The following is a 56,468-nucleotide window of genomic DNA, read 5'->3' on the forward strand; positions in this document are numbered from 1 at the left end:
GCGGGGGTGATCGCGGGCAAGAATCCACATGCGATCCGCGGCGCCAAGCGGCTGTGCAACATGCTCGCCGACGCGAGCGATGCCGAAATCCTGCAGGCCGAAAGCGACGAACAGATAAAGGTCATCCGCACCCCCAATCAGATGGAGGCGGTGATGGCGCATATGCAGAAGCGCAAGCCCGACTTCGCCGATTGAGCGGAGGCGTCAGAGCATCGGATTCGTCAGAGTAAGCGCAAGAACCGCGCCGCATTGCCCCAGTCGGCGGCGCGGCGGTCGCGCGCCTTTTGCGCTTCGCTGTCGGCGCCCCAGCGGCGTTCCTGATACAGTTCGTCGAGGCTGACCGCCTCCCACAGCATGTCGGCGGCGAAGGCGTCCTCGACGAGCGCGAGCCCGGCGACGAGCGACCCGCCGATGGTGACGAGAGGCGACAGCGGCGCGAGGCGAAAGGGATCGAGCGCGTGCACCGCCTCGCGCAGCGCCGCGACCGTCGCGGCGGGCTGGTCGATCGGCAGCACGCCTTGTGCCAGCGCGAATTCGATGCCGTGCCGCGCCTCCGCCCAGGCGAGCAGCGGATTCCACGCCGAAGCCTGTTCGCCTTGCAGCGCGGCATCGCGGTCGTCGCGGTAGCACAGTAGATCCGTCTGGGCATAGGCGGCGATAGTCTCGGCAAAGGCCGCGCGGTCGCCCGTCGCCAGATCGATCGCGGCGTTGGCGATACCGGTCATCGGCATCGCCGCCGGGTCGATGTCGCTGCCCTGCGCATTCCATTCGGCGGCGATCGCTTCGGCGAGCCTCTCGCTCGGCACCACCAGCGGCGCGCGCGCGGGGGTGCGCACGGGGCGCCCGTCGAGCGCGATGCCTCGGCCGCCGTCCTGGGGGACGGTCGCGGCATTCTTCCAGAAGCGTTTCATGGCGCGGGCGGTGTCCGCCAGCGGCGCGCCAGGATGCGCGGCATGATTGCGAAATCGAACACGCCGGTCAGGACAACGATCACACCGATCCAGCGATCGGTGGGCTGACCGGCGATTGCCCAGCCGCCCCGTATGAGCACGAAGCCCGCCATGATGAAAAGCGCGCCGACGAATCGCATCGCCGACAGCGCGAAAAAGCGCTTCTTGGCCAGCCGGTCCTGTTCGTTGCTCATGCCCCCGCCTTATCGCCTGCGAGCTGGCGCATCAAATGCGCCAGGGCGCCGTGGCCCGTCCGCTCGATTCCCGCTGCCACGCGCTCGCGCTCGGCGGCATCCTTGTTCTGCGACAGTTTCACCGTCGGCCGCCATGCGCTGATCCGCATCTCGAAGCCGGTGATTGCGCTGGTCAACCGCGCGAAATGGCTGGCGTCCAATTTGGCGCGCGTCCACGGCGGATTTTCGCCAACGCGTGCCTCGTGCAGCGTCGACAGCGTGTCGAGCTGCGCGACCAGTTCGGCATCGCCGAGCTTGCGCGGCACGCCTTCCATCTCGACCGCGACATAATTCCATGTCGGCACCGCGGTTGCGGCGTCGGTGTACCAGTTGGCGCTGACATAGGCATCGGGGCCCTGCACTACCGCGAGCGCCGGCGCGCCGGCAAGATGCTTCGTCAGCCCGTTACCGCGCGCGAGGTGGAATTGCAGCGTCGTCGCGTCGGCGCTGAGCACGACGGGCGCGTGGGCGACGCGCGGACCGTCGGGCGTCGCCGCGAAAATGGCGGCAAAGCCGATCTCGCGCACCAGCAGCGCGGCGAGATCGTCCTGCCGGGGCCGGAACGCCGGATTGGGGTGCATCAGCGCGGCTTCCGCGGCGCCGGACCACGGGCGCCCGTCTTGGCGGCGCCGGGCTTCGCCGGGCCGCGCTTTGCGGACGGTTTGCCGCCCGGCTTCGGTGCGCCGGATTTCGCCGTCCCCGGTCTCGACTTCGCTGCTTTCGCCGTCCCCGGTTTCGATTGGACCTTCGCCTCGGCACGGCCGCGCCGTTCGCCGCGTCGTGCCTTGCGCACCTGCTTCGCATGCGCCTTGGCCTTCGCCTTCTGCACCGTCTTGGTCGATACGCGCGGCGCCTCTTCGGTCAGCAGGTCGCCGAGCAGCGGGTCGAAGCCCAGCGCCTCCAGACTTTCGGCGAAATGCGGCGGCAGCGGCGCGCTGATGTCGATCGCGCCGCCGTCGGGATGGTCGATGCGCAGCCGGCGGCTGTGCAGGTGCAGTTTGCGGCTGATGGTTCCGGTCAGGAACGCGCCCTTGCCGCCATATTTGCCGTCGCCGACGATCGGATGGCCGATCGCCGCCATATGGACGCGCAATTGATGCGTGCGGCCGGTCAGCGGCTGCAGTTCGACCCACGCCGCACTGTTCCCCGCGCGTTCGATGACGCGATAGCGCGATTTCGACGGCAGGCCTTTCTCGTCGACGTGCATCTTCTCGCCGCCCGATCCGGGTTGCTTGGCGAGCGGCAGGTCGATCTCGCCCTGCGCGATGTCGGGGACGCCGACAACGATCGCCCAATAGGTCTTGCGAGCGCTGCGGTTCGAAAAGGCCTTGGCGAACCAGGCGGCGGCGCGCGGAGTGCGCGCGACGAGCAGCGCGCCCGACGTATCCTTGTCGAGCCGGTGGACCAGCTTGGGACGCACGGCGGCATCGCCCTGCAGGGCGCCGAGCAGGCCGTCGACATGGCTGTCGGTCTTGGTTCCGCCTTGCGTCGCGAGGCCCGGCGGCTTGTCGAGCACCAGCGCGCTCTTGTCGCGGTGCATGACCATCGCTTCGGCGAGCGCGATATCGGCGGGCGACAGCGCCTTTTCCTTGCGCGGCCGGGGGCCGGTTGGCGCCGTGGGCGGTACCGGCATCGCGATTGTCTGCCCAGCCTCGATCCGGTCCGAGACATCGGCCTTGCGCCCGTCGATGGTCAGTTCACCCGACCGGGCCCAGCGCGCGATCAGCGCGTGGGGCGTGCCCGGCCGGTGCCTTTTGAACCAGCGGTCGAGGCGGATGCCGTCATCCTCCTCGGCGACAATGGCGCTGTCGCCGCTCATGCGGGAAGCTGCCGCATCATGGCCATTCCGACGCCGCACGCCGCAATACCGATGATGACCGACGCGCCGACATAGGCCGCCGCCTGCGCCATCTGGCCCCGTTCGAACAGCGTCCAAAACTCCATGCTGAACGACGAGAAGGTGGTGAAGCCGCCCAGCACCCCGACGCCCAGGAACAGTCGGGCCTGATCGCTGCCGCCGCTACGCGCGAGCCAGCCGATCAGCAGCCCCATCATCAGGCTGCCGGCGATATTGACCGACAAGGTCCACCAGGGAAAGCCGGGGCCAAGCCGCGCGAGCAGGATCTGGCCGACCAGGTGCCGCGCACCCGCGCCGATCGCACCGCCGACCATGACAGGGAAAAGTCCGTTCATCCGCTCGCCCTAGCCGTAAAAGCGCGTGGCGCAAAGCGGGCGATCGCCCGTTGTTGATCGCATCGCTGCCTGTCGGCGACAGGGATCGTCGCCAAGGGGGCACGGCGATGAGAACAAAACAAGTTCCGATCGGACCTTCTTACCGCCTGTCGGCGCTCGGCGAATAGGCGCTGGCGCGCCAGGGAGAGCGCCTGCAGACGCGAAAGGGGCGCGGCCCCCCGGCTACGCCCCTTTCCCCCCTCAACCCCTTCCTCTGGTGGAAGGGGATAACTTTGTTCAGCGCGCGGCCATGCGCACCGGCTTGCCCGCCGATGCCCACTGGATCGCCTCGCTGCCGCCCATTTCGCGGACGAAGCAGCTCTGGCCCTGGGCCTTGAGGCTGCGGCACAGCTTCACGGCGTCGGCGCGCGAGCCGAGACCGTTGACGGTCAAGCGGAAGAAGGTGCGGCCATCGACGACCGCTGAATGGCTCGAAGCCGGATAAGCGGCCAGCACGCCGTTGCGCTTTTTCAACACGCCCCACTTTTCCTTGGCGATGCCCAGGCTGTCATAGGCGCCGAGCTGGACGGCCCAGCCCTGCGGCCTGGCGGCATCGAAGGCGGCGACGCGCGGCATGACCTTCGCGGCCAGTTCCTTCGCTTCGGGCGACGGCTTGCGAACAAAATCGCCCGCGACGCGCGGCGCGGCGCGATAGGGCTTGGCGTCGGCCATGATGACGGGCGCGGCCTTGGGCTGCGGCAGATCGGTGACCGGCACGACGCCATTGGCGTCGCGCTGCGGCATCGGCAGTTCGACCGTGCGGATCGCGCTGTCGGCACTGGCGAGCAGCGGCGGCGGCGGCGCAAACTGACCGACCGGCGCGGGATCGGCGCTCGCCAGAACCGGGGCGTCGGCGGCCGGCGCGGTATCGGCGGCGGCCATCTGCGTACCGGCGAAGTTGCTGAGCGCAAGGCGCACCGGCATACCGGCATCCTGTTGCGGCGTCGTGCCGATCAGGCTCGCGACGCGAAGCTGCGAATTGGGTTGTTCGGCCAGTTTCGACCATTCGGCCATGCGCGTTTCCACCTTCGCGAGCGACAGATCCTGCGACGCGACGATGCGCGCCTGCGCCCAGCGGCCCGACAGGGCAAGCGCCAGCGCCAAATTCTGCCGCGTGCGCGCGGTCGCACCTTCGGCGCGCGCGGCTTCGGTCAGGATATAGATTGCCGATTCGGTGTCTCCGGCCAGCGCGAGCGCGAGGCCGAGGTCGGGGGCCGGAACGGTATCGAAATTTTCCTTGAGCAGCGACACCGCCTGCGATGTCTTGCCCTGCGCGATATGCGCCAGCGTCATTGCGAGCACCGTGTTGCTGTCCTTGACGCCCAGCTCCATCGCTTCCGACAGGGCGTCGGTCGCCGAGGCGAAGCGTCCGTCGTTCAGATAGGCCTGACCGAGCAGCGCGCGGTAATGGCCGTCGCGTGGGCTCGCCGCGACCGCGGCTTCGGCAAGACCGACCGCCTTGCTGACCTTGCCATCCTCAAGGGCGGCGCGCGCCTTCTCGGCCGACGCGGCGGCAACCTCGGGCTTGCCCGCGGCGTCGTTCGGCCCCGCGGCGACCTTGCCCGGTGCGGCGCACCCGGTCGTGGTAACGCCCAGGACAAAGCCCGAAACGGCCAGCTTCATCAGCATGTTGCGGTTCATGTCAGGTCCCCCTTTTTCTGGTCCGGATCAGGCCGACTTGCGCAGCGGGCGCGCGGCGGGCAGGCGGCTCGCCATCGCGTCGATTTCGGGCAAGGCCGACAGATAATCGTCGAGCAGTTCGGTCAGGATCGTCTGCGCCGACCGGTTGGTCACCGCACTCGCAAGGCGCAGGCGCAAATGGCGTTCGGCATCGAGGCGGAGCGTGAACGCCGCTTTTTCGCGAGCGCGCTGCGTTCGCGGCGCCTTGTCCTTCTTCGCCTTGGGCTCGGGCCGCGCCTCGACCTTGCGGGCGACGGCCGCGACGCGCTCGATCAGCGATTCCTGCTGGCGAACGATTTCGGGAACTTCGACTGCTTCGGGAGCAAAGTCGGCCGCCGGCGCGCCAGTCAGATCGACCGGCGTCGGATCGAGCGGCGCCATGTCGGCGGGCGTCAGGTCGGCCGTTTCTTCGGCGATCAGCTCGTGGCCGGTGCTGGCGTCGACCGCATGTTCGGCAGCGGCATTGTGATCGAGCACCGATCCGGCGAGCAGCGGCTTCAGATCGACCATACGTGCCGGTTCCGTCGACTGCTGCGGATCGACATCATAGCCCATGTCGTTCCAGCCCAGATCGTCATAGCCCTGCTGGCCGAAGGTCGCGGCGGGGCCGCTGCCGAGTGGCTGGCGGCGCATGGCAGGCCGTGCAGCGCCCTTGCGGGCCAGCAGTCCGGCGCTCAGCGATGCGAGGGGTTTGGGTTCGCCCATTTTTTCTACTCCCCCGTTCACTGGCCGGCCATGCGGCGGCCGAAACCGCCGCCCATCGGGCGGACGGTGCCGTAGCCGGGCTGTGCCGGCATCGGGGCGGAGAAGACGGTGCGGCGGAAATTCTTTTCCAGCCGGTCGTTTATATAGGTCCAAAGCTGGCGGATCTCGTCGGCCGAACGGCTGTTCGGATCGACCTCCATCACCGTGCGGCCATCGATCATCGAAGCCGCATAATCGGTGCGATGGTGCAGCGTTACCGGCGCGACGGTGCCGTGCTGCGACAGCGCAACCGCCGCTTCGCTTGTGATCTTGGCTTTCGGGGTTGCCGCGTTGACGACGAACACCAGCGGCTTGCCCGCTCGTTCGCACAGGTCGACGGTGGCGCCGACGGCGCGCAGGTCGTGCGGGCTCGGACGCGTCGGGACGACGATCAGCTCGGCGACCGAAATCACGCTCTGGATCGCCATGGTGATCGCGGGCGGTGTGTCGATGACCGCGAGCTTGAAGCCCTGCTGGCGCAATATCTCGAGGTCGGACGCCAGCCGCGCGACGGTCGTCTGCGCAAAGGCCGGCAGATCGGTCTCGCGTTCATTCCACCAGTCGGCAAGCGAACCCTGCGGATCGATGTCGATCAGGACGACCGGACCGGCGCCTGCAAGCTGGGCCTGCACCGCCAGATGCCCCGACAGGGTCGTCTTGCCCGACCCGCCCTTTTGTGAAGCCAATGCCAGAACGCGCACTGCTGTCCCCCTGAAAAAATCAACGAATTGGCGGGGGAATGCCATGCAGGGAGCTAAAATTGGGTTAACGATGATAAAAAGAAGGTGAACGAATTGCGCAGAAATCTGGTTAACAAGGCGTCAGTAACGACATGTGCCGAAGCGGGGCAACTTCGCTGCGCCCGGCCTCTATGCTAAGGGGCTGTTAGCCATTTGGGGTTAGGACCGGCTGCCGCGACGGCCGCCCGCCCGGTGCGGCGCAAGTCATTGGAGAATAAGATGCGTTCATTTCGCACCGCGCTGCGCCTCGCGCTCCCGATCGCTTCGGCCCTCGCTTTCGCGCTGCCCGCTCACGCGGACGTCAAGGATGGCGTCGACGCGTGGCAGGCCGGCGATTTTGCGAAGGCGGTGGCCGAATGGCGGCCGCTGGCGCTCGCCGGCGATGCCGATGCGCAGTTCAATCTGGGCCAGGCGTACAAGCTCGGGCGCGGTGTGGCGGTCGATCTGGTGCAGGCCGAAAGCTGGTATCGCCGCGCCGCAAAACAGGGCCATCTCCAGGCTGAGGATAATCTTGGCCTCGTCATCTTCACCGCCGGGCGGCAGAAGGAGGCGATGCCCTATATCATCCGCTCGGCCGAACGCGGCGAGCCGCGCGCGCAATATGTACTCGGCACCGCGCTGTTCAACGGCGACCTCATCGCCAAGGACTGGCCGCGCAGCTATGCGCTGACGAAACGCGCCAGCGATGCCGGGCTGACTGTCGCCTCGGCGCGGCTGGTCCAGCTCGACCAGCTCGTGCCGCTCGACCAGCGTCAGCGCGGGCTCGCCATGCTGCCGCAGATGGAAAAGGACGAAGCGCGTGCGCGTCTCGCGGCGGTCAGTGCGGGCGCCCCGGCGCCCGACGCAGCGCCCGCGCCGACGATCCGCACGGCCAGCCTGCCGGCCTCCCAACCGGGCGCGAGCTATACGCCGCCGCCGCTGATCGAACCGCAGCCCTCCGCCGCGAAGCCCGCCAAGGCGCGCGACGCCGCCACCGCCGCGAGCGAAGCGAGAGCCGATGCCGTCGCCGCGACGGCCGCCGCCAAGCCAGGGACCAGCTATGCTGCGCCGCCGCTGGCGGGCCCGCTGCCGGCAACCCCGGCCGCGGCTTCGGCGCCCAAGCGTATCCGCGTCGAGCCGGCGGCGACGCCTGATGCCGCGGCCAAGCCCGCGCCGGTGCGCGTCGCAACCTCCGGCCCCTGGCGCGCACAGCTCGGCGCCTTTGCGGTTGATGGCAATGCGAAGAAATTGTGGGCGACGCTGGCGCGCAAATATCCCGCCGTCGCGGCCCAGACCCCCGCCTATGTCAAGGCGGGGTCGGTCACGCGGCTTCACGCCACTGGCTTTGCCACCCGCGCCGATGCCCAGGGCTTTTGCGCTACGCTCCAGAAGAGCGGACAGGCCTGCCTCGTCGTCGACAAATAGCCGTCGGCGCGGCAGGCCCGCTTCGCCTTACCTCAATCCGCTTCAGGGCAGCCGCTTGATTGCGGGCGGCGTCCAGCGGCCTTCGCGCGCCGCGCGCTCGGGCAGGTAGAGGCGCAGGTTCATCGAAAAGGACCCGGCGGGGGCGGGCAGCCAGTTGGCCTGTTTGTCGGCGCCGGGGTCGTCCTTCTGGATATAGAGGTCGAGCGATCCGTCGGCATTGAACGCCAGCTTGTCGCGATCGCCGATCGCATAGCGGCCGATCGGATTGTCGACGAAGAACTGATCTTCGCCATACATGGTCAGCGACCAGAAGGCGTCGGCGGGCGGAAGCTGGTCCTTGTCGAAATGCAGCACATAGCGTGCGGCACCGGTCAGCGGCTTGCCCTCGCTGTCGAGCGGCGCCATCGGGTAGATGGCTTCCTCGGGCGGCAGCGCACCCAGCCCGGCATAGGCAACGAAGGCGCGTTGCAGATAGTCATTGCCATAAACGCCCAGCGCATTGCCCAGCGCGACCCAATTGTTGCGCGTCAGCGCCAGCCGTTTACGGCGATCGAGCATCCGCTGATAGGCGTCGGCCGCGGCGCGCGTCAGGCCGCGCTGGACCGCCGGATCGGCCTTTGCGAGGTCGAAATCCTGTCCCGGAACCAGACCCACGCGCTCCATGCGCAGCAGGATCGCGTAATCGGTGGCGTGCGGCGGATTGCGCTTCATCACCTCAGCGAAGCGCGCGAAAAAGGCGGCGGGCGTCATCTGTGCGACCTGGATCACCGGCGGGGTCTTCATGTCGACGCTGCTGTCGACCTTCGGCATTGTGACGGCGCGCGGTTTGCCCCATTGCGACAGCGGCGCAGCATCATAGCCTGCCTGCAGGCTGTGGACATGGTCGTAATCGGCGGGGCCGTTGGTCTGGATGCGCCCGATGATCCACCCCATGTCGGTCGGGCTGCGCACCATCCGCATCCCCTGGGGCAGCCTGCCCTGCCAATGCGGACCGACCAGCGCGACGGTACCACCGTCGTTGCCCGTGGTGCGCGTGCCCAGCGTCGCGAACACCTCGGTCCACATGTCCATGATCGGCACCACATGATAGCGGCCGGCGGTCTTCGGCAGCGTCAGGACGAGCGGGTCCTTGCCGACGTCATACCATAGCGAGGAATAAAGCGTGTCGGCGTTGGGGCGCACGACATCCTTGAAGGTCGCGTCGGGATAGGTTCGCATATGCGAGAAATCGTTCATCGGCGCGCGCAGCCGTCCGGGCGCACCGGCATTGGTCGATACGAGCCGGGTCGTGTCCATCAGCACCATCGGATAGCCATAGGTATAGGCGTCGAGGCCGATCTCATAGGCCTCCTCCTCGCTCGCGGGGGCCGCCTGCACGGCCGGGCCCGACAGCGTGCCCGCGAGCATCGCCAGCAGCGCCAACAGATATTTCATAGGACCTCACTCCTCTTTCCACCTTTGCATTGGCGCCGTAGCGGGGCAGGCGGGCGCAGTCTGTCATCGGGCCGACAATCTCGTTGGGAAAATTGCCGCCGCATCCTACTATGGGCGCCGGGAGGACGGGTGATGGCGTCGCGGTCGCGGGAAAGCGTGGGGGAAGACACAGCGCCGACGCACGGCGACCGGCTGGCCGTGCTGCGCCGCTGTCCGCTCTTCGCTGCCTGGCCGGAGGCGCGGCTTGCCGACCTCGCCCGCATCGCGCGCACCGCCGACTATCCGCGCGGCGCCGAAATCTTCGCGCGCGATCCCGAACAACGCGACATTTTCGTGATCGCGGCAGGCGGGGTCGAGGTCAGCCGGGGCAGCGCCGCCGGACGCAAGTTCGTGCTCAGCCTGTCGGGACCGTTCGAAGTGCTCGCGCTCGTTCGTCTGCTCGACAATCCGCCGATCCGTTTCGCCTACCGCGCGCATAAGGATACGACGCTGGTGCATCTGCCGGTGGCCGGGCTGCGCGCGATCCTCGATACCGATCCGATCCTGTGGCGTGACATCGCGCTGCTCATGTGCGCGCGGCAGGGTGACAGCCTGCGGCTGCTCAACGACCAGCAGCTCGGATCGCTCGACCAGCGCATGGCGTGGACGCTCGCTGACCTCGCGCGCATCCACGGCATCGCGGGCGAACAGGGGACCGACTTGGGTTTGCGATTGCCGCAGGAGCAATTGGGCGCGATGCTCGGCGTCACGCGCCAGAGCGTGAACAAGCTGTTGCGCGGGTTCGAGGAGGCGGGGCTGATCGCCATCGATTACAACCGCATTACCATCCGCGACCCTGCGGCGCTCGATCGCCTCGCGGCGCAGCGCGATTAGGCGACCCGCCCCGGCACCGCCGACAAAAAAAGGGGCCGCAAGGCCCCTTTTCGATCCGGCAAGCGACGCGCGGCGTCAGCCGGCGATATGTTCGGCGAGGACGGTGAGGCCGGCTTCGTTCACTTCGGCAAAGCCGCCTTCGACCTCGATCGTTTCGGGCTGGGCGCCGTTCGTCGCATAGATGGTCAGCGGGCCGTTGCGCAGCGTCGCCATGAAGGGCGCATGGCCTTCGAGCACCGAGAAATCGCCTTCGCTGCCCGGCACGGTGACCATATAGACGTCGCTCGACCGCTCGAGGCGGGCGGGGGTAACGAGTTCGAACTTCAGAGCCATATCTCTATTCCTACAACCCCTCCCCCGAAAGGGAGGGGCCATTATCTTCAGGCCGCGTCTTCGGCGAGCTTCGCGGCCTTGGCGACCGCTTCGTCGATGCCGCCGACCATATAGAAGGCTGCTTCGGGCAGATGGTCATATTCGCCGTCGACGACGGCCTTGAACGACTTCACCGTTTCCTCGATCGGCACGAACTTGCCGGGGATGCCGGTGAAGACTTCGGCGACGTGGAACGGCTGCGACAGGAAGCGCTGGATCTTGCGCGCGCGGGCGACGACCAGCTTATCTTCTTCCGAAAGCTCGTCCATGCCCAGGATCGCGATGATGTCCTGCAGCGACTTGTACTTCTGCAGCGTTTCCTGAACGCGGCGGGCGGTTTCGTAATGCTCCTGGCCGACCGTCGCGGCGGTCAGCACGCGGCTGGTCGAATCGAGCGGGTCGACCGCGGGATAGATGCCGAGTTCCGAAATCGCGCGGCTCAGCGTCGTGGTCGCGTCCAAGTGAGCGAAGGAGGTGGCGGGAGCCGGGTCGGTCAAGTCGTCCGCGGGGACGTAAATGGCCTGCACCGACGTGATCGAGCCCTTGGTGGTCGAGGTGATGCGTTCCTGAAGCGCGCCCATGTCGGTCGACAGGGTCGGCTGGTAACCCACGGCGGAAGGAATACGGCCGAGCAGCGCCGACACTTCCGAACCCGCCTGAGTGAAGCGGAAGATGTTGTCGACGAAGAACAGAACGTCCTGGCCTTCCTGGTCGCGGAAATATTCGGCCATGGTCAGGCCCGAGAGCGCGACGCGAGCACGCGCACCCGGGGGTTCGTTCATCTGGCCGAACACCAGCGCCACCTTCGACCCCTCGGGGGTCGGGTTGCCGTCGGCGTCCTTGGCGATAACGCCGGCGTCGAGGAATTCGTGATAGAGGTCGTTGCCTTCGCGGGTGCGTTCACCGACGCCCGCGAACACCGACACGCCGCCGTGGCCCTTGGCGATGTTGTTGATCAGTTCCTGAATGAGAACGGTTTTGCCGACGCCGGCGCCGCCGAACAGGCCGATCTTGCCGCCCTTAGCGTAGGGCGCGATCAGGTCGATGACCTTGATGCCGGTGACCAGGATCGCCGCTTCGGTTGACTGGTCGACGAATTCGGGAGCCTTGGCATGGATCGGTGCGGTCATGTCGCTGTTCACCGGGCCGCGCTCGTCGATCGGGTCACCGATGACGTTGAGGATGCGGCCGAGCGTCTGCGGGCCGACGGGAACCGAAATCTGCGCACCGGTGTCGGTGACGGGCTGGCCGCGGGTCAGGCCGTCGGTCGCATCCATCGCGATCGTGCGGACGGTGTTCTCGCCAAGGTGCTGCGCAACTTCGAGGACGAGGCGGTTGCCATTGTTGTCGGTTTCGAGCGCGTTCAGAATGGCGGGCAGCGGGCCGGTGAACTGGACGTCGACGACGGCGCCGATGACCTGTGCAACGCGGCCGGTCGCGGTGCCGGTCGCAGCAGCCTTCGGCGCTGCGGCCTTCTTCGGCGCAGCAGCCTTGGGCGCGGCGGCCTTCTTGGCGGGAGCCTTCTTTTCAGCGGGAGCGGTAGCCATGGTCTTCTTCCTTGGGTTGATCGGTTAGAGCGCTTCGGCGCCCGCGATAATCTCGATAAGTTCGGTGGTGATCGCCGCCTGACGCGTGCGGTTGTAAACGATGGTCAGCTTGTTGATCAGCTCGCCCGCATTGCGCGTCGCATTGTCCATCGCAGTCATCGACGCGCCCTGTTCGGACGCGGCGTTTTCAAGGAGGCCCTTGAAGATCTGGATGGTGACGTTGCGCGGCAAGAGGTCAGCAAGGATTTCTTCCTCGCCCGGTTCATATTCGACCGCAGCGCCGCTCGACGCCGGAACGTCAGCGGGCGGCGGAACCGGGATCATCTGCTGGCCGGTTGCGATCTGAAGCAGTGCCGAGCGGAACTTCGAATAGAAGAGGTGCGCGACGTCGAAGGCGCCGGCTTCGTAAAGCTCCATCACCTTCGCTGAAATCTCGTTCGCCTGATCGAAGCCGATATCGCGGATGCCGGTCGTTTCGTAATTCTCGATGATCTGGCCGGGAAAGAGGCGGGCGATCACCGGCCGGCCCTTGCGGCCGACGAGGAAGAAGCGAACCGTCTTGCCTTCGGCCTGCAGCGCCAGAGCCTTGTCGCGTGCCGCCTTGACGATGTTCGAGTTGAACGCGCCGGCAAGGCCGCGGTCGCTGTTGAGCACGACCAGCAGGTGGGTGTCGCTCTTGCCGGTACCCGACAGCAGCTTGGGCGCCGAATCCGACGCGCCGACCTTGGAGGCGAGGCTGGCGACGACGCCTTCGAGCCGCTCGGCATAGGGCCGCGCAGCTTCGGCCGCGGCCTGCGCCTTGCGCAGCTTGGCGGCGGCAACCATCTTCTTGGCCTTGGTGATCTTCTGGGTCGATTTGACCGAGACGATCCGCCCTTTGAGTTCCTTAAGCGATGCCATTACGGCCCCTCTTGTTCGTCAGCCCGGCGCAGGAGGCCGGGCTCACGGTAACTTGGCTTACGCGAAAATCTTGGCGAAGGCGTCGAGCGCCGCGACCAGGCTCTTCTTGGTGTCGTCGCCAAGATCCTTGGTGTCGCGGATCGCCTTCAGCACATCGGCATGGTCGCTGCGCAGATAGGCGAGCATCGCCGCTTCGTAGCGCGACACGTCGGTCGTCGCGACAGCGTCGAGATAACCGTTGGTGCCGGCAAAGATCGATGCGGTCTGCTCTTCGAACGGCATCGGCTGGAACTGCGGCTGCTTCAAGAGCTGCGTCAGGCGCGCGCCGCGGTTGAGCAGCTTTTGCGTCGAGGCGTCGAGGTCCGAACCGAACTGCGCGAAGGCTTCCATTTCGCGATACTGTGCAAGCTCGAGCTTGATCGAGCCCGACACCTTCTTCATCGCCTTGGTCTGCGCGGCCGAGCCGACGCGGCTCACCGACAGGCCGACGTTGATCGCCGGACGGATACCCGCGTTGAACAGGTTGGTTTCAAGGAAGATCTGGCCGTCGGTGATCGAAATCACGTTGGTCGGGATGTACGCCGAAACGTCACCCGCCTGCGTTTCGATGATCGGCAGCGCGGTGAGCGAGCCCGAACCATTGTCGCTGTTCATCTTCGCAGCGCGCTCGAGCAGGCGGCTGTGCAGATAGAAAACGTCGCCCGGATAGGCTTCGCGGCCCGGCGGGCGGCGGAGCAGCAGCGACATCTGGCGGTAGGCGACGGCCTGCTTCGACAGATCGTCATAGACGATCACGGCGTGCATGCCGTTGTCGCGGAAGAACTCGCCCATCGTCACGCCGGCATAGGGGGCGAGATACTGGAGCGGCGCGGGTTCCGACGCAGTCGCGGCGACGACGATCGAATATTCCATCGCGCCATTTTCTTCGAGCTGGCGAACGATCTGCGCGACGGTCGAACGCTTCTGACCGACGGCGACGTAGATGCAGTAGAGCTTCTTCGATTCGTCGTCGCCCTTGTTGACGTCCTTCTGGTTGATGAAGGTGTCGATCGCGACGGCGGTCTTGCCGGTCTGACGGTCACCGATGATCAGTTCGCGCTGGCCGCGGCCGACGGGAACGAGCGCGTCGAGCGCCTTGAGGCCGGTCTGGACCGGTTCGTGAACCGAGGTGCGCGGGATGATGCCCGGCGCCTTGACTTCGACGCGCATGCGCTTGTCGGCCTTGATCGGGCCCTTGCCATCGATCGGGTTGCCGAGGCCATCGACGACGCGGCCGAGCAGACCCTTGCCGACGGGGACGTCGACGATCGTGCCGGTGCGCTTGACGGTGTCGCCTTCCTTGATCTCGCTGTCCGAGCCGAAGATCACGATGCCGACGTTGTCGGCTTCGAGGTTGAGCGCCATGCCCTTCACGCCATTGGCGAATTCGACCATTTCGCCGGCCTGGACATTGTCGAGGCCATAGACGCGGGCGATGCCGTCACCGACGGAGAGCACCGAACCGATTTCGCTGACCGTGGCGTCGGTCCCGAAATTGGCGATCTGGTCCTTGATGACCTTGCTGATTTCAGCGGCGCGGATTTCCATTATTCAGCCTTTCATCGGGCAATTTGGCGTCGGGCTTTTCAGCCCTTCATCGCCTGGGCGAAACTGTTGAGACGGGTACGGATGCTGCCGTCGATCAGCTGGCTGCCCAGCTGGACGACGAGGCCGCCGAGAATGGCGGGGTCGACGGTGGTCGCGATCTTCACGTCGCGGCCGACACGGGTCTTGAGGTTGGCGGCGAGCGCCTTCAATTGCTCGGCGCTCAGCGGGTGGGCGCTGGTGACCTTGGCGGTCACTTCACCGCGGTGCGCCGCGACGATCGCATGATAGGCGTCGATCATCGCGGGCAGATCGGCAAGGCGGCGATTTTCGGCGAGCACGCCCAGGAATTTGGCGGTCAGCGAATCGAGCTTCAACGCCTTGGCCACCGCCTCGATTGCCTTTTCGGCATCGCCGCGGGTAACGACGGGGCTCGAAATCAGGGTCGCCAGATCGGCCGAATCGGTCAGCGCGGTCTGCAGCGTTGCAAGGCTCGCCTGAACGCCGTCGATTGCCTTCGATTCGCTCGCCAGATCGAACAGCGCGCTGGCATAGCGGCCCGCGAGGCCCGCCGTGATGTTGCCCTGAATGCCGCCGGAATTCTCCACGCGCGAAAGTCCTTCTCTACGATCCCGTGGGGGATTTGGTCGCGCTGTTTTCGGGGAAATTCGACGAACCACCCCCGCGCGAAGTCGCGGCGCGCCTAGCAACGATTCTGTTGCAATGCAAGGTGGCGGTGGGAGGAATCCGCTTCACCTTCCGCCCCCCTTTGCGTCGCGCTTGTCGAAGCGGCCGACTTTCTCCAAACAGGCGCGAAAGTCGGATCGCGCCACGACTGGCGCGGCAAGCACGGAAGAGGGCAAGGCCGATGGGCGAAATGATCCGTATGACAATGGACGACGGCGCGGAAATCGCGGTCTATCACGCCCAGCCAGTCGGCGAACGCCGCGGCGGGCTCGTCCTGATCCAGGAAATCTTCGGGGTCACCGATCATATTCGCGAGCTGTGCGACGAATATGCGGCCGACGGCTATGAGGTGCTGTCGCCCGCGCTGTTCGACCGCGAGCATCCGGGATTCGAAAGCGACTATTCGGGGCGGCAGTTCGAGCGCGCGGTGCAGCTGGCGCGCGAACTCCATCCGTTCGAACAGAGTCTGAAGGACGCGCAGACCTGTATCGATGCCCTGAAGGCGAAGGGGCCGGTCTTCATCACCGGCTATTGCTACGGCGGGTCGGTCGCGTGGCGAATGGCGCAGATCAGCCCCGATCTGGCCGCCGCTTCCTCCTATTACGGTAGCCTCGTCCCGACAATGTTCAAGGATGAGGCGCCGGGGTGCGCCGCCATCGCCCATTTCGGCCGCTTCGACGGCGGCATTCCGATGGACGGCGTCGAGACGTTGATCGCGCGCGATCATCCGACCGCGCGAATCTTCGTCTATGAGGCGGGCCACGGCTTCAACAGCGACCGCCGCAAGGATTATCACGAACCGAGCGCCGACCTCGCGAGGGACCGCACACTCATGCTGTTCAAGGCGTGCGGGGGATAGCAGACGCTGCCACGACCCCGCGCAGCATCAGGGCGCTGGCTTTGCTCCCGCCCCTGCCGCCGCCTTCTGGCACTGGTAGACGAGCCGCTCGTTCGGGCTGGCGGGCAGTACGGCGCGAATTGCATCCTGCTGCGTCGCGAGCCCGGCAAGCGCGTCGGGGTCGGTGGTGCAGGCCTTGAGCGTGATCCCCGCCCGCGCCTCGCGCGCCAGCTTCATGGTGTCGGCATCGAGCAGATAGCGGTCGACGCGATAATCCTTCGCCGCCGGATCGATCGACGCGACGGTCACGGTCGCCTCCTCATTGGGCACCAGGATACGCTGCCAACGGCCATCGGCGCCCATCGCATATTGGGTGCGGTCGTTGACGCAGCCGTTCGCGGCGATCGCGACCGGCACGTCGGTGGTCGACGACACGGTAATGCGGCTGCGGTCAGGGCGGATCGTGCAGAGATAATTGCCTTCGGCAAGCTTGGCCCCTTCGGGCTTCGCCGTATCGGCCGTATCGCCTTCGACCGCGTCGAGCGCCGCATGCGCATCGGGCCGCGTCGCAAAGAGCAGCGCCGCGAACAGCATCAGCGCGGCCCCGGCGCTCCCCGCGATCTTGGCGCGGCGCATATTCTTCTGATTGTAGAAGATCAGCGCCGCCCCGGCGCCGAGCGCGCCGATCACGAACAGCACCCCGGCGAGCGCCATGCGGTTCTCACGCGCGGTCATCGCCGCTTCCTCGGCGCGCGCGGCCTTGAGGTCATGGTCGAGCTTCGCCGCTTCGTCGCGCGCGGCATTGGCCTGCGCCAGCGCGCGGGCATCGGCTTCCAGCGCGGCGCGGTCGCGGGCGTCGGCCTCGGCCATCGTCAGGCACGGCGTTCCGACGCTCGCGAAACTCTGTCCGGCGTCGCCAAGGAAGCGCGTCACCTCGCGGCCCGCGATCGCGAAGGCGAAGGGCGAATCGCCGTCGTCGGCGCGGGTGATGAAGGTGTTGATGCCGACGATGCGCCCGCAACTGTCGACGAGCGGTCCGCCCGAATTGCCGCGCGCGATCTTCGCCGTGTGGACATAGGTGGCGATGCCCTCGATCGCTTGGGTGTTCGACAGATTGCCCTCGCTTCGCACCGGGCTGCGCGGGGTGATATAATCGGTCGCGCTCTGCGCGGTCGCAAGGTCGACATTGCCCGGATAGCCGAGCGCGACGACCTCTGCCCCCGCCTCGAACGGCCCCGAATAGATGACCGCGGCGGGCACGTGCCCCTCGGTCATTTCGATGAGCGCCAGGTCGCGCTTGGTATCGATCGCGATCAGCTTGCCGGCATAGCTTTTCTTCCCTTCGGAGGGGACGACGCCGAGCGCGACATTGTTCGGATATTTGGCCGCCGATTCGACGACATGGGCGTTGGTGAGGATGCGGGTCGGCGAAATGGCGATGCCGCTGCCATGCCCGAAGCCGACGACTTCGCCATCGACCATCGCTACGGTGACGACGCGGACGACGCTGCGCGAAACCGCGCTGATATCGTCGGCAGCGCGGGCCGGAACCGCGAAGGCGACGAGGGCAAGCAGGGGGGCGAGGAAGAATGCGAGAAGACGGGTCATGGCCGCGAACCTAGTCGCTGCGCGCGCGAAGGCAAGTTAGAGGTAGGGGCGCCACATGATCAGCCATGCCCCGGCGCTGCCGACCAGAATGGCGATCGCGCTCGTCGCCAGCACTACGGTCACGGCGGATCGCACCGCGGGCCTGCCCCGCGCGCCGGTGCGCAAATAGAGTTCGGTCACGCCGAGCGGCAGCAGCGAGTTGGCGAAAGCCAGGAAGATGTCGAACGGGCCGTCCATCGCCGTGCCGATCCCCGCGCCGCCGGCCGCGATGCCCCAGGTCATATAGCCGACGCGCATGAACCAGACTGCGCTCGCCACCGCGAACAGGCGTAGCGTCCAGCGCCGGTGCGCCGCAAACCGGCGCGCCCGGGCATCCCGCCATGCAAGCGCGCCGAAGAGAAGAATGAGCAGCGCATCGAGGCTGATTCCCACCGCGCCCGCCCAGTGCAGCCAAGTGCCGCGCACCCAGGTCAGCCAGAGCCCGCCGAGCGCGAGCACCAGCGCGCTGAGCAGATAGAGCCGGCCGTTCCAGCGGTGGATGGCGGGCCAGCGTCCCCGGATCGCGGGCACCAACTGCACCAGCCCGCCGAAGGTGATGGCCGCCGCCATCAGCACATGTGCCGCAAAGAAGAGATTGCCGCCCACATCGCCGGGCACGAAGCCCTTGATCAGCGGCTTGGCATTCCAAGCGGCGAAGTCACCCGACAAGGAGGGCGAGTAGTAGAAAAGCAGGATGAAGGCGGTGAAGAGCAACTGGCCCGCCGCGATCGACAGGAAGCAGAGGGTAGCGGAAAGCCGGAGCCAGTCGCGCGGCGCCGCCCGCTTTCCGCCGGTCTGCGATACGTCGATGGTCGTCATTCGATAGTCTCCGATGTCATCCGTCGATGCCGGGCATCGAAACTGTTGGTTTGGTGGAAAAAATCAGAGGCGAGCGCATCGTCCGGCTTTGAGCGCAAGCATCGGGACGCATCGCCGCGCCTGGCATGACAAATCGGCGAGCAGACAAAGGAGCCGCATATGACTGATCGAATGCGCTATCGAATTCAGGGGCTGGACCCCGCGCCCTTCGCCCCGCTTTTCGCGCTCGACGATGAGGCGCTGAGCGCGCGGAACGCCCGCCGCGTCATTGCCACCGCCGACCGCGGCTTTCCCTGCCGGGTCAGCCTGGAGGACGCAAGGGCGGGCGAGGAACTAGTACTGCTGCATCACCTCAGCCACGACGTCGCCACGCCCTATCGCAGCGCCTATGCCATTTATGTCCGGCGCGGCGCGGCGCGCACGATGTGGCGCGACCGGACGCCGCCCGTGTTCGAGGGGCGCCCGCTCGCGATGCGTGCCTTTGGTGCCGACGGCATGCTGCGAACCGCGCGGGTCGCAGGGCCGGGCGAAGCCGATGCCGCAATCCGCGACCTGTTCGCGGACGCCGGCATCGCCTATATCGACGCCCATAATGCCGCGTACGGATGCTTTGCCGCGCGGATCGAGCGGGATGCGAGCGAGGGAGCCGAGCCATGAGCGCCGACAGCATGACCGATGCCGATCGCTGGGCGGCGGTGCAGCGCCGCGACCGTGCGCTCGACGGACGCTTCGTCACCGGTGTGCTGACGACGGGCATCTATTGCAGGCCGAGCTGCGCGGCGCGGCATCCGGCGCGCGCGAATGTCCGCTTCTTCGCCGACGGAGCCGCAGCACGCGCCGCCGGACTGCGCCCGTGCAAGCGTTGCCTGCCAGACGATGTCGCGCGCGACGAAGGCGCCGTGATCGCCGCCATCGCCGCGATCAAGGACAGCGAGGAGCCGCTCGCGCTCGCCGATCTTGCGGCGCGTACCGGCTATTCGGCGACCCATTTTCAGCGCGTCTTCACCCGTCACACCGGCCTTTCGCCAGCTGCCTATGCAAGGGCGCTGCGCGAGGAGCGCGCCCGGGCGGCGTTGAGCGAGGCGGGGCGCGTGACCGACGCCATCTATGACGCGGGCTTTTCGGGGCCGTCGCGCTTTTACGACACGATGGAGGGACGCATGGGAATGACCGCTTCGGCATGGGTGAATGGCGGCAAGGGCGCGACGATTCACTGGGCGGTGGTATCGACGAGCCTTGGCGACATGCTCGTCGCGGCGACCGCAAAGGGCGTGTGCCGCCTCAGCTTTGCGGAAGGGCGCGATGCGCTTGAGGCGCGCTTCCCGGCCGCCGAACTGGTCGAGGGCGGCGCCGATTTCACCGCGCTGCTGCAGCAGGTGGTCGATGCGGTAGAGGCGCCGGCGGCCGGTTTTGACCATATTCCGCTCGATGTGAAGGGCACCGCCTTTCAGGAAGCGGTCTGGCGCGAACTGCGCAAGATACCGGCGGGCGAGACGCGCAGCTACGCCGACATCGCGGCCGCGGTCGGCAAGCCCAAGGCGGTGCGCGCCGCGGGCAGCGCCAATGGTGCGAACAACGTCGCGGTCCTCATCCCGTGCCACCGCGTCGTGCGCAGCGACGGCTCGCTCGGCGGCTATGCCTATGGCCTGCCGATCAAGCGCGAACTTCTGAAAAGGGAAATTAAATGACCGACAAAATCGCGACCTTCCGTGCGCTTCACATTCCCGGTGACCCGCTGATTCTGGTCAATATCTGGGATGCCGGCAGCGCGAAGGCGGTCGCCGCCGCGGGGGTCAAGGCGATCGCGACCGGAAGCTATGGCGTCGCCGGCGCGCAGGGCCGCGCCGATGGCGAGGATTTTCCGCTCGCCGATGTGTTCGAGAATCTCGCGCGCATCCTGTCGGTCACCGACTTGCCGGTCACGATCGACATGGAATCGGGCTATGGCGCCGATCCCGCCAGCGTTGGCGCCTCGGTCGCGCGGGCAAGGGCGGCGGGAGCGGCGGGGATCAATATGGAGGACCGGATGCCCGGCCGGAACGATCTGTTGCCGATCGCGGAGGCGCAGGCGCGCTACCGTGCCGCGGCCGATACCGGAATTTTCGTCAACGCCCGCTGCGATGTCTTTCGCGGCGCCGATGCGGCGAAGGAGGGCGACCGGCTCGTCGCCGCCGTGCTCGAGCGCGCCCGCGCCTATGCCGATGCCGGCGCAGGCTCGCTGTTCGTCCCCTTCCTCGGCGATGCGCGCTGCATTGGCGCGATTTGCGCGGCGTCGCCGCTACCGGTCAATATCCTGCGCGCCAAGGCGGGGCCGACCCATGCCGAACTGGCGGCGCTCGGCGTCGCGCGGATCAGTCATGGGCATCAGCCGTGGGCGGCGGCGATGGCGTGGCTGACCGGTCAGGCGCAGCAGGTGCTGGGCGGCGGCGAACCCGATTATTGAGTGGCCGTTGCGGGCCGCGCCACGGCGTACATTTCCTTTGCCATCGTCTTGGTGAGCGCCCAGCGATCGTCGCCTTCCTTGTAGAGATCGAAGTGGGTGCGGCCGGGAACGAAGCGGAAGCTCGCCTTTGCGCCGAGGCCGTCGAGGACGGCCTTCAGCCGCTCGGCTGACTGGTTGAGATAAAAAGTGTCCGCGGTGCCGACGGTAAGATGGATCTTGCCGTCGAGATCGGGTTTGAGCCGTGCCCAGTCACGCGCGATGATATGCGCTATGTCATAATGATCGCGCCAATAGGTGACGACGGCGGGATAGATCTTGCCGGTCACGCGATTGAACATCGGGCAGGGACGTCCATCGGGGCATTTGGGCGAAAAGACCCAGTCGAAGCTTGCAAGCTGGCCGCCATAGGGACCGAGTACCGCCTCGAGTTGGGCGAACTGGCGAAAGGTCGCGACGACCTTGCCGTCCTCGCGAACGAGCGGCCGGTCGTTTCCGTCGCTGCCTGCATAGGCGTTGGCGGCAGGCGCATAGAGGTCGATATTCGTGAAATCGTGAAAATCGCTCGGGTCGGGCGCGGTCGGCCAGCTTCCGCCGAACAGCTTCGGATAGGCGACCTGCAACCACAACGTCGACCAGCCGCCCGAACTGTGCCCGGTCAGGAAGCGGCCCGACGGACGGGCGTCCATGCGATATTTCATTTCCAGCGCGGGGATCGCCTCGGTCGTCAGTGCCGTTCCCCACGGGCCGTTGTTGGCCGAATCGGCAAATTCGTGCGTTCCGGTCGCGATATGATGGTCGAGGAAGACCCAGATCATCGGAGGAAGGTCGCCCTTCGCCATCATCGCCGCTGTGCGCGCAGCGCTTGCGTGCGCGCTGTCGCTCGTGCTGCCGAAGCCGCCGTCCGAATAGACGGTGGGGTAGGTGTCGCCGCCCTTGGCATAGCCCGGCGGCAAGGCGACCCATCCCTCGATCGCTGTGTCGCGACCCCAGAAGCGCGACAGGGCGGCGCTGTGGACGGACAGCGGCTCGACCGACGTCAGCCCGGGTTCGATACCCGCCCGCGCCTCGGGCGATAGCGCGGCAAGCCAGGCTGCAAAATCCTGGCCCGCGATCTCGCGATCGAGGGACAAGGTCGGCACCGGCCCTGGCAGACGGGCTTCGACGACGGGCGAAACCAGATCGCCGGCGCCGCGCCCGCCATAATTATAATCATGGTTGCGGTCGAACACCGCCTGGATGCGATAGGTGCCCGGCGCCAGTGTCGACCAGGCGGCCGGAAAGGCATCGACGTCGGTGCCGACGATTGCGGTCCGGCCCGGCTTGAGGCTGCTCACTTCGATCGCCGCGATCGCGGTGCCGGTCGGCTCGAACGGCGACGTGTCGACCGCGTCCTGGGGCTTTGCGCCGGGTTCGACCTTTTGAGCGAAGACGATCAGGCGCCCGCTGCCCTCATCGCCGAGATCCTTTGGCGTGACGACCGGAACCGCGATTGGCTCGGCAAGAAGCGGCGTGGCGCTGACGGCAACGAGGCCGGTGGCGAGGGCGAGCGCAAGGCGCAGGGTCAAGCGGGACATGACAAAGGTCTAGCCCCAATGTCGGCCCTGTAAATGCCGATTCGCCTTAAACGAAACTATAGGGATCGACGTCGATCGCGAGGCGCACCTTTGCCGGCCAATCTATCCGACCGATCCAGTCGCGGATCGCGCCCTGCAGGTCGAAACTGCGCGGCGCGTGGAGGAGGAGGCGGAAGCGGTGGCGGCCGCGCAGCATCGCAAGCGGCGCGGGCGCGGGGCCATAGATAGCGAGACCATCGGCGACAGGCGCCTTTTCGCCCAGCCGCTGCGCGACGCCGCGCGCGACTTCGATATCCTCGGACGAAATGACGAGCGCGGCGAAGCGGCCATAGGGCGGCGCCCCGGCGAACTTTCTCGCCGCCGTTTCGGCGGCATAAAAGCCTTCGCGGTCGTTGGCGACCAGCGCCGCCATCACCGGCGCGTCGGGCACGCGTGTCTGGATCAGCACCTCGCCGGGCTTCACCCCGCGCCCCGCGCGTCCCGCAACCTGTGCGATCTGCTGGAAGGTCCGCTCCGCGGCGCGCAGATCGCCGCCGTCGAGGCCGAGGTCGGCGTCGACCACCCCGACGAGCGTAAGATTGGGGAAATGATAGCCCTTGGTCACGAGCTGGGTGCCGATGATGATGTCGACGAGTCCGCCCTCGACCGCCTCGACAAACTCGGCCGCCTTCGCGGGCGACCATAAGGTGTCGCTGGTGACAATCGCGGTGCGCGCCTCGGGAAAACGTAAGCTCACCTCGTCGGCGACGCGCTCGACGCCGGGGCCGCAGGCGACGAGGCTGTCCTCGTCCTCGCATTCGGGGCATAGGCGCGGCGGCGGCATCACATGGCCGCAATGGTGGCAGGCGAGGCGATGGACTAGCCGGTGCTCGACCATCCACGCGGTGCAGTTAGGGCATTGGATGCGGTGGCCGCAGGTACGGCACAGCGTCAGCGGCGCGAAGCCGCGGCGGTTGAGGAAAAGCAGGCTCTGCTCGCCCTTTTGCAACCGGTCGGCGAGTGCCTCAACGAGCGGCGGGGCGAGCCAGCGGCCGCGATCTGGCGGATCCTGCCGCATGTCGATTGCTGCCAGGTCGGGTAGTGTCGCGCCGCCATATCGGGCGGGCAGCACGATATGGCGGTAACGCCCTGCCTCGACCTGCGCGAGGCTTTCGAGCGCCGGAGTCGCGCTCGCAAGGATCACCGGCAGCCCCTCGAAATGGCCGCGCATCACCGCGACGTCGCGCGCGTGATAATGGACGCCATCCTCCTGCTTGAAGCTGGTTTCATGCGCCTCGTCGACGACGATCACGCCCAGATCGGCATAGGGCAGGAACAGCGCCGAGCGCGCGCCGACGACGATCTTCGCCTCGCCGCTTGCGATCGCGTGCCAGGCGCGCCGCCGCTCGACCGACCGCAGCCCGCTGTGCCATGCCACCGGCTCGCAGCCGAAGCGCGCCGCGAAGCGCGTCAGCATCGGTTCGGTAAGCGCGATTTCTGGGAGCAGGACCAGCGCCTGCCTGCCCGCTTCGATGGCGGCGGCAATCGCCTCCATATACACTTCGGTCTTGCCCGATCCCGTGACGCCGTCGAGCAGCAGCGTCTCGAACCCGCGGGCGGCGACGGCGTCGCGCAATTGCCCGGCGGCGGCCGCTTGCTCGTCCGAGAGGTCGGGCGGCGCGAAGCCGGGGTTGGGCTCCGGGTAGGGCTGATCGGCCGACACGCTCACGGCCTCGAGCGCGCCCGTCTGGACGAGGCCGCGGATCACCGCCTCGCTGACTTCGCCCAGCGCCGCGAGTTCGCGCACAATGCCTTGGCGCGCGCCGATCTTTTCGAGCGCCACGGTGCGCTGCGGCGTCATCCGTGCCGGCAGCTCTCCCGTGGCGCGATATTCGACGATGGGGCGCCGCGCGTCGGCAAAGGCGGCGCCGGGCAGAACCATGCGCAGCACCGATCCCGGGGGTGCGAGATAATAGTCGCTCGTCCATTCGACGAGGCGGCGCAGCGGGGCGCGGATCGGCGGCACCGGCACGACCTCGAACAGATTGCGCAGGCGGTTGTCGCCGACGGGTTCGGGGGCGCCGAAGCTTTCATCCTCCCACACCACGCCGCCCAGCCGCCGCGGGCCGAGCGGCGCGACGACGACGCTGCCGAGCGGCGCGTCGCTGCCGTGCGGGACGCGATAGTCGAGCGGGCCGAGGGCGGCGGTCAGAAGGAGGACGCGGGCGCGGGTCATGGAAGCGATGACGATATAGGAGCGCGGCGAAAATAGGAAAGCGCGCTATGCCTCGCCGAGCCGATACCCGATGTCCGCTGCCGACGTGCGCCGGCGGATCACATCGCCTTGATATAGTCGACCATCTGGCCGACCACGGTTCCCCAGCCGTCGTGGAAGCCCATTTCCTCATGCTTCTGGCGCGCGGCGCTGTCGCCGTGGACCGCGACGGCGCGATAGAGGGTGCTGTCGCCCTGCGGGGTCAGGAACAGGCCGGCGGTGAAGAAGGGCGCCGGCGCCGGCCGGAAGCCGGGGAGCAGCGTGTCGGTGAAGATCAGCCGTTCGCCCGGCACGACTTCCAGATAACAGCCGCTGTTGGGAAACTCCTCACCCTCGGGCGAGCGCATCGTCGTGCTGAAGACGCCGCCGGGGCGCAGGTCCATCTCGCAAGCGGTGACCGTCCAGGGCTTGGGCACGAACCAGTGCACCAGATGCTCGGGCGTGGTCCAGACCTTCCATACAAGGTCGGCGGGCACGTCGATCACGCGTTCGAGGACAAGGTCGAGGTCGGGGTCGACCGGGCTGAGCGGAAAGGTCATTCGAAGGTCTCCTTCTTGTTCTTGAGCGAGAGCAGATAGGCATCCATGCGGTCGAGCCGGCCTTCCCACAGGCGGCGCTGGGTCGCGAGCCAGTCCTCGGCCAGCCGCAGCCGGTCGGGGGCAAGGCTGTAGGTGCGGACCCGGCCAAGCTTGCGCGAATGGACGAGGCCGCAGCCTTCGAGCACCTTGAGGTGCGCGAGAAAGGAGGGGAGCGCCATGGGGTGGTGCGCCGCAAGTTCACTGACCGAGGCCGGTCGTTCGCCCAGCCGTTCGAGGACCTGCCGCCGTGTCGGGTCGGCGAGGGCGCGGAAGATGCCGTCGATCATCGCCGGTTCGGGCGCAATCGGGGCGTCGGGCCGGATGGTCGACATGGCGCATTCCTTTCGCCCGCCCTCCTAGCTCGGTCCAATACTTAGGTCAATGACTAACTATTGAGACAGGCACCGCGCGGTGCGATTTCGCTGGCGGATCGGGAGATCAGGCGGTGACGGTGCGGCGCGGACGGGAGCGGACGGGCTTCGGTCGCCGGAACCAGAAGGTCCACACTGCAAAGCTGCCGAGCATCGCCATCGTCAGCCCCGACAGGGTCATGACGATGCGATAGCCGAGTCCGCCGACCTTGGCGGCGTGCAGCGGATAGGCCTTGTTGAACGCCTGTGCGGCGGGCGCCATGGCGAGCGCGTCGCGCGCGCCGAGCAACTCGCCCGTCTGCGCATCGAACCAAAGCGTCGACCGGCCGTTGGGAAGCCATTCGGCCTGCTGGCGCATCCGCAGCATGATCGGGTCGCCCGCCTTGCGCGGCAGGCTGAGGATGCGGAACTCGCCGTCCGGAAAGCGGCGGCGCGCCTCGGCGAGCATCGCCGCATAGTCGGGCTTCGCAGCCAGCGGGCCGCCCTTATATTGGGGCGGCGCCATCGACTTCTCTGCCGCGGCAATCGAACCGAAGGGCGCGACGACAGCCATCGCGAAGGGGCGAAAGATCATCATCGTCCCGGTGACGACCGAAAGCAGCAACAGCGGTGCCATCACGATCCCCAGGTCGCGGTGATGCGTGACGATCGCCGGCCGGCTCATCCGCTTGGGCCACAGGCGCAGGCGGAAGGTCCGGCGCGTCCGCCACCACAGGATGACGCCCGACACAATGAAGAACAGCCCGCACAGGCCGGCGATGCCGATCACCCACTCGCCGCTGTCACCGGCGAAGAGATGATGATGAAAATCGAAGATCCACAGCTCGGGCCGCTCCCACTGGCTCGCCCAGCGGGTGACGATCTGTCCGGTCTGGTCGGCATAGGCGCCGGCGCCTTCGTCGAAGCGGGTCTGGTGGAGACCGAAGCCGTCGCGGGCATAGATGATGCCCTGCGCGCCCGGCTGCGCCATGATCGCCTCGGTCGCCCGCGTCACGCTGCCAAGGTCGCTGCGCAGCGGATCGCCGCTATGCGGCAGCCCGATCCACGCATCCTTGTGCACGAGGATCGCGCCGGTGAGGCCGAGCAGGCCAAGCACCAGTCCGATCAGCCCGCCGGTCCAGCGGTGCAGCGTGTCGAGCAACTGCATCAGAAGCGATAATCCCAGCCCAGCGTGAAGGTGCGTCCGCGCCCGGCGAAGTTGAAGAAATTGTCGGTCGGGCGCTGGGTGTCGCTCGCATAGGCGATATATTGCCGGTCGAACAGATTCTGCACCGCCAGGCTGATGCCGCCGATCCGCGTCTGGTAGCGCAGGAAGGCGTCGGTCAGATTATAGCCCTCGAAATCGTTGCGCGGGTCGCGCGTCGGGCCAGTGAAACTGCGCGCCAGATAGAATTGCGTCTGGACGCGCGCCGACAGCGGCCCCTTGCCGTAGCTGGCGGCGAGGTTCAGCCGGTCGGGCGAGATATTCGCACCGTCAAGGTCGGTTTCGACCACATCGTCGCCGTCGGCATCATATTTGCCGTCGAGATGGGCATAGCCGGCCGAGACGGTCAGACCGTCGATCGGCAATTTGACCGCCAGATTGATTTCCAGTCCCTCGATCGCGACGCGCTGGCGCAGCACGTCGAAAATGCCGTCGGGCCGGGCGACGAGCAATTGCCCCTCCTTGCTCGACGACCAGAAATAGGTCGCGCTCGCATCGAGCGGGCCGCGCTTCACCTCGACACCGATCTCGCGGTTGTTCGAAACGATCGGACGGATGTTGAGGAAATTGTCGATCTCGACCCCCGGCGTGCTCACCGCGCGGGTGATGCGGCCGACGTCGGGGGCGGTATAGCCCTCGGCATAGCTCGCATAGGCGCGGATGCCGGGGATCGGCTCGACGATAACCCCGCCGTTCAGCAGCACGTCGTCGAAACTCGGGCTGCCACCCTTGACGAAGGTGCGGCCGGCGCTCGCGAGCGTGGTATAATCGTCGATGCTGATCTTCACATTCTCGTAGCGCGCGCCGCCGGCGACGCGGACGAGCCCGTCGAACAATTTGAGATTGGCCTGTCCGAACGGCGCGAAGCTGCGGAAATCGGTCGGCGGCACCCAGACGCGGTCGGTGGCGATCAGCCGCTGCTCGGTCGAATCCCACAGCGCGTCGAAACCGGCGATCAGCGTCAGTGCCTCGAAACCGGGCACCGCACGCTCATAGCTCAGCTTGGCGCCATATTTGCGGCTGCGGTTCTGCGATTGATCGAACAGCGTTCCGACCGGCGCGATCTGGACGTCCTGGAAGGTCGCGATCGGATTGGGTTCGCCGCCGAAGGTGTCGCGGGTACGGTTCCAGAAAATCTGGCCGACGAAATTCCCGCCGCCAAGGTTGCTGTCGGTCAACGACAGCGCCAGGCTTTCGGTGCGGCTCGCGGCGGGATCGCCGGGCGGGGTGCCGCGCGCTGCGCTGGTCGGCAGGCCGGTCGCACGATTGCCTGCCACCGCGACATAATCGCCGTCGCCCTTCAACTCGTAACGGCTGGCGATCAGGTCGAGCCGCATCGTGTCCGTGACCTCGTAGCCAAAGCGTCCGAACAGCGAGAGCGTCTTGGAATCCTGCGTTTCGCCCTGCGTCAGATTGATCCCGACCGGGCGGCCCTCGCCGTCACGAAAGATCCCGCGCACCTCATAGGCGGCGCCGACCGACGCGTCGAAGCGACCGGCCCGATACTGGATCAGCCCCGCCGCCTTGCCGCCCATGCCGGCTTCGGAAAATTCGTCGTCGGCGGTGCCCTGCAGCAGCAGCCGGCCGCTGACGCCTTCGGTCTTCGGCGCGCCGACCGTCACCTGATTGACGATGCCGCCGGTGCCGCCGATCCCCTGCAGCGCGTTCGAACCATAAATGACCTCGACGCGGTCGATGAAGAAGCCGTCGATGGTGAAGCCGTCGCGGCTGCCGTCGCGCAGCGGGGTCGATTGGGGAATGCCGTTGATGGCATAGAGCGGCGAGCGCCCGCGCAGCGTCTCGCCCGCGCCCGACAATTTCTGCCGCGTCGGCGAAAAGCTGGGGGTCAGCGTTGCGACCGCGTCGGTGACCGATCCCGAAATCAGCACCTGCTGATCGAGCGCGTCCTTGCCGATGACATCGACCGTCAGCGGCAGGGCGTTGGGCGGTAGGATCGTGCGCGCCGCGGTGACGACGATATGTTCCTCGGCGTTCGTGTCAGGCGCCGCGGACTGCGCGAGCGCGGGGGAGGAAAGTGCGGTGCAGGCAAGCGCCGCAGTGACAATTTTGCGAATCATTCTCAACTCCTGTTGAGGAGGCCGCTAGTGCGACTGATTCGCAAATGCAAGGGATTTCAAGGCGAAGTTTGGCCGAACGCAATTCCTTTGCCGCTTCGCTTTCCTGGATAGCGCATGGGATGACGAGAGCGGCACACGCTGCGTCTCGCTGGCCGCCCCCCCCCGCTATTCGATGGCCCAACTCAGCCGCGAGCGGAACTGCGCGGGGCGCGGCTTTCCCTGCGCGTCGAGGGCGGGCAGGAACAGCCCGCTTCGCATCAGGACCTCGCAGGTCTTGCGATCAAGGATGTCGCTGCCGGCCGATTTTGTGATGTGGCAAGCGGTCGGGCGGCCCGAAGGTGCAACATCCAGTATGAACTCGCTGGCACCTTGCGCCCGTGTACCGGGATAATCGGCAGGCAGGACCCAGCGCTCGGGGCTTATTGGCGTCAGGCCATCGTCGTCGGTGGCGTCGGGCTCGGCGCCTGCCTTGTCGGGCTTGGTCCAGGCGATGCGTAGGCGCGGCAATGCTTGCCGTTTACCGTTGCGATCGACCCCCGCCGCTGCCCAGCCGAGCTTTTTGAGCGCGAGCGCGCAGGACGCATCGGCGATCGCCGGCCCGCCTCGCACGCTGCCAGCCTTGCACGTCGGCGCGTTGCTCGCTTCGTCATGGCGCAGCGTTACGATCGCTTCGCCCGCCGCTTCGTCCGCGAGGCCGACAAGCAACCGGTCGGCGTCGGTGGCACGCGCCACCGGCATCGACGGTTGCGCGGCCGCCGGGGATGCGAGCGCCAGCGCGCCCGCGATCGCCGCGCCGGTCCGGATCAACCCGCCAGCACCTTCGCCATCATCCGCTCTTCCTTGGCGATCCAGGGCGCCATGCTCGGGCGCGACAGGATCGCCTCGCTCCACGCGGCGATTTTGGGATAGGTTGCGGCATCGATCGTTACGCCGCAGTGACGGACGTTGACCAGCGGTGACACCGCCGCCAGATCGGCGAGGGTCAGCCGGTCGCCGACCAGATAACCTGACGCCGGGATCGCGCTTTCCAGATAGGCGAGCAATTTTGGCAGTTCGTCGGCTTCGGCTTCGGCGGCGGCGGCGAGGTCGCCTTCGCGGCCCAGGAATTTGGGGGCGACGATGCGATTGAAGAACATCTTGCCGCCGCAGGCCGCGAACACGGTGTCGCCGAACTCGTCCCACCACACGGTGCGGCCGCGCGCTTCGGGGTCGGCGGGGATCAGCGCCGGTTCGGGATATTTCGCTTCGAGATAGTGGATGATCGCGCTCGAATCGGCGAGCAGGAAGCCGTCGTCGTCGATCGCCGGCATCTTGCCGAGCGGCGAAGCGGCACGAAAGCCGGGATCAGGATCGCCGATGCCGACGCCCTTGAGCTCGAAATCGAGGCCCTTTTCGCCCAGAAACCCCAGCAATTTTCGTACGAACGGCGATACGATCGACCCATAGACTATCATCATGACATCCTCCTGATTCCAGCCCGAGCATAGGCGGTCGGTTGCTCACTGCAACCTGTTCGATGATTGCAGCGATGCGCAAGAAATGCTGCTTGCTATCGGTCGCTTGGCATGCTCCTATTTGTGACAGAGGGGGGCGCTGCTACGGCAGCAATCATCAGGATATGTGTAATGCGCCCTTCGCTCTGGGCAGATCGGCTGATGGCCCTTTCGGTCCGCTTCGTCGGGCTCGGCATCCTGGCAGCGGCCCTAGCCGCGGCGGTCGCCAGCTTCTTCTACAACAAGGCGCAGGAGGATGAGCAGGCGACCCGCGTCGCGATGCAGGTCAACGTCCGGCTGCGCGATCAGCTCGCGGTGCTCGAAGGGGTGCGCGCGCTCTATCAGTCCGACACGGCGGCGAGCGGGCCGGGAGTTCGCGCCTTCCTCGCGGCGCTGCGGCCGCAGGTGCGCGCGCCGGGGATGCAGGGGGTCGGCATCGCCGTCGCGATCCAGCAGGATACTCCCGCCGCGGCCGAAGCGCAGCTGCTCGAAAATTACGGCAGGGAGATCAAGGTCTGGCCGCGGACAAGTGAGCCGATCGGCTTTCCCATCGTCCTTGTCGAACCCGACAATGCTCGCAACCGCGGGGCGCTCGGCTACGACATGTACAGCGAATCGATCCGGCGCGAGGCGATGCGCCGCGCCTGGCAGACCGGTCAGCCGGCAGCGAGCGGGATCGTCGAACTGATCCAGGAACGTAGTGCGCAGCATAAGCAGCCGGGCTTCCTGATCTATGTGCCCGTCTACGCCAACCCGCCCGTGGCTGCAGACGCCGCGCCTTCGGCGGTGCCGCCGCCCTCGGCCGGGCAACCGATCGAGGCCTTTGTCTACGCGCCGTTCCGCATCGAGAATCTGATGCGCGCGGTGCTGGGAAACCAGCTCGATACGGTCGACGGGATCGAAGTTTATGCCGGCGAAGGCCCGTCGGCGCCGCTCGTCTTCCGTCATGGCAAGGTTGGCTGGGACGCGCATGAGGAGACGCTGCGCGTCGCCGATCGCCGCTGGACGATGCGGCTGTCCTACGGCCGCTTCATCGACCGGCTGGGCCGTCCGCTCGCGATCCTGCTGTTCGGCGCTGCGCTCGCCTGGCTCGCGGTGCAGTTGCACCGCTTGCAGCATCGCCGCCTCGGCGCGGCGCAGGCGCTGGCGGAGGAGAAGGAGCGTCATGCCGAAGATCGTGAGTTGATGATCGGCGAAATGGCGCACCGCATGAAAAACGCCTTCGCCCGCATCGGCGCGCTCGCGCGGATCACGCTGCGCGAGGTCGACAGCCTCGAGGCGTTCGAGACGAAATTCGACGGGCGACTGCGCGCATTGTCCGATTCGAAGCAGATGCTGGTTACCGGCGCGGTCGATACGGTCGACCTAGGCCGTATCGTCCGCCGCGAGCTCGACATTGCGGGCTGGGACGCACAGCGGCTTGCCGCGGTCGAAGGCCCGGACGTGCGGCTTGACGAAGAGGGCGCGCAGGCTATTGCGCTTGCCGTGCACGAACTGGTGACCAACAGCGTCAAATATGGCGCGCTCGGCGGGAAGGGCGATCTTGCGGTCGGCTGGCGCCGCGACGGCGGCGATGTCGAGCTGTCGTGGATCGAAAGCGGCCTGCCCGAAACCCCGCACATCGAAAGCGAAAGCTTTGGCACCCAGTTCATCCGCTCGCTGATCGAACGCCAGCTCAAGGGGCAATGGACCCGCGCCGCCGCCGATCACGGCCTGTCCATCGTCATTCGCTGGCCCGATCGTGTCGCCACCGCCTGATCCGCGCTGGCATATCTGGATCGATCGCGGCGGCACCTTCACCGATGTCGTCGCGCGCTCGCCGGCGGGCGCGGTCGTCACTGCCAAGTATCTCTCCGAAGACCCGGCGCGCCCTGGCGACGCAGCGGTGGGTGCGATCCGCGACCTGACCGGCGCCGGGACAGGCGCGCTGCCGCCGCTCGCGGTGCGCATGGGGTCGACCGTCGCGACCAACGCGCTGCTCGAACGCAAGGGCGCGCCGACCCTCCTCGCGATCACGCGCGGCTTCGGCGATGCGCTGACCATCGGCTATCAGGATCGCCCCGACCTGTTCGCGCGCCGGCTCGACCGCACACCTCCGCCGCACGCCCAAGTTGCCGAAATCGCCGAGCGCGTCGGTCCCGACGGCGAATTGCTGATCCCGCTCGACGAAGACGCCGCGCGCACCGCGCTGCAAAAGGCGCGTGCGGCGGGAATCGACAGCATCGCGATCATATTGATGCACGGCTATCGCTATCCCGCGCACGAACGGCGCCTGGCAGAGATTGCCGCCGAACTCGGCTTCGCGCAGATTTCGGTCAGCCATGAGGTGAGCGCCCTGATCAAGTTGGTCGGGCGCGGCGACACGACGCTTGCCGACGCCTATCTGTCGCCGGTGCTGCGGCACTATGTCGGCCAGTTCTGCGCCCAGCTTGGCGACGATAGCCGTCCGCAGTTCATGAAAAGCTCGGGCGGGCTCGCATCGGCCGCGGCGTTCCATGGCCGCGATGCGATTCTCTCGGGTCCGGCGGGCGGCATCGTCGGCATGGTCGGCAGCGCCGCGCCGCTGGGCGAGGATCGCCTCATCGGCTTCGACATGGGCGGCACCTCGACCGACGTCAGCCATTATGCCGGGCGGCTCGAACGCGATAACGAAAGCATCGTCGCGGGCACGCGCATCCGGGCGCCGATGCTGCGTATCCACACCGTCGCCGCCGGGGGCGGTTCGATTTGCCGCTGGGACGGTGCGCGCATGCTCGTCGGACCCGAAAGCGCGGGCGCCAATCCCGGCCCCGCCGCCTATGGCCGCGGCGGGCCGCTGACCGTCACCGACTGCAACGTGCTGCTCGGCAAGATTCAGCCCGAACATTTCCCCAGGCTCTTCGGACCGGCCGGCGACCAGCCGCTCGATCGCGCCATCGTCGCCGAAAAATTCGCTGCGCTGGCGGCCGAAGTCGGCGACATCACGCCCGAGGCGCTTGCGGAGGGGCTGCTAGCGATTGCGGTTCAGCAGATGGCGAACGCGATCAAACGTATCACCATCGCGCGCGGACATGATGTGACACAGGGCTACCATCTCGTCGGCTTCGGGGGCGCCGCGGGGCAGCATGTGTGCCTCGTGGCCGACGCATTGGGGATCGACCGGATCCTGCTCCACCCGCTCGCCGGGGTGTTGTCAGCCTATGGTATGGGCCTCGCACGGCCCTCGGCGATCCGCGAGCGCACGCTTGCGCTGCCGCTCGGCGCGAGCTGCGTCGAACCGCTGCACCGCGCGGAGGCCGAACTCGTCGCTCAGGCGCGCGGCGATCTTGCACCCGACGTAACGGTGACGCACGAAACCCTGCTGTTCGTGCGTCTTGCCGACAGCGACAATGCGATCGAGCTGCCGACCGGAGATCCCGCCACGGTGCGCGCTGCCTTCATCGACGCCTTCCGCGGGCGTTTCGGCTATGCGCCGCATGACGATCTGGTCGTCGATCGCATCCGTGTCGAACTGACCGAAGCGGGCGGCGCGCCCGCGGCTCTTCCCGCGCCCGCGCCAGCGGCCGAGGTCGAGGCGGAAACCGTCACCGCCTGGCTCGCGGGCGGACCCTGCGCCGTCCCACTTCATCAGCGCAGCGCGCTTGCTCCCGGCCGCAGCATCACTGGCCCGGCGATCATCGTCGATCCGCTGTCGACGACCGTCGTCGAACCCGGCTGGACGGCAACGGTCGAGCCCGAGGGGACGCTGCGGCTCGCAAAGCCATCGGCCATTCGTCCCGTCGCCTTGCCATCGCAAGGAGGCAGTGACGATCCTGCAGCACCCGATCCCGTGCGCCTCGAAATCTTCAACAGCCTGTTCATGGCGATTGCCGAGGAAATGGGCGGCGCGCTTCAGCACAGCGCTTCGTCGATCAATATTCGCGAACGGCTCGATTTCTCCTGCGCGCTGTTCGACGGCGAAGGGCGGCTCGTCGCCAATGCGCCGCACATGCCGGTGCATCTGGGGTCGATGGGCGAAAGCGTGCGGACCATATTGCGCCAGCGCGGTCCGGGCGCCGACGGTCGCCCGCGCGACGGACGCGGCATCCGGCGCGGCGATGCCTATGCGCTCAACGCCCCCTATGACGGCGGCACCCATTTGCCCGACATCACCGTCATCATGCCGGTGTTCGTCGATACGGGTGCCGATACCCCCGCCTTTTTCGTCGCGGCGCGCGGCCACCACGCCGATCTCGGCGGGATAGCGCCCGGATCGATGCCGCCGGGCAGCCGCAATATCGCAGAAGAAGGCATCATCTTCGACAATATGCTGATCGTCGATGACGGCCATTTCCGCGACGCCGCCGTGCAGGAGCATCTGACCGCAGGCGACCTGCCGGCGCGCAACCCGGCGCTCAACATCGCCGATCTGAAGGCGCAGGTCGCCGCCTGCCAGCGCGGCGCCAGCGGCCTTGCCGACCTCGCCGCCGCGCACGGAAGCGCGACCGTCGCCGCCTATATGGCACATGGTCAGCGTCAGGCGGAGGCGGCGGTGCGTCAGCTCGTCGCGCGGCTGGGCGATGGTCATTTCCGCTATGCGATGGACAATGGCGCCGAAGTCGTCGTCACCGTGTCAGTCGATCGCGCGGCGCGCCACGTCACCATCGACTTTACCGGCTCGTCGGCGACGCTCCCCGATAATTTCAACGCGCCGCTGCCGGTCGTGCGCGCGGCGGTGCTCTATGTGCTGCGCACGATGCTCGACGACCCGATACCGATGAACGAGGGCTGCCTGGCGCCGGTGACATTGATTGTTCCCGACGATTCAATGCTCTCGCCGCGCTTTCCAGCCGCGGTTGTCGCGGGCAATGTCGAGACCAGCCAGGTCATCACCGACGCGCTGTTCGCCGCCTTCGGCGCGATGGCGGGAGCGCAGGGGACGATGAACAATTTCACCTTCGGCAACGAGGCCTACCAATATTATGAAACGATCGCCGGCGGATCGGGCGCTGGCCTCGGCTTCGACGGCACCGCGGTGATCCAGACGCACATGACCAACAGCCGGATGACCGATCCCGAAGTGATGGAGGCGCGCTTCCCGGTGATCGTCGAGGAATTCTCGATCCGCAAAGGTTCGGGCGGTGCGGGCCGCTGGCACGGCGGCGACGGCGCTACGCGCCGCATCCGGTTTCGCGAACCGATGGCTGCGAATATTCTCGCTAATCGTCGTCGGATCGCGCCGTGCGGCCTTGCGGGCGGGGCCGACGGCGCACCGGGCCGCAACTGGATCGAGCGCGCGGACGGGACGACCGAAGAACTGGGCGCGACTGCCAGCGCGGACCTGAGCGCGGGCGACGCCTTCGTCATCGAAACCCCCGGCGGCGGCGGTTATGGCGAAGCGGAGGGGGATTAGATGCTTGTCCTGATCGGGATTGCCATCATCATCGCGGGCTTCCTGCTCCGCTTCAATCCGCTGCTCGTCATCATGGCGTCGGCGCTCGCGACGGGTCTGGCCGCCGGGCTTGACGTCACCGCGATCATCGCCGCCTTCGGCAAGGCGTTTAACGACACACGCTATGTCAGCATCGTCTGGATCGTGCTCCCCGTCATCGGCCTGCTCGAAGCCTATGGGCTTCAGCAGCATGCGCGCTCGCTGATCGGGCGGATCAAGGGCGCGACGCTCGCCCGGCTGCTCGCCTCCTATCTGCTGCTGCGCCAGGCGATGTCGGCGGTCGGGCTGACGTCGGTGGCCGGGCATCCGCAGACGGTGCGTCCGCTCGTCGCGCCGATGGCCGAAGCCGCCGCGGAGGCGCAGGGCGTCGCGCTGAGCGATGCCCAGCGCGACGAGATCCGGGCCTATGCGGCCGCGACCGACAATGTCGGACTGTTTTTCGGCGAAGATATCTTCCTCGCCATCGGGTCGATCCTGCTGATGAAGGGGCTGCTCGAAGGCTATGGCTATGTCATCGAACCGCTGCATTTCTCGGTCTGGGCGATCCCGACCGCGATCGCGGCCTTCCTGATCCACGGCTTCCGGCTGCGGCTGCTCGAAAAGCGGATGCTGCGCGCGCCGGGGCAAGGGATCGGCGCATGATCACGCTCGGTTTCGTCTATGTCCTCGCCGGACTGACCTTCGCGATCTTCGCCGCGCTCGGCCTCGGTGATCGCAGCAATCCCAAACGCTTTGGCAACGCCGCCTTCTGGGGGCTGCTCGCACTGTCGATGCTCGCGGGCGACCGGCTCGGCGATTTCGGCAACGGGCTGCTCGTGCTTGCACTCGTCGCGATCGCCGGGGCGGGCCAGATCGGCCGCGCGCCGGGCGGCGACGTGGCGGCGGGCGTGCAGGCCGAACGCGCAGCGAAATACGGCAATTTCCTGCTTGTCGTCGCGCTCATCATCCCGGCGGTCGCACTCGCCGGCACCTTCCTCTTCAAATGGGTGCCGGGGCTCGCCGATCCGAAGCAGGCGACGCTGATCTCGCTCGGCATCGGCGTGGTGATCGCGCTCGCCGTAGGCATGGCGCAGCTGCGGCCCGCGCTCTTGCTCCCGGCGCAGCAGGGGCGGCGGCTGCTCGACGCGGTCGGCTGGGCGGCGATCCTGCCGCAGATGCTCGCCAGCCTCGGCGCGGTGTTCGCGCTCGCCGGGGTCGGCGAAGTCGTCGGCGACCTGATCGGCGCCGCGATCCCGCAAGGCAGCCTGTTCGGCGCCGTCGTCGCCTTCGGGCTCGGCATGGCGCTCTTCACCATGGTGATGGGCAACGCCTTCGCCGCCTTTCCGGTGATGATCGCGGCGGTCGGCATGCCGCTGCTGATCAAGCAATATGACGGCAACCCCGCGGTCGTCGCCGCGATCGGCATGCTTGCGGGCTTCTGCGGCACGCTGATGACCCCGATGGCGGCGAACTTCAACCTGGTCCCCGCCGCGCTGCTCGAGCTGAAAAACCCCTATGGCGTCATCAAGGTGCAGATCGGCACCGCGATCCCGCTGCTCGCGGTCAATATCCTCTTCATCTGGCTGTTTGCGTTTTAGCGCCGCTTTCAAATTTCCGTTCGCCCTGAGCTCGTCGAAGGGCCATTCTTCATTCTGCAGCGTCGAAAGAGAAGAACGGTGCTTCGACAAGCTCAGCACAAACGGATAGAGAAATTCCGGTAATGACCGACCTCACCCCCGACCACGCCGTCCGCTTTGCCACCGCGACCCTGTCGCATCTCGGCCGCGAATATCCCTACAAGATGGACCTGGTGCTGAACGGGCCGGAGGACGCACGGCCCCCGCGCGAGCATCACCCGATCTTTCACGGCAGTTTCGACTGGCATAGCTGCGTCCATGGCTGGTGGCAGATCCTTCGCCTTGCGCGCCTCTATCCCGATCTTCCCGTTGCGGCCGAGATCCGCGCGCGCGCCGATGCGATGCTCGTGCCGGGCAAGGTCGCGGGCGAGCTTGCCTTTCTGGACCGGCCGATGTCGGCGGGTTTCGAACGTCCCTATGGCTGGGCGTGGCTCCTCGCGCTCCATGCAGAGGCCGAACAGCACAACGCCCCCTGGGCCGTCGCGCTCGAACCGCTCGCGCTCGCCTTTGCGGCGCGTTTCCACGCCTTCCTGCCCAAGCTCACCTATCCCTTGCGCGTCGGCACCCATTTCAACATCGCTTTCGCGCTGCTCCTCGCGCGCCACTGGGCCGCGCTCCGCGACCCCGCGCTCGTCGCGCTTATCGATGCCCGCGCGCGCGACTGGTTCGCCGGCGACCGCGATTGTCAGGCATGGGAACCCGGCGGCGACGAATTTCTCTCCTCGGCGTTGACCGAGGCGCATCTGATGGCGGTCGTGCTCGGCGACGCCTTCCCGGTGTGGTTCGAGGTCTTCCTGCCCCGCGCCGCTGCGCATCAACCCGCAACGCTTTTCACCCCCGCCACCGTGTCGGACCGCAGCGACGGCAAGATCGCGCATCTCGACGGCCTCAATCTCAGCCGCGCCTGGTGCTGGCGTGCGATCGCCGCCAAGCTCGGCGCGGCGCACCCCGTTGCCCCCGTCGCCGAAGCTGCCGCCGAGCAGCACCTCGCCGCCGCGCTCCCGCACGTCACCGGCGACTATATGGGCGAACATTGGCTCGCGAGCTTCGCGCTCCTGGCATTGGACGGCCTCGCCGATTGACAAGCCCCGGCGTGGACGCAAGAGACGGCGTAAGAGGGGAGACGGACTGCACATGAAAACCCTGCGCCCGACATCGTTCGACGTCGCCGAGCGCGCGGGCGTGTCGCAGTCGACCGTCTCGCGCGCGCTGCGCAGCAGCCCCGGCGTCAACGCCGAAACGCGCGCCCGCGTCGCGCAGGCGGCGGCCGAGCTTGGCTATGTTGTCGATCGCCACGCCTCGTCGCTCCGCCTCAAAAGCAGCGAGACGATCGCGCTCGTTACTATCTGCCGCCCAGGCGAAGACCGCAGCGCGATCAACCCTTTCTACTTTGCGCTGCTCGGCAGCATCGCCGCCGCCACCTCGGCACGCGGCTTCAACCTGCTCGTTTCCTTTCAGGAGAGCGAAGCCAATTTCCGCGCCGATTTCGTTCGCTCGGGGCTCGCCGACGCGATGATCGTCATCGGCACGACCAGCAACCGCGCCGCGTGGGATTATTTCGCCGCGGCGCAGGCATCGGGGCATGATTTCACCTGCTGGGGCAGCCCCGGCGGGGACTTCCACTGGATGCGCAGCGATAATGAGGTGGGCGGGCGCCTCGCCGCCGATCATCTCGTCGCCTCAGGCCGTCGCCGCCTCGCCTTCGTCGGCCCGCAGCGCTCGCCGCAGCGCCAGTTCGACGAGCGCCGCGACGGCTTCACCGCAGCGCTCGCCGCGCAAGGCCTCGCCCCCATCCTCGCCGAGCCGCCGCCGGCGGAAGATCGCCATGCAGAGGGCATCGCCGCCGCGCGTGCTCTGCTCGCCGCGCATCCCGACATCGACGGTATTTTCGCTGCCAGCGACATGCTCGCGCTGGGGGTGCTACAGGGGATCAAGGATATGGGGCGCAGCGTGCCCGGCGACGTCGCGCTGATCGGCTTCGACGGCATTCGCGCCGGCACGCTCGCCGACCCAGCGCTCACCACGATCGAGCCCGATCTCGACGCCGCGGGTGAGGCGCTCGTCGCCATGGCGCTGGAGGATGATGCCCACGCCCGCGACGGCACCCGCATACCCGTCCGCCTCGCGGTGCGCGGTACTGCCTGACGCGATTGTTCGGGCGGGATCGTCATCCCGAATAACAAAGCTTCGGGACCGCGGCGCTTTGTGTCCTGGTCCGGGGAAATTTCGGGCGCCGCCCGTGGACGAAAGGCCGGGTTCGCGTGCATCGTCCACCGCCACCCCCTTGCAATTCCTGCCTTCCGGCGTAAGGCGGCGCGGACATAAACCCGCGCGTGCGACTCCGCTTGCCCCGCTCTCCTGGCTTGGGCGGCCGGCCGTCATTCCCCGCCGCGCCAACATGGGGACTGCTGACCTATGACCACCACCGGCCACGACACGCTCGGAACCCGCTCGACGCTGAATGTCGGCGGCAAGAGTTACGCCTATTATTCGCTCGAAAAGGCGGCAGCAAAGCTGGGCGATGTTTCGCGCCTGCCGTTCAGCATGAAGGTGCTGCTCGAAAATCTGCTGCGCTTCGAGGACGGCGGCTTCACCGTTTCGACCGATGACGTCCAGGCGCTGGTCGACTGGCAGAAGGATCCCCATTCGAACCGCGAAATCCAGTATCGCCCGGCGCGCGTGCTGCTGCAGGATTTCACCGGCGTTCCCTGCGTCGTTGACCTTGCCGCGATGCGCGATGCGATTGCCAAGCTCGGCGGCGACACGACCAAGATCAACCCGCTCGTCCCCGTCCACCTCGTCATCGACCACTCGGTCATGGTCGACGAATTCGGCACGCCCAAGGCGTTCGAGCAGAATGTCGAGATTGAATATTATCGCAACGGCGAACGCTATGACTTCCTGAAATGGGGGTCGAAGTCGCTGTCGAACTTCAAGGCGGTGCCTCCCGGCACCGGCATCTGCCACCAGGTCAACCTCGAGCATATCGCGCAGGCGGTGTGGTCGAGCGAGGATGCCGACGGCACCACCGTCGCCTATCCCGACACCTGCGTCGGCACCGACAGCCACACGACGATGATCAACGGCCTCGGCGTCCTCGGCTGGGGTGTCGGCGGGATTGAAGCGGAAGCCGCGATGCTCGGCCAGCCCGTGTCGATGCTGATCCCCGAAGTCGTTGGCTTCAAATTCACCGGCAAGCTGAAGGAAGGCGTCACCGCGACCGACCTCGTGCTCACCGCGACGCAGATGCTGCGCGCCAAGGGCGTCGTCGGCCGCTTCGTCGAATATTTCGGCCCCGGCCTCGCTTCGCTGAGCCTCGCCGACCGCGCGACGCTCGCCAATATGGCGCCCGAATATGGCGCGACGTGCGGCTTCTTCGGCATCGACGACAAGACGATCGATTACATGCGCCTGACCGGCCGCAGCGAAGAAAATATCGCGCTGGTCGAAGCCTATGCGAAGGCGCAGGGGCTGTGGATCGTCGACGGCGCGGCGGACCCTGTATTCACAGACACGCTCGAACTCGACCTGTCGACCGTCGTCCCGTCGCTCGCCGGGCCGAAGCGGCCGCAGGACCGGGTCTCGCTTCCCGATGTCGACGATGTGTTCAATGCCGACATGGCAAAGGTCTATAACAAGGCGCAGACGCGCGTGCCGGTCGAGGGCAAGGATTTCGACATCGGCGACGGCGACGTCACCATCGCCGCGATCACCAGCTGCACCAACACCTCGAACCCCGGCGTTCTCGTTGCCGCGGGGCTCGTCGCCAAAAAGGCCGACGAGCTGGGCCTGAAGCCCAAGCCGTGGGTCAAGACCAGCCTCGCGCCGGGATCGCAGGTCGTAACCGACTATCTCGAAAAGGCCGGGCTGCAGAAGCATCTCGACAATATCGGCTTCAACCTCGTGGGCTATGGCTGCACGACGTGCATCGGCAACTCGGGTCCGCTTGCCGAGCCGATTTCGAAGGCGATCAACGAGAATGGCCTCGTCGCCGCGGCGGTCATTTCGGGCAACCGCAACTTCGAAGGCCGCGTGTCGCCTGACGTGCGCGCCAACTTCCTCGCCTCTCCGCCGCTCGTTGTCGCCTATGCGCTCAAGGGCACGGTGATCGAGGATTTCACCACCACCCCGATCGGCACCGGCAAGGACGGGCAGGACGTTTTCCTCAAGGACATCTGGCCGACCAACCAGGAAGTCGCCGACATGGTCGCCGGCGCGGTCGACCGCGACATGTTCGAGGCGCGCTACGCGCACGTCTACAAGGGCGACGCGCACTGGCAGAAGATCGAGGTCGAGGGCAGCGACACCTATCAGTGGCGCGCTGGCTCGACCTATGTCGCCAACCCGCCCTATTTCGAGGGCATGTCGATGACGCCGGCACCGGTCAGCGACATCGTCGGCGCAAAGCCGCTTGCGATCCTCGGCGACAGCATCACCACCGACCATATTTCTCCGGCGGGCAGCATCAAGGCGGACTCGCCGGCCGGAAAATGGCTGATGGAACATCAGGTCAGCAAGGCCGACTTCAACAGCTATGGCGCACGCCGCGGCCACCACGAAGTGATGATGCGCGGCACCTTCGCCAACATCCGCATCAAGAATGAAATGGTCCCGGGCATCGAAGGCGGCATGTCGCGTTATGGCCAGGAAGTCATGCCGATCTACGACGCCGCGATGCGCCACAAGGCCGATGGCACCCCGCTCGTGGTGATCGCCGGCAAGGAATATGGCACCGGCTCGTCGCGCGACTGGGCGGCGAAGGGCACTAACCTGCTCGGCGTCCGCGCCGTCATCGTCGAAAGCTTCGAGCGCATCCACCGCTCGAACCTTGTCGGCATGGGCGTGCTGCCGCTCCAGTTCCTCGAGGGGCAGACCCGCGAGACGCTGGGCCTGACCGGCGACGACAGCTTCACCATCACGGGTATCGCCGACATCAAGCCGCGCCAGACGGTGACGGTCGAGGTCACGCGCCCCGACGGCTCGACCTTCAGCTTCGATACGCTGTGCCGCATCGACACCGCGAACGAGGTCGAATATTATATGAACGGCGGCATCCTGCACTATGTGCTGCGCAAGCTCGCGGCCTGATTGCCGCAGGATAATCGGCAACACGCGCCCGCCCCCTTACCGGGGCGGGCGTTTTCTTTGGGAATAGGGCGATGAACCTGCTTCAGATCATGATCGAGGTGATCGGCTGGACCGCGGCCGCGATCATTCTGGCAAGCTATGTGCTGCTCTCGCTCGGCAAGCTCGAACCGCGCGGCGCGGCCTATCAATGGATGAACGTCGTCGGCGCCACCGGCTTCGTCATCAATTCGGGCTATAACGGTGCCCTGCCGTCCGCCGGCCTCAACATCATCTGGGCCGCGATCGGCCTTTTCACGCTGTGGAACGTGCGCCGCCTCAGCCGCGCGGACAGGTGCTGACCCCGAGCAGCGAATAGGCGGGACAGCGGCTCGACAGGCCGGTGAGCAGCGGCACCACCCCGATATAGCCCCACGGGCCGATACGCTCGTACGCGGCGAGAACGATCAGCATTACGCCAATGACGATCCGCAGCAGGCGGTCGATTGTGCCAACATTGCGTGCAAACATCTCCAGACTCCCGATTGCATGTGCGACACCGAAGTTCTGACGCGCGCGCGGCGCGCGGTCATTGCGCTGGATCAAGAGACGCGGCCCGCCCCATTCGGGTCCGGCCGGGGATGGTGGGCGCTGACGGGCTCGAACCGCCGACCCTCTCGGTGTAAACGAGATGCTCTACCAACTGAGCTAAGCGCCCCACGCCGTGGGAGCGGCGCCCCTGCCACAGCCAGACGTCGCTGGCAAGTCGCTGGCGTGTCAGCCGGGTGAGGGCAGGCCGCAGTCGTCGCCCAGCGCCAGCTCGCGGTTCACCCCGATCGCATCCAGAAAGGCCGGATCGTGGCTGACGACGATGAGCGCGCCGTCATAGGCCGCGAGCCCGGTTTCGATCGCGGCGAGCGAATCGAGATCGAGATGATTGCCGGGTTCATCGAGGATCAGCATCTGCGGTGGCTGCGGCGCGCCGAGGACGCAGGCGAGCCCGGCGCGAAGCACCTGCCCGCCGCTGAGCGTGCCGACGATGCGATCGGCGGCGTCGGCGCGAAAGCGGAAGCGTGCGAGCGCGGCGCGGCAGGCATTGTTGCCGACCCCGGGGTTGCGCCGCAGGAAATTGTCGGCGATCGAAAGTAGCGGATCGAGCAGCGCGACGCGCTGATCGAACAGCGCGAACGGCACACCGACGCGCACGCTCCCCGACCAGGGCGTCAGTGTTCCGGCGATCAGCGCGAGCAGCGTCGATTTGCCCGATCCGTTCGGGCCGGTGATTGCCAATCGCTCGGGTCCCGTGATCGTGAACGACAAATCATCGATGACGGGTGCGCCGCCGTCATAGCCCGCGCGGACATGCTCCAACGCAACGACCGTCCGCGAAGCCGGGAGACCCGTCGACGGCAGCGCGATCGCCAGCGGATCGACGATCTCGATCCGGCTGCGCGCCGCGGCGAGCGCCTGCTCGGCCTGTCCCTGCTGGCGTTCGGCCAGCCGCCCGGCGGCAGCGCGTGATTCTTCGGCGCGGCGCTGCATTGCCCCCATCACAATGCGCGGCATGTCGCCGCGCGCCGCATTTTTCCGGCCCCGCGAATCGCGGCGATCCTGCCGCTCGGCGGCGGCCTGCGCTTGGCGCTGGGCCTGATCGACGCGCTTCTCTGCGGTGGCAAGCTCGGCCTCAAGGGCCGCCTGTTCGACCGCCTTGCGCGCGGAATAGGCGCTCCAGCCGCCGCCATAGCGCGCGGCGCCCGTCGCGGTCAGTTCGACGATCGCATCCATCTCCTCGAGCAGTTGGCGGTCGTGACTGACGACGATCGCGCCGCCCTGCCAGTCGCGCAGGATCGCGCGCACCGCCTCCCGGCCCTGCCGGTCGAGATTGTTGGTCGGTTCGTCAAGCAGCAGAAAATCGGGCTGCTCGAATATCGCGCCGGCGAGCGCGGCGCGCGTGCGTTGTCCACCCGAAAGATGCACAAGCGGCGTCGCGACATCGAGCGGCAGGTCGACACCGGCCAGCGCCTCGTCGATCCGCGAAGCCAGCGTCCAGTCGGCCTCTGCGATGTCGTCGAGCGACGCCGTCCCCGCTTCGGCGCGCGCGAGCAGGGCCAGCGCCGGGCGCGCGCCGAACAGGTCGGCAATTGTCGCATCGGCGGCAACCTGCACCGTCTGGTGCAGCATGGCGATGCGCGCGCCGCGGCTGATCGCGCCGTTCGTCGGCGTTGCCTCACCCGCGATCAGGCGCAACAGGGTCGACTTGCCGACGCCATTGCGACCGACGATACCCGTGCGTTCCGGGCGAAACTGAAGGTCGAGATCGGAAAATATGCGGCGACCGTCGGGGGTCGACCAGCCGAGGCGGGAGAGGGTGATCGTAGACATGGAAAAGGCTTTCCTGAAGGCAAGGCTAGGGGCGATGCGTTCAGTTGCGGTCCATGATCCTCCGACTCCTTAAAAAGATGACGGATGACAGATAACGTCCCGGTGGCGACCGGGCAAGAGCGGGCCGACGTTAGAGCCAGCCGATCCGCTTGAAGCGCCAATAGAGGAGCGCGCACACGCTGCCCATCAAGGCAAGCGCGAAGGGGTAGCCGAAGGTCCAGCCGAGTTCGGGCATATGCTCGAAATTCATGCCGTAAATGCCGGCGATCGCGGTGGGTACGGCCAGAATGGCGGCCCAGGCCGCAAGCTGGCGCGTGATCGCGCCCTGCCGCTGCTGTTCGAGCAGATTGTTGGTGTCGACGACCGACGCCGCGACATCACGCAATCCGACGAGGCGGAATTCGGCGCGCTGCACATGGTCCCAGATGTCGCGGAAAAAGGGGCGCACGGCATCGTCGATGCACGGCAGGTCGGCATCGCTGGTCAGGCGTGATGCGACATCCTTCATCAATCCGACCAGGCGTTGAAAGCGGATGATCTCGTGCCGCTGGCCGTAAAGATGCCGGATGTCGTCGGCGTCGAGCGGCGTGTCCATGACGCTTTCCTCGACCGTAAGCAGCCGGTCCTCGATCGCGTCGATCACCGGGAAATAGCCGTCGACGATGAAATCGAGAATCGCATAAAGTACATAATCGGGGCCGTGCGCCAGTTTCGCCGGCAAGGATTCGAGCCGCGCGCGCACCTCGCTGTGCGTCCGCGCCGACCCGTGACGGACACTTACGATGAAATGGCGACCAAGGAAGAAGGCGGTTTCGCCCGACTGGATCGTGTCGCCATCGCGATTGCCGGTGCTGGCGACGACGAACAATTGCTCGCCATAGGCTTCGACCTTCGGCAGCTGGTTGGCCTTCAGCGCGTCCTCGACCGCCAGCGGATGCAGGCCGAAGCGCCTGGCGATCCCCTCCAGCTCGCCGGGGGTCGGCTCGAACAGGCCGAGCCAGAAAAAGTCGCCCGGATCGCAATGATCGGGAATGGCCTCGTTCGGGCCCAGCTCACGCACGAGCTTGCCATCATTATAGAGACGGGCGGCCTTGATCGGCATCGTCAAACTCCCTCGACTGCCCGCTGCAGATAGCGGCACGGGCGGCCGAGGGAAATAACTCAGGCCGGAAAGGCGTCGCGTACGCGGCGTTCGAGCACCGCAAGCGGGATGCGTCCGGCCCCGAGCACGACGTCGTGGAAGCGCTTGATGTCATAATCCCGGTGCGACGAAACCTCATCACGCAGCCGGCTGATCGCGGTCTGACCGACCTTGTACGAACAGGCTTGCCCCGGATAGACGATGTAGCGGTCGATCTCGGTTCGCGCCGAACTTGGCGTTTCGGACGAGTTTTCGACCATGAATTCGATCGCCTGCTGGCGATTCCAGCCCTTGGCGTGCAGCCCGGTATCGACGACGAGGCGTGAGGCGCGAAACGCATAGGACGCCAGATAGCCGATCTCGCCGAGCGGATCGTCGCCGTACATCCCGAGCTCGGCGGCAACCTGCTCGGCATACAGCCCCCAGCCTTCGCCATAGGCCGTGACGTAAGAGGATTGGCGGTAAAGCGGCAATGCCGCGTCCTCGAACTTCAGGGCATTTTCGAACAGATGCCCCGGCGCTCCCTCGTGAAAGGCGAGCGTCGGCAGCGTGTAGCGCGGCCACTCGTGCGTATCGCGCAGGTTGATGAAGAAAATGCCCGGGCGCGACCCGTCGGGGGTGCCGGCCTGCGCCGAACCGCCAGGAGCGCCGATCTCGATCTCGGGCGGGACGCGGCGGATTTCATAGGGCGCGCGCGGCATCCGGCTGAACACTTGCGGCAGGCGGGCGCGAATGGTGGTGAGCCGATCGTTGAGATAGGCGAGCAGCGCCGCGCGCCCCGTATCGTCATTGGCGAACAACTGGCCGTCGGTTGCGGTCAGCGCGTCGAGCCGCTGGCGTAGGCTGCCCTCTTTGAAGCCCTGCGCGGTGAGCAGCTTGTCCATGCGCGCGTGCAGATCGGCAAGCTGGTCGAGCCCCAATTGATGGATCTGCTCGGCGGTCATGTCGGTGGTCGTGTGCTGCGCCAGCGTCGCCGCATAATAGGCGGGACCGTCCGGAAGGCGCGATACGCCCGCCTCGTCACCGGCCTTAGGCAGCAGCGCCGTCAGCACCTCGATCTGACGCGTCAGAGCAGCGCGGATCGGACCTTCGAATATCACCTGCGCGCGCGCATCATAGCCGGTGAGGCCGATGGCGTTGGCGCGGCGGGCGAGCGAGGCGACGATCGTCTTCGACGCCGCATCGCCGTCACGCAAACGGCCGAGCTGCTGCAGGGCCTGTTCGATGATGAAGCGCGGCGCGACGACGCCCATCGCGGCATTGGCGCGCACGATCGCGCTATCATCGTCGAGGAGCGCCGGCGTTGCCTCCATTCGCGCGATATAGGCATCGGCGTCGGCCTTGGTCTTCACCGGATGCTGGCTGTCGAGAAAGGTGCTGACGCCGGTATAGAAGCCGCCGAGCTGCGTGACTGCATAGGGACCGGCGCGGTGCGCAAAGCCGCCGGTGTGATAGGGGAAGCGGGCCAGTCGCTGGCGGGCCACAAGATCGAATTCGGCGCTGTCATAGGCCACCCGCGCATTATCGCCGAGCGCACCGCGATCGATCGCGCGTAGTGCGGCAAGGTCGGTGTCGATCCGGCGGTCGCGTGCGGTCCGCGCGGCGGCCGACCAGTCGGGAAATCGCGCTCGCAGCCCGGCGCGCGCACCGATATCGAGGCCCAGGCTCGCGGCGCGGGTCGGGTCATCGATCAGCGCCTGATCGAACTGGCGGGTGAGCAGTGCATCGAGGCGCGCGTCGGCGCTGTCCGCACCCCATGCCGGCATCGCAAGCCCCGCCGATGCCATGCCCATGCCCGCCAGCAGCGTCCGGCGATCCAGTGCGAAATCGATCATGGTTGTCCTCCTATCATGCCGCGACCCTATGGTTTCGGGGGCTTTGCCGCAAGCATGTGTGTTGGTCGAATAAAACCCCTTGCCAAGCATGCGCTACAAATGTAGCACGCTACAAATGTAGCGCGAAAGGTGATTCGCATGTTGTCGAGCTTGCCCCCGCGGGAACGCGAAATTGTCGATATTCTTTACGAACGTGGCGCGTCGACCGTGACTGAAATCGGCGAGGCTTTGCCCGCCGAACTGTCCGGATCGGCGATCCGCGCGATGCTCAAGCGGCTCGAGGCCAAGGGCTTCGTTGTGCGCGAGGCATCGGATCGCGGCTTTCTCTATGCGCCGAGCGTCGAGGAGAAGACGGCGAGCAAATCGGCGCTGACCCAGGTGGTGCGCGTCTTTTTCAACGGATCGGCGACCAGCGCCGCCGCGGCGCTGCTCGGCATGCAGGACAAGATGAGTGCGGGCGATCTCGATGAGCTGGAAAAGCTGATCGCCGAAGCGCGCGAAGGGAGGACAAAATGATGATCACCGCCGCGACCCTGCTGGGTCTTGCCTGGAAATCGGCGATCATCGCCGGGCTGACGCTGCTGTTGCTGCGCCTCGCGCGGTCGCGTTCGGCAGGCGAGCGTTCGCTTATCGCGCATGCCGGGCTGGCGGCGCTGCTGCTGCTGCCGGTGGCGACGCTGGCGCTTCCCGAATGGGCCCCGCTGCCCGCCGACTGGGTCGAAGCATCTGCGCCTGCAATGTCGGCGCCACCGGCGGTTGTCGAGGCGCCTCCCGCGGCGGCGGCTCAGCCCGGCGCTGCGGCGCCGGCCATGGCTGCGGATAGCAAAGCCGATGCCGGTTGGACGCTGCCCGCGATGGCCGACCTCGCCATCTGGGTGTACAGCTTTCCCCTGTTCCTGCTTGCCCTTTTGATGACGGTTGCCGTGGTGCGGCTGTTCGCGATGCGCGGCCGAGCCGATGTGCTGGTTCAGCCTTCGTGGCTGTCGGCGCTCGCCGAAGCGCAGCGGCGGATGGGCTTCAAGCATGGGACAGCGCTGCTGGTCAGCAACGAACTGCGCTCGCCGATCAGTTGGGGCGTGGTCCGCCCGACGATCGTGCTTAACCCGGCCGCCGTCGATGCCGTGGCCGAGGCCGAGGCGATCATCGCGCACGAACTGGCGCATGTCGCGCGGCTCGACTGGGCGAAGCTGCTCGCGGCGCGCCTTGCCTGCGCGCTGTTCTGGTTCAATCCGCTCGTCTGGATGCTGGCGCGCGAGAGCCATCAATTGCGCGAGGAAGCGGCCGATGATGCCGTGCTGCTCGCCGACATCGACGGTCCCGACTATGCCTCGCTGCTCGTCGGCGCGGCGCGTCACGACAATCAGGGCGCGCTGCTTGCCGCCCATGGGGTCGCGCCGGCGCAGAACAGCCTGAAGCGCCGGATCACCCGCGTCCTCGACGGCAGCCTGAAGCGCGGACCCGCCAGCGCGAGCTGGGTTCTGATGAGCCTGGTGCTGCTCGCCGGCGTATCGGCGCCGCTCGCCGCCTTTTCCGCGACTGCCACACCGTCCGCGTCGGGGCCTGTCCACACCCCCGTCGCAACCGCCCCGGCCGCGGCATTGCAGTCCGCCGCGGCCGTGGGTTCGGCGGGCGAGCGGACCGACAAGCCGGCCCCTGCTACTGCCCGCAAGCCGCTGTCGCCCGACGATCTTGTCGGCATGCGCGCGGTCGGCGTGACACCCGACGATGTCCGCAAGATGCGCGAAAGCGGCCATGCTGATGCCGACGACATTATCGCGGCCAAGGCGACCGGCGTCGACCCGGCCTATATCAATGCGATGCGCCGTGTCTTTCCGAACGCCGACGTCGGCGATCTGGTTGGCGCGAAAGCGGTGGGCATCGACCCGGCCTATGCCCGCGACATGCGCCGCTATTTCCCCGATGTGAATCTCGACGATCTGACGGCGATGCGGGCCATGGGCGTCACCGGCGACTATGTCCGCCAGATGCGTGCCGCGGGCCGCGCGATGCGCGACCCCGACGACGCGATCGAGGCGCGCGCGCTGGGCAATTGGGGCGGGGCCTATAGCGAAGTCCGGTCCAGTTCGGGCGCGACCGCGCGCATCGGCTCGGACGGAACGCTCGAGGCGCGCAGCGCCGACGGCAAGGTCACGCGGATAAGTCCGCCGCGCCCGCCAGCGCCGCCCGAAAATCCCGCGGCGCCGCAGGACTGACCCTTCGGCCACTGGCCGAAGCCAAGCCGCCGCTCATCGAAGCCTGATTTTGAAACGCCGCTGCGGCGGCGAGCGATGATGCTCGCCCGGCGCACGGAGGAGGAGTGCCCCCAATGAAACCGCAATCGAAGACATTGTTCGTCGCCGCCGGCAGCGTGCTGTTGACCTTGATCGCCTGCGCCGCCCCTGCGCAGCCGACCGCGGCCTCGGCCCAGGAGAGCAGCGCGATCCGCTGGGATGTCTCGCAGCCCGACGACGGCGACGGCGATCCGCGCCTGCAGCTTCGCGCCAAGCAATCAACCAGCAGTGTCGCTCTCGACGGTGCCCGCGCGGAATTTTCCGCGGCGCGGGACACGCTGGGCGGCGGGCGCGGCCCGGTCAGCTTCAGCGTGGTGCACGCGGCGGGCCGCCTCGATTGCACGGGCAGTCTGCACGCAGCCTATGAGGGCGAGGGACAATGCCGCTTTGCGCCCGATGCCGGCTTCGCGACCGCGCTGGAGAGCCGCGGTGTCGGCACGCCGACGCGCAAGGAACAACTCGCCATGTTGATGGTCGATGCGACGGTGGAACTGGCCGACGGCCTGATCGACGCGGGGCTTCGTCCGCACACCGGCGAACTTGTCGCGGCGGCAGCGTTGAAGGTGACGCCCGCCTATGTCCGCGACCTCCAATCGGGCGCGCTTCGGCTCACCTCGATCAACGATGCGATCGCGTGCAAGGCGCTGGGCGTCGACCGCGACTATGTGCGCGGGCTGGCAGCGGCCGGATATGCAAAGCTGACCTCCGACCAGGTGATCAGCATGAAGGCGTTGGGAATTACCCCCGACTATGCGCGCTCGATGAATGCGGCAGCCGGAGGCACGCAGTGATGCGGATGACGAGCGCAATGGCGCTGGCGGCCGCCCTTGCCGCATCGATGTCGGCGACGACTGCGTGCGCGCAGGATGCGGCGGTCGACAGCGCAGCCCCGCCGCCGGTCCCGGCTCCGGCCGCCGCTCCGGCGAGTGGCGGCAGCGCGCGGCAGGTCTTCACCCCCGCCGACTTCGTCCGCTACGCGCCCAAGAACGCCTATGACATGCTCAATCAGGTTCCGGGCTTTTCGATCCGCGACAATGAACAGCTCCGCGGGCTCGGGCAGGCGACAGGCAATGTCCTGTTCAACGGCGAGCGTCCCTCGACGAAGTCGGACGATATGGTGACATTGCTGTCGCGCATTCCCGCCGGGAATGTCGAACGCATCGAAATCGTCGACGGCGCCTCGCTCGATATCCCCGGTCTATCGGGTCAGGTGGCCAATATCGTTTATCGCGCCGACGATTTTTCGGGTCAATTTGCGTGGAAGCCCGAGTTTCGCGCTCATTATGCGCATCCGCTCTACACGCGCGGCGACATTTCGGTCCGCGGCCGCAAGGGAGCGATCGAATATGAACTGGGTCTCTATAACAATGATTCGGCGCGCAGTTCCGCGGGTGGGCCGACGATCATCACCGACGGCGACGGCAACATCATCGAGCGCCGCCACGATGTCTGGCGCAGTCCCTATGACACGCCCAAGCTTTCAGGGCGGCTGACCTGGGACGGCCCCGCCGATACGGTAGGCCATCTGGGCGCCCATTATCAGCGCATCTACAATCCCTATGTCGAATTCGGACGCCGGACGCGCGATGGCGCCCCCGACGAATATCGCACCGTTCGCGAAAATCCGAACAGCTGGAATTACGAAGTCAACGGCGATTATCAGTTCGGGGTTGGCCCCGGAAAGCTGAAGCTGATCGGGCTGCGCCGCTTCAGCCACGAACCCTATTCGCAGGAAGTAATTACCAGCTTTTCGGACGGATCGCCCGCGGTCGGCGATCGCTTCACCCAGACGGGCGATATCGGCGAGACGATCGCGCGCGGCGAATATCAGTGGAAGATGCTGGGGGGCGATTGGGAGTTGTCGGGGGAGGCGGCGTTCAACACGCTCGACAATGTTGCGGCGCTTTATACGCTCGATCCGACGGGGGCTTTCGTCGAGCTTCCGTTCCCGGGCGGTACCGGCGGCGTGAAGGAGGATCGCTACGAAAGCCTGTTGAGCTTTGGCCGCAAGATCACCGACAAGCTGAACGTGCAGATCGTTGCGGGCGCCGAGCGATCAACGATCACGCAAAGCGGCGCGAACGGCCTGACCCGCAGCTTCTTCCGACCGAAGGGATCGCTGTCGATCGCCTGGGCACCGGCGCCCGATTTCGACATGTCGCTCAAGATCCGGCGCCGCGTGCTGCAGTTGAGCTTCTACGATTTCCTCGCGCGCGCCTTCCTGAACGACGACAACCAGAATGGCAGCAACACCGATCTGCGGCCGCAGCAGGACTGGAGCTATGAACTGGAAGTCAACAAGCGGTTCGGGGCGTGGGGATCGACAAAGCTGTTCTTCGTGTACCGCGATGTCGAAGACCGGGTCGACGTGATCCCGATCGGCGATGGCGAAGGCGTCGGCAATATTGCCAAGGCGCGCGCCGGCGCGATCGACTGGACCTCGACGATCAATCTCGATCCGGCCGGCATCAAGGGCATGAAGATCGAAACCCGGCTGCTACTTCAGAAAAGCTCGCTGCGCGACCCCTTCACCGGCGAGACGCGCCAGTGGAACGGCTTCACCGACCGGGTCGTCGAGCTGAGTCTGCGCCACGATATTCCCGGTAGCGACTGGGCCTGGGGCGCAAGCGCCAACCATTCGCATTACCAGCCGGTCTATCGCCGCAACCAGATCGACACCGCGTGGGAAGGGCCTGTGTTCGCCAACATCTTTGTCGAGAACAAGGATGTGTTCGGTCTGACGGTCCGTGCGACGGTGGCGAACATCCTCAATGCAAGGTCGAAGCGCGACCGCACGGTATGGACGGGATTGCGCGGCGAAAGCCCGATTGCCTTCGTCGAAAAGCGCGACCGGTTGATCGGGCCGATCTTCGCTTTCTCGGTTCGCGGGAAATTCTAGGCCGCGTAGGCGTCGATCGCGGCGAGATGACGCGCCTTGGCGTCGTCATCGAGGAAGGCGCCGAGAAAACTGTTGCGGGCGAGCGTGACAAGCTCGTCCCGCGACAGATCGAGCGCATCGGCGACGACGGTGTAGTTGGCGTTCACATAGCCGCCGAAATAGCTTGGGTCGTCGCTGTTCACGGTAGCAAGAAGCCCGGCATCCAGCATCGTCTTGAGGGGATGCGCGGTCATGTCGTCGACGACGCAAAGCTTGAGATTGGAAAGCGGGCACACGGTCAGGCACATCGCGTCATCGGCGAGCCGCGCGACAAGGGCTTCGTCCTCGAGGCTGCGATTGCCGTGGTCGATGCGATCGACGCCCAGCAGATCGAGCGCTTCGTGCACATATTCAGGCGGCCCCTCCTCGCCCGCATGGGCGACGAGGCGCAGGCCGAGGTTGCGGGCGCGGGCGAAGACGCGCTGGAACTTGGCGGGCGGGTGGCCGACTTCGGACGAATCGAGACCGACTCCGTCGATCCGGTCGAGCCATGGGCGCGCTTCGTCGAGCGTCGCCTCGGCCTCCTCCTCGCTGAGATGGCGCAGAAAGCACATGATGAGCCGCGAGCTCATGTCATAACGGGCCTGCGCATCGTCGAGCGCGCGGGTGATACCGCCGATGACGGTCGCGAAGGGGATGCCGCGCGCAGTGTGGCCCTGGGGATCGAAGAAGATCTCGCTGTGGCGAACGCCATCGGCATGCGCGCGCGCGAGATAGGCGGCCGTCAGGTCATAGAAATCCTGTTCAGTCTGCAGGACGCCCATCCCCTGATAATAGATGTCGAGAAAATCCTGCAGGTTCGAAAAGGCATAGGCCGCGCGGACATCATCGATCGTCGCAAACGGGATGGCGATGCCGTTGCGCCGCGCGAGTTCGAACATCAGTTCGGGTTCGAGCGATCCTTCGATATGCAGGTGCAACTCCGCCTTCGGGAGCGCGGCGATGAAGGCCGCCCGGTCTGCGGGGGTGGCAAAATCGTCAGCCATGCGGCGTCTCCGTTTCTTCGCGCAGGATGATCGCCGCCTCGGGTTTGTGGCGGCGTATTTCGTCGATCGTCAGCCCGTCGATTTCGTGCGGGAAGATCAGCCATTGGTCGGTTTCATGGACGAAGAAATCGGGTTTGAGATCGGTGACGTTGCGGCGCGGTTTGTAATAGACGGTCGCGATCCGGATATCGCGCGGCATATTGTGGCGGCATCGCGCCCTGAGTTCGGCGAGAAAGGCTCGAATGCTGCGACCGCTATCGAAAACATCGTCGATGATGAGCAGCCGGTCCTCGGGATCGAGTGTATCGATCAGATAGCCGAGCGCGAAGACCTTCACCTGCGTGTCCTGGCGGTCGATGCCGTGATAGGATGAGGTGCGGATCGCGATATGGTCGCTGTGAACGCCGTGATATTCCAGCAATTCCTGGACCGCGATGCCGACGGGCGCCCCGCCGCGCCAGATGCCGACGAGATGTGTCGGCGCAAAACCGCTGTCGATCACCTGCATCCCGAGCCGCAACGAATCGGCAAGAAGGTCGTTGGCGCTGATGTAGATCTTGTCGGTGGTCATGGGCCGGAGTTATACGCAGGCGAAGCGCCGGGCAAGGCGCGGCGACGGGGCGTCTTCTCTCTCTACCGACCGCCCGGCCGCCTCGCAGCCAAGATGCTATTTGCGGGTAGCGGCGGTCTGGTCGCGCAGCGCCTTGAACTCGCTGCCGCTCTTCCAGCCGGGCCATTTGCCCGAGCGCGCGAGCTCGTCGCCGATCGTGTAGAAGAGCGCGATATCCTGCGCGGCGCCTGCCAAGTTCCAGCTTTCATCCCATGCGTCGCAAGCTTGATGGTAACAGCGGCCGGTATAGTCATCGACCCATTTCTGCCCTGCTTCCTTGCCGCCTTCGACAAGGTCGGACACGCCGGCGATGCCCATGAGCAGCAACACGGGGACGCCGCGCTTGGCCATGCTGAAATGATCGGCGCGGAAGAAGAGGCCGCGTTCGGGAAGGCTTTCGGGCGATACGGTGCGGCCCTGCATCGCGGCGACGCGGGCGAGATCATCCTCGAGCGTGCCCTGGCCCTTGCCGACGAGAATGACGTCCTTTGACTTGCCTGCCGTCTGAAGAATGTCGATGCCAAGGTTCGCGACCGTCTTTTCAACCGGATAGACGGGCGCCTGTGCATAGGCCTCAGACCCGAGAAGGCCGCGCTCTTCGGCGGTCCAGAAGGCGAAAAGCAGCGTGCGATCGGTGGGCGGTGCGGCCTTGAAACCGCGTGCGATTTCGATCAGCGCCGCAACGCCGAGCGCGTCGTCGTTCGCACCGGCGCGGTAGATGCGGCCCTTTTCGTCGGGCTTGCCCTCGCCATAGGCATCCCAATGCGCGCCATACATCACGACCTCGTCAGCACGGTCGGTGCCCGAGATTTTGGCGAGAACATTCTGACTGCGCACGACCTCATGCGTGACCGGAATCGACGCCCGAAAGCCGGTGCCGAGGTCGACGGGACGAAAATCCTTGCGCCGGGCCGCAATGCGCAGCTTTGCGAGATCCTGACCGGCTGATGCAAACAGCCGGGTCGAGGCCTCGCCCGAAATCCAGCCCTGAAGCGCAAGGCTGGTCGCCTTTTCGGGTGGTACGACGAGGCTGTAGTTTTCGCCGCCGGGGCTTTTCACGACGTTCCAGCCATAGCCTGCGCCGTCGGTGTCGTGGACGATCAGCGCCGCGATGGCGCCGCGGCGGGCCGCTTCTTCGAACTTGTAGGTCCAGCGGCCATAGTAGGTCATCGTGCGGCCGCCGAATTTGCCGAAGCTGTCTTCGCCCTTCGTCGCGACGAAATCGGGGTCGTTGACCAGAAAGACCGCGACCTTGCCCTTGAGGTCGACGCCCTTGAAGTCGTCCCAGCCGCGTTCGGGCGCGTGGACGCCATAGCCGACGAAAACCATCGGCGCATCGGCGATCGCCGCCACATCCTTGTCCTGCTGGCTCGACACATAGATGTCGGTGCCGAGGGTGAGCGGGGTGGCGCTGCCCTGCCGGTCGAAGGCGAGCGCGGTCGGGGTGCCGAGGCGCGTATGGAGCAGCGGCACCGGCTGCGTCCATTCGCCGTTCGGGCCGGCGGGTTCGAGTCCG

The 56,468-nt window shown here is 66.7% G+C and carries 50 protein-coding genes and 1 tRNA gene (2 of these 51 running past the window's edge); 19 read left to right on the plus strand and 32 right to left on the minus strand.

All coding sequences use genetic code 11. The annotated features are described in order from the left end of the window. Positions 1 to 195, plus strand: partial view of a crotonase/enoyl-CoA hydratase family protein gene (locus tag ACT17R_RS09805; RefSeq protein WP_186401256.1) — the final stretch only. Its footprint begins 609 nt before the window's first position; the window shows 195 of its 804 coding nt (coding positions 610-804); its start codon lies beyond the left edge, outside the window; its stop codon occupies positions 193 to 195. A gap of 26 nt (positions 196 to 221) precedes the next feature. Here ACT17R_RS09805 and ACT17R_RS09810 read toward each other — a convergent pair whose 3' ends face one another. From ACT17R_RS09810 to ACT17R_RS09845, 8 genes are all read right to left on the minus strand, one after another. Beyond that, positions 222 to 911 carry an ATP12 family chaperone protein gene (locus ACT17R_RS09810; protein WP_062901151.1) on the minus strand — a complete coding sequence of 230 codons (690 nt, stop codon included), beginning with the start codon at positions 909 to 911 and terminating at the stop codon, positions 222 to 224. Beyond that, positions 908 to 1,144 carry a hypothetical protein gene (locus tag ACT17R_RS09815; protein ID WP_234179242.1) on the minus strand — a complete coding sequence of 79 codons (237 nt, stop codon included), beginning with the start codon at positions 1,142 to 1,144 and terminating at the stop codon, positions 908 to 910. Before ACT17R_RS09815 ends, ACT17R_RS09810 begins: the two co-directional genes overlap by 4 nt. After that, a complete protein-coding gene (locus ACT17R_RS09820) occupies positions 1,141 to 1,764 on the minus strand; it encodes an FMN-binding negative transcriptional regulator (RefSeq protein WP_234179241.1) in 624 nt (207 codons plus the stop codon). The genes ACT17R_RS09815 and ACT17R_RS09820 overlap by 4 nt, the downstream gene beginning before the upstream one ends. Next, complete coding sequence (locus ACT17R_RS09825) at positions 1,764 to 3,002, minus strand: RluA family pseudouridine synthase (protein WP_234179240.1); 1,239 nt, start codon at positions 3,000 to 3,002, stop codon at positions 1,764 to 1,766. Before ACT17R_RS09825 ends, ACT17R_RS09820 begins: the two co-directional genes overlap by 1 nt. After that, complete coding sequence (gene crcB, locus ACT17R_RS09830; RefSeq protein WP_062901148.1) at positions 2,999 to 3,376, minus strand: fluoride efflux transporter CrcB; 378 nt, start codon at positions 3,374 to 3,376, stop codon at positions 2,999 to 3,001. The genes ACT17R_RS09825 and crcB overlap by 4 nt, the downstream gene beginning before the upstream one ends. Before the next feature lie 276 nt (positions 3,377 to 3,652). Next, positions 3,653 to 5,056, minus strand: a complete 1,404-nt coding sequence (locus ACT17R_RS09835) for an SPOR domain-containing protein (protein ID WP_234179239.1) — start codon at positions 5,054 to 5,056, stop codon at positions 3,653 to 3,655. 27 nt (positions 5,057 to 5,083) lie between these two features. Further along, positions 5,084 to 5,800, minus strand: coding sequence for a hypothetical protein (locus ACT17R_RS09840; protein ID WP_062901146.1), 717 nt, complete (start codon positions 5,798 to 5,800; stop codon positions 5,084 to 5,086). Between the two features lie 17 nt (positions 5,801 to 5,817). Continuing rightward, positions 5,818 to 6,540 carry a ParA family protein gene (locus tag ACT17R_RS09845; protein WP_003048766.1) on the minus strand — a complete coding sequence of 241 codons (723 nt, stop codon included), beginning with the start codon at positions 6,538 to 6,540 and terminating at the stop codon, positions 5,818 to 5,820. A gap of 258 nt (positions 6,541 to 6,798) precedes the next feature. Here ACT17R_RS09845 and ACT17R_RS09850 point away from each other — a divergent pair, with 258 nt between their 5' ends. Further along, positions 6,799 to 7,983 (plus strand): SPOR domain-containing protein, encoded by a 1,185-nt coding sequence (locus ACT17R_RS09850; protein WP_444809347.1) that lies wholly within the window; start codon positions 6,799 to 6,801, stop codon positions 7,981 to 7,983. 42 nt (positions 7,984 to 8,025) lie between these two features. On the opposite strand, the gene ACT17R_RS09855 is transcribed toward ACT17R_RS09850, so the two are convergent. Beyond that, positions 8,026 to 9,417, minus strand: a complete 1,392-nt coding sequence (locus tag ACT17R_RS09855; RefSeq protein ID WP_444809348.1) for a DUF1254 domain-containing protein — start codon at positions 9,415 to 9,417, stop codon at positions 8,026 to 8,028. Between the two features lie 132 nt (positions 9,418 to 9,549). On the opposite strand from ACT17R_RS09855, the gene ACT17R_RS09860 reads away from it, so the two are divergent. Further along, positions 9,550 to 10,290, plus strand: coding sequence for a Crp/Fnr family transcriptional regulator (locus ACT17R_RS09860; RefSeq protein WP_263588161.1), 741 nt, complete (start codon positions 9,550 to 9,552; stop codon positions 10,288 to 10,290). A 75-nt stretch (positions 10,291 to 10,365) separates the two neighbouring features. Here ACT17R_RS09860 and ACT17R_RS09865 read toward each other — a convergent pair whose 3' ends face one another. The 5 genes from ACT17R_RS09865 to ACT17R_RS09885 are packed head-to-tail and all read right to left on the minus strand — an operon-like array spanning position 10,366 to position 15,301. Then, positions 10,366 to 10,623 carry an ATP synthase F1 subunit epsilon gene (locus ACT17R_RS09865; RefSeq protein ID WP_003043394.1) on the minus strand — a complete coding sequence of 86 codons (258 nt, stop codon included), beginning with the start codon at positions 10,621 to 10,623 and terminating at the stop codon, positions 10,366 to 10,368. Between the two features lie 47 nt (positions 10,624 to 10,670). Then, entirely contained in the window at positions 10,671 to 12,209 is a 1,539-nt protein-coding gene (gene atpD, locus ACT17R_RS09870; RefSeq protein WP_082819839.1) for a F0F1 ATP synthase subunit beta, read from the minus strand. A 24-nt stretch (positions 12,210 to 12,233) separates the two neighbouring features. After that, on the minus strand, positions 12,234 to 13,109 hold the full coding sequence (locus tag ACT17R_RS09875) for a F0F1 ATP synthase subunit gamma (RefSeq protein ID WP_062901142.1): 876 nt from the start codon (positions 13,107 to 13,109) through the stop codon (positions 12,234 to 12,236). Between the two features lie 57 nt (positions 13,110 to 13,166). Continuing rightward, complete coding sequence (atpA, locus tag ACT17R_RS09880) at positions 13,167 to 14,696, minus strand: F0F1 ATP synthase subunit alpha (RefSeq protein WP_003043389.1); 1,530 nt, start codon at positions 14,694 to 14,696, stop codon at positions 13,167 to 13,169. Between the two features lie 38 nt (positions 14,697 to 14,734). Then, positions 14,735 to 15,301 carry a F0F1 ATP synthase subunit delta gene (locus ACT17R_RS09885; RefSeq protein ID WP_058811089.1) on the minus strand — a complete coding sequence of 189 codons (567 nt, stop codon included), beginning with the start codon at positions 15,299 to 15,301 and terminating at the stop codon, positions 14,735 to 14,737. Between the two features lie 269 nt (positions 15,302 to 15,570). Between ACT17R_RS09885 and ACT17R_RS09890 the strand changes: the two genes are divergently transcribed. Beyond that, positions 15,571 to 16,239 carry a dienelactone hydrolase family protein gene (locus ACT17R_RS09890; RefSeq protein WP_444809349.1) on the plus strand — a complete coding sequence of 223 codons (669 nt, stop codon included), beginning with the start codon at positions 15,571 to 15,573 and terminating at the stop codon, positions 16,237 to 16,239. 27 nt (positions 16,240 to 16,266) lie between these two features. On the opposite strand, the gene ACT17R_RS09895 is transcribed toward ACT17R_RS09890, so the two are convergent. Together ACT17R_RS09895 and ACT17R_RS09900 are read right to left on the minus strand one after the other, a co-directional pair. Then, a complete protein-coding gene (locus ACT17R_RS09895) occupies positions 16,267 to 17,826 on the minus strand; it encodes a S1C family serine protease (RefSeq protein ID WP_444809350.1) in 1,560 nt (519 codons plus the stop codon). A 36-nt stretch (positions 17,827 to 17,862) separates the two neighbouring features. Further along, positions 17,863 to 18,684 (minus strand): DUF2306 domain-containing protein, encoded by an 822-nt coding sequence (locus ACT17R_RS09900; RefSeq protein ID WP_444809351.1) that lies wholly within the window; start codon positions 18,682 to 18,684, stop codon positions 17,863 to 17,865. 159 nt (positions 18,685 to 18,843) lie between these two features. Between ACT17R_RS09900 and ACT17R_RS09905 the strand changes: the two genes are divergently transcribed. From ACT17R_RS09905 to ACT17R_RS09915, 3 genes are read left to right on the plus strand one after another with little or no spacing between them, the layout of a single operon-like run. Beyond that, entirely contained in the window at positions 18,844 to 19,341 is a 498-nt protein-coding gene (locus tag ACT17R_RS09905; RefSeq protein WP_082819838.1) for a DUF1203 domain-containing protein, read from the plus strand. Continuing rightward, entirely contained in the window at positions 19,338 to 20,372 is a 1,035-nt protein-coding gene (locus tag ACT17R_RS09910; RefSeq protein ID WP_082819837.1) for a bifunctional transcriptional activator/DNA repair enzyme AdaA, read from the plus strand. Before ACT17R_RS09905 ends, ACT17R_RS09910 begins: the two co-directional genes overlap by 4 nt. Further along, entirely contained in the window at positions 20,369 to 21,127 is a 759-nt protein-coding gene (locus ACT17R_RS09915) for an isocitrate lyase/PEP mutase family protein (RefSeq protein WP_062901135.1), read from the plus strand. Before ACT17R_RS09910 ends, ACT17R_RS09915 begins: the two co-directional genes overlap by 4 nt. Here the strand turns inward: ACT17R_RS09915 and ACT17R_RS09920 are convergent. The 8 genes from ACT17R_RS09920 to ACT17R_RS09955 all read right to left on the minus strand — a co-directional run bounded on the left by ACT17R_RS09920 (position 21,121) and on the right by ACT17R_RS09955 (position 30,643). After that, complete coding sequence (locus tag ACT17R_RS09920; protein WP_444809352.1) at positions 21,121 to 22,701, minus strand: alpha/beta hydrolase; 1,581 nt, start codon at positions 22,699 to 22,701, stop codon at positions 21,121 to 21,123. The genes ACT17R_RS09915 and ACT17R_RS09920 overlap by 7 nt on opposite strands. A gap of 46 nt (positions 22,702 to 22,747) precedes the next feature. Further along, entirely contained in the window at positions 22,748 to 24,916 is a 2,169-nt protein-coding gene (locus ACT17R_RS09925; protein WP_062901133.1) for a primosomal protein N', read from the minus strand. 98 nt (positions 24,917 to 25,014) lie between these two features. Further along, positions 25,015 to 25,494, minus strand: a complete 480-nt coding sequence (locus ACT17R_RS09930) for an SRPBCC family protein (RefSeq protein WP_062764366.1) — start codon at positions 25,492 to 25,494, stop codon at positions 25,015 to 25,017. Beyond that, on the minus strand, positions 25,491 to 25,865 hold the full coding sequence (locus ACT17R_RS09935) for an ArsR/SmtB family transcription factor (RefSeq protein WP_062901132.1): 375 nt from the start codon (positions 25,863 to 25,865) through the stop codon (positions 25,491 to 25,493). Before ACT17R_RS09935 ends, ACT17R_RS09930 begins: the two co-directional genes overlap by 4 nt. Positions 25,866 to 25,971: 106 nt before the next feature. Then, entirely contained in the window at positions 25,972 to 27,051 is a 1,080-nt protein-coding gene (locus ACT17R_RS09940; protein ID WP_062901131.1) for a PepSY-associated TM helix domain-containing protein, read from the minus strand. Continuing rightward, complete coding sequence (locus tag ACT17R_RS09945; protein WP_186401247.1) at positions 27,051 to 29,186, minus strand: TonB-dependent receptor; 2,136 nt, start codon at positions 29,184 to 29,186, stop codon at positions 27,051 to 27,053. The genes ACT17R_RS09940 and ACT17R_RS09945 overlap by 1 nt, the downstream gene beginning before the upstream one ends. A 165-nt stretch (positions 29,187 to 29,351) precedes the next feature. Further along, positions 29,352 to 29,993 carry an energy transducer TonB gene (locus tag ACT17R_RS09950; protein WP_062901129.1) on the minus strand — a complete coding sequence of 214 codons (642 nt, stop codon included), beginning with the start codon at positions 29,991 to 29,993 and terminating at the stop codon, positions 29,352 to 29,354. Beyond that, positions 29,990 to 30,643, minus strand: a complete 654-nt coding sequence (locus ACT17R_RS09955) for a glutathione S-transferase family protein (RefSeq protein WP_409574522.1) — start codon at positions 30,641 to 30,643, stop codon at positions 29,990 to 29,992. The genes ACT17R_RS09950 and ACT17R_RS09955 overlap by 4 nt, the downstream gene beginning before the upstream one ends. Positions 30,644 to 30,811: 168 nt before the next feature. On the opposite strand from ACT17R_RS09955, the gene ACT17R_RS09960 reads away from it, so the two are divergent. From ACT17R_RS09960 to ACT17R_RS09995, 8 genes are all read left to right on the plus strand, one after another. Further along, positions 30,812 to 32,437, plus strand: a complete 1,626-nt coding sequence (locus ACT17R_RS09960) for a CHASE domain-containing protein (RefSeq protein WP_186401246.1) — start codon at positions 30,812 to 30,814, stop codon at positions 32,435 to 32,437. Next, entirely contained in the window at positions 32,421 to 36,050 is a 3,630-nt protein-coding gene (locus ACT17R_RS09965; RefSeq protein WP_444809353.1) for a hydantoinase B/oxoprolinase family protein, read from the plus strand. The genes ACT17R_RS09960 and ACT17R_RS09965 overlap by 17 nt, the downstream gene beginning before the upstream one ends. Continuing rightward, positions 36,051 to 36,731 (plus strand): DUF969 domain-containing protein, encoded by a 681-nt coding sequence (locus tag ACT17R_RS09970; protein ID WP_062901126.1) that lies wholly within the window; start codon positions 36,051 to 36,053, stop codon positions 36,729 to 36,731. It abuts the gene before it with no gap. After that, entirely contained in the window at positions 36,728 to 37,666 is a 939-nt protein-coding gene (locus tag ACT17R_RS09975) for a DUF979 domain-containing protein (RefSeq protein WP_062901125.1), read from the plus strand. The genes ACT17R_RS09970 and ACT17R_RS09975 overlap by 4 nt, the downstream gene beginning before the upstream one ends. A gap of 122 nt (positions 37,667 to 37,788) precedes the next feature. Next, complete coding sequence (locus ACT17R_RS09980) at positions 37,789 to 38,787, plus strand: DUF2891 domain-containing protein (protein WP_186401244.1); 999 nt, start codon at positions 37,789 to 37,791, stop codon at positions 38,785 to 38,787. 52 nt (positions 38,788 to 38,839) lie between these two features. Beyond that, positions 38,840 to 39,850 carry a LacI family DNA-binding transcriptional regulator gene (locus ACT17R_RS09985; protein WP_062901123.1) on the plus strand — a complete coding sequence of 337 codons (1,011 nt, stop codon included), beginning with the start codon at positions 38,840 to 38,842 and terminating at the stop codon, positions 39,848 to 39,850. A 270-nt stretch (positions 39,851 to 40,120) separates the two neighbouring features. After that, positions 40,121 to 42,793, plus strand: a complete 2,673-nt coding sequence (gene acnA / locus ACT17R_RS09990) for an aconitate hydratase AcnA (RefSeq protein WP_062901122.1) — start codon at positions 40,121 to 40,123, stop codon at positions 42,791 to 42,793. A 71-nt stretch (positions 42,794 to 42,864) separates the two neighbouring features. Continuing rightward, positions 42,865 to 43,131, plus strand: a complete 267-nt coding sequence (locus ACT17R_RS09995; protein WP_003043326.1) for a CBU_0592 family membrane protein — start codon at positions 42,865 to 42,867, stop codon at positions 43,129 to 43,131. On the opposite strand, the gene ACT17R_RS10000 is transcribed toward ACT17R_RS09995, so the two are convergent. The 5 genes from ACT17R_RS10000 to ACT17R_RS10020 form a co-directional block, all read right to left on the minus strand. Next, complete coding sequence (locus tag ACT17R_RS10000; RefSeq protein WP_062903031.1) at positions 43,109 to 43,300, minus strand: YgaP family membrane protein; 192 nt, start codon at positions 43,298 to 43,300, stop codon at positions 43,109 to 43,111. The two genes, ACT17R_RS09995 and ACT17R_RS10000, sit on opposite strands and share 23 nt — an antisense overlap. 111 nt (positions 43,301 to 43,411) lie before the next feature. Beyond that, positions 43,412 to 43,487 (minus strand) — tRNA-Val (locus tag ACT17R_RS10005). Positions 43,488 to 43,546: 59 nt separating this feature from the next. Next, positions 43,547 to 45,151, minus strand: a complete 1,605-nt coding sequence (locus ACT17R_RS10010; protein WP_062901121.1) for an ABC-F family ATP-binding cassette domain-containing protein — start codon at positions 45,149 to 45,151, stop codon at positions 43,547 to 43,549. A gap of 130 nt (positions 45,152 to 45,281) precedes the next feature. Next, positions 45,282 to 46,253: a magnesium and cobalt transport protein CorA gene (locus ACT17R_RS10015; protein ID WP_062901120.1), complete on the minus strand. Its 972-nt coding sequence runs from the start codon at positions 46,251 to 46,253 to the stop codon at positions 45,282 to 45,284. Positions 46,254 to 46,312: 59 nt separating this feature from the next. Beyond that, positions 46,313 to 48,127, minus strand: coding sequence for a DUF885 domain-containing protein (locus ACT17R_RS10020; RefSeq protein ID WP_062901119.1), 1,815 nt, complete (start codon positions 48,125 to 48,127; stop codon positions 46,313 to 46,315). Positions 48,128 to 48,265: 138 nt separating this feature from the next. Between ACT17R_RS10020 and ACT17R_RS10025 the strand changes: the two genes are divergently transcribed. The 4 genes from ACT17R_RS10025 (at position 48,266) to ACT17R_RS10040 (ending at position 53,317) form a co-directional block, all read left to right on the plus strand. Then, a complete protein-coding gene (locus tag ACT17R_RS10025) occupies positions 48,266 to 48,643 on the plus strand; it encodes a BlaI/MecI/CopY family transcriptional regulator (RefSeq protein WP_003043189.1) in 378 nt (125 codons plus the stop codon). Then, the gene (locus ACT17R_RS10030; protein ID WP_062901118.1) at positions 48,640 to 50,340 is read left to right on the plus strand and encodes a M56 family metallopeptidase; all 1,701 of its coding nucleotides are present in this window, start codon (positions 48,640 to 48,642) and stop codon (positions 50,338 to 50,340) included. The genes ACT17R_RS10025 and ACT17R_RS10030 overlap by 4 nt, the downstream gene beginning before the upstream one ends. A gap of 113 nt (positions 50,341 to 50,453) precedes the next feature. Continuing rightward, positions 50,454 to 51,209 carry a hypothetical protein gene (locus tag ACT17R_RS10035; protein ID WP_186401242.1) on the plus strand — a complete coding sequence of 252 codons (756 nt, stop codon included), beginning with the start codon at positions 50,454 to 50,456 and terminating at the stop codon, positions 51,207 to 51,209. Then, positions 51,209 to 53,317 (plus strand): TonB-dependent receptor plug domain-containing protein, encoded by a 2,109-nt coding sequence (locus ACT17R_RS10040; protein ID WP_062901116.1) that lies wholly within the window; start codon positions 51,209 to 51,211, stop codon positions 53,315 to 53,317. Before ACT17R_RS10035 ends, ACT17R_RS10040 begins: the two co-directional genes overlap by 1 nt. Here ACT17R_RS10040 and ACT17R_RS10045 read toward each other — a convergent pair. The 3 genes from ACT17R_RS10045 to ACT17R_RS10055 all read right to left on the minus strand — a co-directional run. Next, the gene (locus ACT17R_RS10045; protein WP_186401241.1) at positions 53,314 to 54,342 is read right to left on the minus strand and encodes an adenosine deaminase; all 1,029 of its coding nucleotides are present in this window, start codon (positions 54,340 to 54,342) and stop codon (positions 53,314 to 53,316) included. The two genes, ACT17R_RS10040 and ACT17R_RS10045, sit on opposite strands and share 4 nt — an antisense overlap. Then, complete coding sequence (locus ACT17R_RS10050) at positions 54,335 to 54,913, minus strand: phosphoribosyltransferase (RefSeq protein WP_186401240.1); 579 nt, start codon at positions 54,911 to 54,913, stop codon at positions 54,335 to 54,337. The genes ACT17R_RS10045 and ACT17R_RS10050 overlap by 8 nt, the downstream gene beginning before the upstream one ends. Before the next feature lie 96 nt (positions 54,914 to 55,009). Then, a protein-coding gene (locus ACT17R_RS10055) for a M28 family metallopeptidase (RefSeq protein WP_186401239.1) crosses the window boundary here: on the minus strand, positions 55,010 to 56,468 show its 3' portion. It continues 191 nt past the right edge of the window; the window shows 1,459 of its 1,650 coding nt (coding positions 192-1,650); its start codon lies off the right edge, out of view; it ends in the stop codon at positions 55,010 to 55,012.

Source organism: Sphingopyxis sp. Q841 (genome assembly GCF_052384365.1).
In the GTDB taxonomy this organism is placed as follows: Bacteria; Pseudomonadota; Alphaproteobacteria; order Sphingomonadales; family Sphingomonadaceae; genus Sphingopyxis; species Sphingopyxis terrae_A.

Excerpts from the sequence above, each read along its gene's own strand:
- ACT17R_RS09860 (WP_263588161.1), top strand. The coding sequence starts at position 9,550 with ATGGCGTCGCGGTCGCGGGAAAGCGTGGGGGAAGACACAGCGCCGACG.
- ACT17R_RS10050 (WP_186401240.1), bottom strand. The coding sequence starts at position 54,913 with ATGACCACCGACAAGATCTACATCAGCGCCAACGACCTTCTTGCCGAT.
- crcB (WP_062901148.1), bottom strand. The coding sequence starts at position 3,376 with ATGAACGGACTTTTCCCTGTCATGGTCGGCGGTGCGATCGGCGCGGGT.
- ACT17R_RS09905 (WP_082819838.1), top strand. The coding sequence starts at position 18,844 with ATGACTGATCGAATGCGCTATCGAATTCAGGGGCTGGACCCCGCGCCC.
- ACT17R_RS10015 (WP_062901120.1), bottom strand. The coding sequence starts at position 46,253 with ATGCCGATCAAGGCCGCCCGTCTCTATAATGATGGCAAGCTCGTGCGT.
- ACT17R_RS09985 (WP_062901123.1), top strand. The coding sequence starts at position 38,840 with ATGAAAACCCTGCGCCCGACATCGTTCGACGTCGCCGAGCGCGCGGGC.
- ACT17R_RS09840 (WP_062901146.1), bottom strand. The coding sequence starts at position 5,800 with ATGGGCGAACCCAAACCCCTCGCATCGCTGAGCGCCGGACTGCTGGCC.
- ACT17R_RS10040 (WP_062901116.1), top strand. The coding sequence starts at position 51,209 with ATGCGGATGACGAGCGCAATGGCGCTGGCGGCCGCCCTTGCCGCATCG.
- ACT17R_RS10000 (WP_062903031.1), bottom strand. The coding sequence starts at position 43,300 with ATGTTTGCACGCAATGTTGGCACAATCGACCGCCTGCTGCGGATCGTC.
- ACT17R_RS09850 (WP_444809347.1), top strand. The coding sequence starts at position 6,799 with ATGCGTTCATTTCGCACCGCGCTGCGCCTCGCGCTCCCGATCGCTTCG.
- ACT17R_RS09935 (WP_062901132.1), bottom strand. The coding sequence starts at position 25,865 with ATGTCGACCATCCGGCCCGACGCCCCGATTGCGCCCGAACCGGCGATG.
- ACT17R_RS09920 (WP_444809352.1), bottom strand. The coding sequence starts at position 22,701 with ATGTCCCGCTTGACCCTGCGCCTTGCGCTCGCCCTCGCCACCGGCCTC.
- ACT17R_RS09890 (WP_444809349.1), top strand. The coding sequence starts at position 15,571 with ATGATCCGTATGACAATGGACGACGGCGCGGAAATCGCGGTCTATCAC.
- ACT17R_RS09910 (WP_082819837.1), top strand. The coding sequence starts at position 19,338 with ATGAGCGCCGACAGCATGACCGATGCCGATCGCTGGGCGGCGGTGCAG.
- ACT17R_RS10045 (WP_186401241.1), bottom strand. The coding sequence starts at position 54,342 with ATGGCTGACGATTTTGCCACCCCCGCAGACCGGGCGGCCTTCATCGCC.
- ACT17R_RS09970 (WP_062901126.1), top strand. The coding sequence starts at position 36,051 with ATGCTTGTCCTGATCGGGATTGCCATCATCATCGCGGGCTTCCTGCTC.
- ACT17R_RS09930 (WP_062764366.1), bottom strand. The coding sequence starts at position 25,494 with ATGACCTTTCCGCTCAGCCCGGTCGACCCCGACCTCGACCTTGTCCTC.
- ACT17R_RS09815 (WP_234179242.1), bottom strand. The coding sequence starts at position 1,144 with ATGAGCAACGAACAGGACCGGCTGGCCAAGAAGCGCTTTTTCGCGCTG.
- ACT17R_RS09960 (WP_186401246.1), top strand. The coding sequence starts at position 30,812 with ATGCGCCCTTCGCTCTGGGCAGATCGGCTGATGGCCCTTTCGGTCCGC.
- ACT17R_RS09940 (WP_062901131.1), bottom strand. The coding sequence starts at position 27,051 with ATGCAGTTGCTCGACACGCTGCACCGCTGGACCGGCGGGCTGATCGGA.
- ACT17R_RS09875 (WP_062901142.1), bottom strand. The coding sequence starts at position 13,109 with ATGGCATCGCTTAAGGAACTCAAAGGGCGGATCGTCTCGGTCAAATCG.
- ACT17R_RS09895 (WP_444809350.1), bottom strand. The coding sequence starts at position 17,826 with ATGACCCGTCTTCTCGCATTCTTCCTCGCCCCCCTGCTTGCCCTCGTC.
- ACT17R_RS10035 (WP_186401242.1), top strand. The coding sequence starts at position 50,454 with ATGAAACCGCAATCGAAGACATTGTTCGTCGCCGCCGGCAGCGTGCTG.
- ACT17R_RS09925 (WP_062901133.1), bottom strand. The coding sequence starts at position 24,916 with ATGACCCGCGCCCGCGTCCTCCTTCTGACCGCCGCCCTCGGCCCGCTC.
- ACT17R_RS09955 (WP_409574522.1), bottom strand. The coding sequence starts at position 30,643 with ATGATGATAGTCTATGGGTCGATCGTATCGCCGTTCGTACGAAAATTG.
- ACT17R_RS09900 (WP_444809351.1), bottom strand. The coding sequence starts at position 18,684 with ATGACGACCATCGACGTATCGCAGACCGGCGGAAAGCGGGCGGCGCCG.
- ACT17R_RS09915 (WP_062901135.1), top strand. The coding sequence starts at position 20,369 with ATGACCGACAAAATCGCGACCTTCCGTGCGCTTCACATTCCCGGTGAC.
- ACT17R_RS09975 (WP_062901125.1), top strand. The coding sequence starts at position 36,728 with ATGATCACGCTCGGTTTCGTCTATGTCCTCGCCGGACTGACCTTCGCG.
- atpD (WP_082819839.1), bottom strand. The coding sequence starts at position 12,209 with ATGGCTACCGCTCCCGCTGAAAAGAAGGCTCCCGCCAAGAAGGCCGCC.
- ACT17R_RS09855 (WP_444809348.1), bottom strand. The coding sequence starts at position 9,417 with ATGAAATATCTGTTGGCGCTGCTGGCGATGCTCGCGGGCACGCTGTCG.
- ACT17R_RS09945 (WP_186401247.1), bottom strand. The coding sequence starts at position 29,186 with ATGATTCGCAAAATTGTCACTGCGGCGCTTGCCTGCACCGCACTTTCC.
- ACT17R_RS10030 (WP_062901118.1), top strand. The coding sequence starts at position 48,640 with ATGATGATCACCGCCGCGACCCTGCTGGGTCTTGCCTGGAAATCGGCG.
- acnA (WP_062901122.1), top strand. The coding sequence starts at position 40,121 with ATGACCACCACCGGCCACGACACGCTCGGAACCCGCTCGACGCTGAAT.
- ACT17R_RS09825 (WP_234179240.1), bottom strand. The coding sequence starts at position 3,002 with ATGAGCGGCGACAGCGCCATTGTCGCCGAGGAGGATGACGGCATCCGC.
- ACT17R_RS10020 (WP_062901119.1), bottom strand. The coding sequence starts at position 48,127 with ATGATCGATTTCGCACTGGATCGCCGGACGCTGCTGGCGGGCATGGGC.
- ACT17R_RS10025 (WP_003043189.1), top strand. The coding sequence starts at position 48,266 with ATGTTGTCGAGCTTGCCCCCGCGGGAACGCGAAATTGTCGATATTCTT.
- ACT17R_RS09820 (WP_234179241.1), bottom strand. The coding sequence starts at position 1,764 with ATGCACCCCAATCCGGCGTTCCGGCCCCGGCAGGACGATCTCGCCGCG.
- ACT17R_RS09995 (WP_003043326.1), top strand. The coding sequence starts at position 42,865 with ATGAACCTGCTTCAGATCATGATCGAGGTGATCGGCTGGACCGCGGCC.
- ACT17R_RS10010 (WP_062901121.1), bottom strand. The coding sequence starts at position 45,151 with ATGTCTACGATCACCCTCTCCCGCCTCGGCTGGTCGACCCCCGACGGT.
- ACT17R_RS09865 (WP_003043394.1), bottom strand. The coding sequence starts at position 10,623 with ATGGCTCTGAAGTTCGAACTCGTTACCCCCGCCCGCCTCGAGCGGTCG.
- ACT17R_RS09835 (WP_234179239.1), bottom strand. The coding sequence starts at position 5,056 with ATGAACCGCAACATGCTGATGAAGCTGGCCGTTTCGGGCTTTGTCCTG.
- ACT17R_RS09980 (WP_186401244.1), top strand. The coding sequence starts at position 37,789 with ATGACCGACCTCACCCCCGACCACGCCGTCCGCTTTGCCACCGCGACC.
- ACT17R_RS09810 (WP_062901151.1), bottom strand. The coding sequence starts at position 911 with ATGAAACGCTTCTGGAAGAATGCCGCGACCGTCCCCCAGGACGGCGGC.
- atpA (WP_003043389.1), bottom strand. The coding sequence starts at position 14,696 with ATGGAAATCCGCGCCGCTGAAATCAGCAAGGTCATCAAGGACCAGATC.